The following is a 56,181-nucleotide window of genomic DNA, read 5'->3' as shown; positions in this document are numbered from 1 at the left end:
CTTTTAAAAATGTATCCGTCTTTTACTGGAGAACGACTTTTCTACTTATCTGGCTCAAGTTCCCGGCTCATCTGCATGTATTGATTAAAAACGACCGTCATCTCTTTCAACCGGTTGCGGACGTCTTCGTCAATGAGCTCGCCCTGTGTGGAGAAGTGGTTCGTGTGTGTGTACACGTAGTTTGGTGTTACCATGCACCGGAAGTAATTCAGGATTGGCTTTAATTGATTCTCCACGACAAGGTGATGTTGCAAGGTCCCCCCATTGGCAACTATTGATACGGGCTTATAACGCATGGCAAGGGGCGATACTGCATCAAATACGTTTTTTAAAGTGCCTGGGATCGATCCTTGGAAAACGGGTGTAGCGATGACATACGCATCGGCTTCTTCGATTTCATTGATCAATTTCTTCATATCATCATTGTACTCTTCAGCTGGGCGGCCATCTACGAATTGAAGCTCGTAGTTCTCAAGGTCCACGATTTTTGTCGTATGGTCCGTTGGCAGCTGTTGTATATATTTTTCGATTTCATCAAGGAGCGTCCGGGTCTTTTTCCCGACAATCGTTCCGTTCAATAGTAGGATCTTCATGACAACTTTCTCCCCTTCAATTTTCTTTGAGCTATGTTATCGTATGCAGAAATGAATAAAGTGGGCTATGTAGCTAATGGTAGTATGTGTTGAGATGGCCCGATTATCTTATGAAATTCTGCATGGCGGGTGCAGCTCGAAGTTCAACCGTCTTCCTTCATGGCGGGTAAGCGTGAATCACCGTAACGGTTGGAGTATATGTGGAATAGTCTCTTTTCTTTTTATGGTAAAGTATACGTCTTATTTAAGCAATTGTGAGGATTCTGCTTGCTTCATGTCGATGTAAGAAGGGTATAATAGGAATAGGAGGGAAGGCGATGATCCGTTTATGGCGAAGAGTTAAGTTTCTTTTCAATGTCAGAAAATCGGTACCGTTTCTTGTGCGGTTTTTCAAATCAAAAGATGTGAGTGCCGGGAAGAAAGGATTTTCCGTTGTACTCTTAGTGGCTTATCTTCTGTTCCCATGGGACGTCATCCCGGATTTCCTCGTATTTTTCGGTCTTGTCGATGACCTTGCTGTCTTCACTTACATCATGCAATGGATGGTGAAGATGGCTCCTGCGGACTTGCAGAAGGAGTACCGCGTCTATGATGAATAGAAATGTTTAATCAACGACAAGATGAGGTATGTAATTGTTGTGGATTCAATAATTAGTCAAGGAGTGATGGATAATGAGTAATGTAATGTTTACCGCACATGCAACAGCACAAGGTGGAAGAAATGGCCATGTTAAGTCAGATGACGGTTTAATTGATTTGAACCTTTCCATGCCTGGTGAAGGTGATGAAAAAGGATCGAACCCAGAGCAATTGTTTGCTGCTGGTTATTCCGCTTGCTACGATGGAGCATTGAACTTGGTTGCAAGTAAACAGAAGAAAGATATCGAATCTGAAATCACTGCTGACGTCAGCCTTTTGAAAGATGAATCAGACAATGGTTTTAAAGTAGGCGTTGTCCTTAATGTGAAAGTGAAAGGCGTTTCTCAGGAAGAAGCGGAATCACTTGCTGAAGAAGCACACAAAGTATGTCCATACTCTAAAGCCACAAGTGGAAACATCGATGTTGAAATCAATGCGAGTGCCGTATAAAAGTAACCTCTTCATCCCTGGTGGAAACTCCACCAGGGATTTTTATTTGTCGGAAGGGAAGAATAGGTAAAGCGTATGTGATGCGATTCGTATCACTACCAGGCGTGCTGACAATTATGGTATTTTATAGTCGAAGGGGTGAAGGCGATGAAAATCACCGACCAAGCGAGAGATTTGTTGAATCAAATCTTGGAGGATGAAGACGCAGGATGCCTGCGCTTGTTTTTTGCTGGGTATGGGTGTGGGGAACCAGATATCGGTATGACGATTGGTGAACCGGAAGGTGATGATGAACTTCATCACATCAATTCTATTCCCGTGGCCATAGATCGTAGAATTGCGCACATGACGGAAACTTTGACAATTGAAGGAAAGCAGACAATGGAAGGACCGAAGTTTCAAATGCTTGGGCTTCCTGAGAAAGACTGTTAAATAGATGCCCACAGTTTTGTGGGTTTATTTTTATAGGAGAACGACTCGGATACTGGGCTCTCCTTAATGAAATATAGATTAGAAAAGAGAGGGTCGCTACACATCATGATGGCATCAGGACACCAGGTTGTAGGCTTCACTTTCGGGGTGGGGGCCATTACCTTACTCCCTACGTTCGAGTGGATGCCAGAACAACCTCTTCAAACGGTTTTATTTTTTGTGTTCGTCCTTTTCGGCTCGCTTTTGCCGGACATCGACACACCGACATCTACTCTCGGCCACAAGTTTTGGCGAGGGCTTATGACGGTCTTTACCATCGCATTTCTCTGTTACTTATTTGTTCCAGAGTATTTAGATACATATCGAGAACAACTTAAAATATTCGTCATGCTGCTTTTACCCATCCTCATTATGATTCGCGGACATAGAAAAATGACTCACTCCGTGTTATTTGTTGGTTTACTTATTGGATACGGCATTATCCTTGAACAAGCCTTCGCCATTCCACGTATGTATATCGGAGGGTTGATCATAGGAGTGGTTTCCCATTTGTTCGGGGATTACATAACGAAAAAAGGCATCCCGTTGGCTTATCCTTTTTCCAAGAAATATTTACAGTTCGTTTTTACCTTTCGAACAGGATCCAACAGCGAGCGTCTCATTGTCTACAGCTTGCTTTTATGGAACGTATGGTACCTCACCTCAAACATTTTCTGACACTACATTTTTGTAGTGTCTTTTTTCTATACCCAGTTATTAAACAATATGGCAGGATTGTTGAAGACTCAGTTTTGAGATATTTCGGGGTTCGTTGCCGTGTGGAGCGTCAGGGGTGGCTGGGAAGCAACTCGCTTTCCTGTGGGGGAGCGCCGAGCTTCCTCGGACTGCGTCCTGCGGGATCTCGCCTGTCTCCTTCTCCCACGGGAGTCTCGCAGCTTCCCAGCCACCCCATTTGTCGTATGCGGGGAACGAACCCCCACACCGGGAGAGACTGTCTTCCACAATAGGGAGCGTTTATGGAATATGAAGAGGTGCATAAAAGGAAATATAATCCAAAAATATTTCAATATCTTTAAATTTTGTATAGACATCTTTTAGAAAATTCAATAAAATATAAGAAAGATAGATAAGGAGGGCGAATTTTGTGGCAGATTACCAACTAATTGAACCGAGCCCATTGCGAAAGCTCCAAATGAGTCGCACTTCCTCTTTATATGATGTGTATCTGGATTATTTAAGGAAGTATCCTAGAAGGGATGCTGTCTTAAAGACGAAAGATCATATCCTCTCCCATTTTCCCAAACCGATCGATGAACAAATTGTCTGCATGGAATTCTTTTATATGAATGATTTTTTTGAAGAGTTGTCTGTCATTACAGCTTCCCCTTACATAAATAAAGAGGCAGGTCGTTTGTATCGGGTAATCCTGTCCCAGATGGGTAGAGATAAAAAGAAAAATTATTTGGATGAATTAAAAGAGCTCCATTTTACACATCCATCGTTACGATGTCTTCACTTGTTTACCCTCGTTTACTCTTATCAGGATTTGAAAGTATTTACAGCATTGGACAAGTATTTGGATGAATGCGATCAGTCGCTTCAGCAAGTAGACGAACCTTTGATGTATTATTATTTGAATCAACGTTATCAAGAGCTGCTTTTTTATCATTATTGGAAGACCAATAATTCCATTCTCGCGAGCCGTTATGCCTATAAAATGATCAACACAGAAGTTTCACCAAGAAGAAAGAGCCGCATGCATCATGATTTGGCACTATGCCAGCTCTTTAATGGCTATGAATCTTCTATGGAATCGTTACTAAAGTCTATGGAAATTGCTGAAAAGCATGGTCATTTACGCTTTTTACAAACGGTGAAAAATCGTTCGCTTCCTTTCATATCTGCTTTTCATCAGGAAACAGAAGGAATATCTACCACTGATCCCGTAGAGCAGGCCCACCTTGCTTTAGCGCGAGGAGATTATAAAAAGACACAGGAAATTCTGCATTCCTTGCCATCACTCACGCCCTTTCAAGAAAGTTATTTGGGACTGGCTAAAGGAAACAGGGAGATGCTCAGGCATTCCTATCACCGTTTCATCCATGAACAAGGGGATTACTTCTTTGCCCAACTTCCACTAGCGTATTTAGAAAGAATATAAAAATAAATGGAGGTTTTCTTATATGAAAAGGTTTTCCGGAATATTTGTTGTTCTTTTACTGACCCTAGCAGGTTTATGGGGATTGGGAGAGGTTAAGACCGCCCATGATCCAGGTGATGGAGGTTATTGGAGTATAGAGAATCCAGAAATCTAATCGTTGTAATGAAAAAGGTGTCCTGGTCTTGACCAGGACACCTTTTTCGTTCTCTATTATTCTTTATTTTTTTTGCGTCGTTCAGGCAGTGGTTCTTTTCGTATCATCTTTGTGAAGGCATAAACGAAAAGAATGATGATCACGGTAAACGGAAGAGCAGAGACAAGGGAGGCCGTCTGCAAAGCATCCAATCCACCGGCGACTAGCAGGACACCGGCAATGGCTGCCATCAGGACACCCCAAATCACTTTAATGGCAAGGGCAGGGGTGAGACTGCCATTCGTTGTCATGCTGGCCAAAATGTATGTGGCTGAGTCAGCAGATGTAATCAAGAACGTCGCAATCAATAAAATCGATAAGAAGGATAAAATACCTGTAAGAGGCAGGTATTCATAGGCTTCAAAGAGTGCGACCGTTATATCATTGTTGACTGCTTCAGCAATTTGCGTTCCATTGTTCAAGTCACTGTTCAAGGCTGTTCCGCCGAAAACGGCGATCCATAAACAAGCAATTAACGGGGGAACGACTAGGACGCCAAAGATGAACTCCCTGATGGTTCGACCGCGGGAAACGCGGGCAACGAAAGCCCCCACGAAGGGAGACCATGCAATGACCCAGGCCCAATAGAAAATCGTCCAATCGCGGAGCCAGCTTCCACCTTCATAAGGGGTCAACCTTAGACTATACCCCACGAAATTTGAAATATAATCCCCGATCCCTAGGGTGAAACTATTTAAAATAAAGACAGTCGGGCCGGCAAAAAAGACGAATAATAGTAAAACTAAGCAAAGGGCCAGGTTCAAGTTACTGAGCCATTTGATCCCTTTTTCTAATCCAGTACTGGATGAAGTTAAGTATAAAACGAGGAGTACGCCAGTGATGATAAGTTGGATCGATGTACTATTCGGAATGCCGAATACTGCGTTCAATCCACCGTTCATTTGAAGGATTCCCAGTCCAAGGGAAGTGGCGATTCCCATTACTGTAGCGATAACGGCTAATGAGTCGATGGTGTACTTCACAGGCTTTGATTTCCCGAGCACGGGTTCAAGAGCGGTCGATACGAGACCGTTCTTCTCTTTTCTGAATTGCAAAAAGCCAATAAGCAGCCCGACAATTGCAAACACGGACCACTGGTTGATTCCCCAGTGGAAGAAGGAGTAACCCATAGCGACACGTGCCGCATCCTCCGTTTGGGCCTCCAAGTCTGAGAAGGGCGTTTCAAAAAAGTGGCTCATTGGTTCTGCAACTCCCCAGAATACGAGACCTACACCAAATCCGGCGGAAAAGAGCATGCCAATCCATGTGAAAAAAGGAAATTCAGGCTTTGAGTCTTGAGGCCCGATTTTGATTTTTCCGTACTTACTTAGTCCGAGAGCGGCCAGGAAAATGACAAAGCCGAAAACGGATATAAGATAAAACCAGCCGAAATTAACGGTAGTAAATTCAAATAAGGCACCAGCGACTGTACCGAAGCCTTCGGGGTTGATTGCTCCTACGATGACGAGGACAGTGATGGCGGTGGCAGAAATGAGGAAAACAGGGTTTTTGAGTTGATCTTTCATCGTGGACTCCTTTCATGAAACATAGATAATAGATGAACATGAATTTGACGATCGATTTGTTTATTCCCTACATTTTCCTATGAAAAACATTTACACTTGGAATTCGGAACGGAGCATTCCCATAAGGATGGTGTCATAATAAGTTCCTTCGACATATTCATTTTTTCGGAGTCGTCCTTCTGTCTGGAATCCTGATTTTTCATAGAGTCTTAGCGCTTGTGAGTTGCCGCTCCAGGTGTCCAGTTGCACACGTTCGAGGTTCAACGTGTAAAAGAGGTGTTTCAACAATGTTTGGATGATGTCCCTGCCATATCCATGGCCCCAATATTCCTTTTCCCCGATGCTTAAACCGATTTCAGCTGCCCTTGTCACCGGATTGAGGTTGCTGTAGCTGCATTTTCCGATAGGCACTCCCGTACTGACTGTATAGACAATGAACACACGTCCGCTTTCCCATAGAGGTTGAGCGGTAAGGTTTTTTTCATAAAAAGCTTCTAGATCTTCTTTAGGATTGTTGTTTTGATAGGCGGAATCGCTCCCATGTCCAAGATTCGCTAACTCTTCATCATTCGCCCACTTAAACAAATGCTTCAAGTCATCCCTTGAAACAGGTCGAAGTTCAACTAGATTTCCTTTGAGCATATACCTTCCCCCTTGCTAACATCTACTTTCCATCGTATAAGAAAACTTTTCCAAAAGAAAGAGTTGTCGAAAAATTAGGGATAAGAGATTTTAAACTCGGACAAGATGATATAGAGGAGGATTTACATGTTTGAAAAATGTACAGAAGTCTGCCAGTGGTTAAGTGAGTTTGATGGAGAATGGTGGTTTGCAGGGGGCTGGGCCATCGACCTTCATATCGGTGAAGAAACGAGGCATCACGAGGACGTGGAAGTCGCTATTTTTCGTGAAAATCAACTTGATTTATACGAAACATTAAAATCCTGGGATTTGTACGTCGTCAAACAAAAGGAACTCAAGCGTTGGGAAGGGGAAACCCTTCTACTTCCTGATCATGAAATCCATGCCTTTTCTCAAGAGGGTCATAGATTAGAAATTCTCCTCAATGAAAAAAGCAGGCATTACTGGCAGTTCAGAAGAGATCCTTCCATTACATTTGAAATCAGCCGTATGCACCTGCAATCAGAACATGGATACGCGTATTTGAACCCTGAGATTGTACTACTTTATAAATCAACCTATACAAAAGAGAAAGATGAGGGTGATTTCCGTCATGTCTTTCCTTACTTGAATGAACATCAGAAAGAGTGGTTGAAACAGGCATTGATGCATCACCATCCTGAACATCGGTGGCTGGAAGCTTTACTCTATTGAACGTATATTCCGAGAAGAATATAAAATGAAAATGTTAAAAGCCCAGGAGACATTCGTCTTTTGGGCTATATTTATGTAGGGAAAATTCGACGAATTGTTTATTTTTTCTTGGTTTGGGTATTCGATAAACATGCACCAGACACTACCCCCTCGAATGAACACCCCCCTGTATCGCAAATACGCACAAGTTCTGGAAAGGAGTTAACAATGAAAAAAGTCACTTCCGTTTTTTGGGTAACACTCGCCATTGCAATATTCTCAGTCGTTTGGGGTGCGCTTGCCCCCAAGAATCTTGAAAGTATTACAGGCAGCATCCAGTCTTACATCTCTGTTCATTTTGGATGGTATTACTTACTGATCGTTACTGGTTTTGTGATCTTCTGTCTTTATATGATTTTCAGTCCTTATGGAAAAATGAAACTTGGAAAACCGACGGACAAGCCTGAGTATAACTATGCAACATGGTTTGCGATGCTTTTCAGTGCCGGAATGGGAATCGGGCTCGTCTTCTGGGGAGCAGCAGAACCAATCTACTTTTATGCGAACAATGCCCCGACTGCAGAGACGGGTACAGCAGCCGCTTTGAATGAATCCATGAGATTCGTGTACTTCCACTGGGGAGTGCATGCATGGGGAATTTACGCAATCGTTGCACTAGTCCTCGCATATTTCAAGTTCCGTCGAGGTGCCCCAGCTTTAATCAGCTCAACACTCGAGCCCTTATTCGGGGACAAAATGAAAGGACCATGGGGGAAAGTCGTGGACATCATCGCCGTGTTTGCAACCATTGTCGGTGTAGCGACAACGCTTGGATTTGGTGCTGCACAGATCAATGGTGGACTGACGTTCTTAACACCGCTTGAAGATTCGTTCGGTATTCAGTTGATCATTATAGCTGTTGTTACCGTGTTATTCATGATTTCCGCTTATACCGGGTTGAGTAAAGGAATCCGTTATTTGAGTAATACAAATATGGTATTAGCTATAGCTTTGCTTGCTATCACGTTAATTGTGGGTCCGACGCTCTTCATTATGAATATGTTTACAGACACGATCGGTGCATACTTACAAAACTTGCCTACCATGAGTTTCCGTCTTGCACCGAACAATGAAGAAAACCGTACATGGATCAACAACTGGACGGTTTTCTACTGGGCATGGTGGATCGCATGGTCCCCATTTGTCGGAATCTTTATAGCACGTGTATCCAAGGGGCGTACGATCCGGGAATTTTTATCAGGTGTTCTTCTCGTCCCATCGGCTGTAGGTTTTCTATGGTTCTCCACTTTCGGATCATCGGCGATTAAAGTCCAACAAGATCAAGGAGGACTTTCCGATTTAGCTACAGAGCAAGTGATGTTCGGAACATTTGATAATTATCCACTAGGTTTGATTCTGTCAATTATCGCGATGGTATTGATTGGAACATTCTTTATTACATCCGCAGACTCTGCAACCTTTGTATTAGGAATGCAGACGACAAACGGGTCTCTAACACCACCTACAATGGTTAAGTTTGTTTGGGGAATTATCCAATCATCCATGGCCGCTGTACTACTATATTCAGGTGGACTGCAGGCGCTGCAGAACGCGCTCATATCTGCTGCTTTTCCATTCTCGTTCATCATGATTTTGATGGTCGTATCCTTATATAAAGCGATTCGTGCAGATAAGATCGCGCTTGATCGAGGGAAGGATAGAGAAGAAAAAACATCAGCCTAATCTCAGAAGGAACTTCCGCGTTAGGGCGCGGAAGTTCCTTCTTCCATCAATCTCCTTATTTTGACAGGATTCAAGTATGAACTCTTTGTGTTTTTTTTCATGAAAATGTATCATAAAAGCTTAGAGAAATCTGATAGAATAAAAAGGAAAAGGGTTAGATATAAAAGGAGCCAAAGATATGTGGGAATGGAGAAATATTTACCGTGGGATGCTGATGGGGGCAAGTGACGTCGTTCCAGGTGTAAGTGGAGGGACGATTGCAGTCGTTCTCGGTATATACGACCGTCTGATTGATGCTATTAACGGTTTTTTTAGTAAAGAATGGAAAACTCATTTAAAGTTTTTATTGCCTCTTGGAATTGGAGTGGTGATCGCCATTGGTTTGATGGCCAATTTGATCGAGTGGTTATTTGAACACTACCCGGGGCCGACCCAGTTTTTCTTCCTTGGCCTGATCATTGGAGTGCTGCCGTACTTAACACATAAAGCAGATGTAAAGCATAATTTCAAAGCGAAACATTTTATGTTACTGCTGATTGGAGCTGTTCTAGTTGCCTCTATGGCATTTTTCCAGACAGCAGAATCTGAACCGATGCAGAACTTATCGTTTGCTGGATACGTTCTGTTGTTTTTCTCGGGATGGATTGCAAGCAGTGCTATGATTCTACCAGGAATCAGTGGTTCATTCATCCTGTTGATTATCGGAGTATATACGACCGTAACTTCAGGAATCTCTGACTTTCGAATCGATATCATCGCAGTCGTGGGAGCAGGAATCGTATGTGGAATCGTTGTGATGAGTAAGATTGTGAAGTTTTTCCTTGAAAATTATACGTCTGGCACCTTTGCGGTCATCATCGGTCTAGTCATCGGTTCTGTATTCGTTATTTTTCCTGGAGTGCCTGGAACGGGTGTGATGATGATTGTCAGTATCGTTGCATTCCTTGGAGGTTTACTTGCTGCATGGCTGTTGGGCAGGGTGGAGTACAAGTAAGCCTGACAAAAGACAAATTCATACATTTTGGGTATGATAAGAAGTAGTTATTTATAAAGGAGATTGAGTTTGATGGAAGCCATTCATACAACGGATAAGTTCAACGAAACCATTGCAAGCGACCGCCCGGTCATCGTGAAATTCGAAGCGGACTGGTGTCCGGATTGTAAACGCATGGATATGTTTATTGGAGACATCCTAGAGGAATATAATGGATACGATTGGTATAACGTTAATCGCGATGAACTTCCAGAAATCGCAGAAAAGTATGAAGTGATGGGGATTCCAAGTATCCTTATTTTTAAAGATGGCAACAAAAAAGCCCACCTTCATAGTGCGAATGCTAAAACTCCAGAAGAAGTAGAGGAGTTTTTACAAGCAAGTCTTTAAAAAACGCGTCCACATGGTTCTGCCATGTGGGCGTTTTCTGTAAGGAGGTGCTCTCTTGTCAAAAAGGTTATTGCTCGTCGGTGCTGGTCATGCACACCTGGAAATTCTGAAACAATTGCGGGATGAAACTTGGAGGCAGGTCGATGTTTGTATGATTACACCTTCGCCTTATCAGTATTATTCAGGGATGTTTTCCGGATATACAGAAGGCCTTTATTCTGAGGATGATATTCGTGTGGATATTCGTCAGTTAGCGAATTCAGCCAACGTCCATTGGATTCCAAAAAAAGCAGTCTTTATAAAACCGCAGCAAAAAAAGGTCGTATGTGAAGATGGGTCCGTTTATCCCTTTGATGTCGTCAGTTTCGATATTGGATCTAAAAGTTTACCCTTATCATTTGAAGACTCAGCTGCCCGGACAATTAAGCCGAATTACGAATTTACAGATCAGATTCGTACGTTGAGAGAAACAACAAAACCCCTGATCGTAGGAGGTGGAGCGGCTGGAACGGAGCTTGCGATGTCGATCCAAGCTTATAAGGATAAACACAAAATCCCCGGTCAAGTCCGTTTGATTACGTCTGATCGAATACTTGCGGATGGATCTAAGTGGGTTTCAGCGAGGTTGAAAAAGTTACTGGAGAAAAAAGGGGTACGTGTCTGGCAGGACGAACGCGTAGAAGAAGTTTTTGAAGAATTCGTCAAAACGGACAATGGAAATCGAGTTCGCCATACAGGTGTGCTATGGCTGGGTGGGGCTATTGGAGATCCGATTTTTGAAAAGTCTTCACTCGCTATAGATGAACGTTCCTTCGCACTCGTACGATCGAATTTGCAATTCCGTGACTATGATTACATTTTTGGTGCCGGTGATTGTGTCACAATGATCGATTATCCAAACCTCCCCAAAAGTGGAGTGTATGCCGTAAGACAGGGGCCGGTCCTCTGGCAGAACTTAAAAAACTATCTTTCAGGATTATCACTGGAATCGTTCGTTCCACAGAAAAATGCCCTTTATATTTTATCTACAGGTGGAAAGAAAGGATTTCTTGTGTATGGACCGGTCAGTTCACACAATAAGAAGGCGTGGCAGTTGAAGAACAAAATTGATCGTGAATTCATGGCTAAATACAAATGAAAAGAGTCTTTGAAGCGTCCCCTCCGGACACTATCAAAGACTCTTTCTTTTTTACTAAAGCTCCCGATTGTGGAAGAGTCCGTTTCGATATGTTGCCGGGGATCGTTTGCCATAATGGGGTTCAGGGGTGGTTGGGAAGCTACTCGCTTTCGTGTGGTAGAGTGCCGAGCTTCCCCGCAGCCCCAACCCTCATAACAAAAGTCTCGAAATCGAGTCTTCAAGAATCCTGCCAAATAGTTGATAAAGCTTATAGTTTCAGCCAGGTTCGGACTTTGTTGCGGAAGAGGTAGGTGGTGACGAGGAGGAGGGTGAAGACACTGAAGGCGATGAGAATCAGTGTACGGTCTCCGCTTGCGAGGCTTGTTCCGACCAAGCTGTATGCAAACGTTCCGGGAAGCATGCCGATGACCGTCGCCAGGACGAAGGAGAGAAACTTCACTCTCGTCATCCCCGCAAGATAGCTTAATATGTCAAATCCGACGAGTGGAATTAGTCGCAGGATGAAAACGTAAAGGAAGTCTTGTCCCTGCATTCGCTCGTAAATGTTCCCCGCCCATTTCGACTGGTGAAATTTGAGTACAGAATCTCCGAAAAATCTTCCCATGATGTACCCAGTGATACCTGCTCCTGTAGCTCCAATGACGATATATAGCATGCCGGGCCAGATTCCATAGGCGAAAGCCGCTGCGAGTGAAAGAACGGAAGTAGGAAACACGACAATGGGGCCTATCGCATACAGCCCCATAAAAATGAGTGGTCCTATGGCACCGAACGATAGAATATAGGAACGGATATTATCCGCACTCACGTCAAAGCGGGAGCGTACAAACCAGGCAAGAGCAATGAATAGTCCAAGAAATAAAACGGTACGTAATATGTTTTTTTTATTCATAGAATCTCCCCGCTGAAGGTCTTGATGGAATCACACGGAATCGTTACCTGGACTTCCTGTTTGGGGAGCGATTCGTTGATAGGGAGGGATATTTTCTTCTCAAGCTCTCTGATATATAAATGAACAATCGGGCGTCCATGTTGATAAGTGATATGCTCAACAGATGCATGGAAGCTGACTCCATTTTCCGATGTTTTTTGACTCCCTAATTGAACGGCATGCAAAGGTACGAATTCGTGATCATTCAGAATCAGGTGACCCCCTAAAAAAGAAGCGACCCTCATGTTGGCGGGTGACTGGTGTAACGTTTCAACAGTTCCAATTTGTTGAAATTTCCCATTCTCAAATACAGCGATTTGGTCTCCCATGATCATCGCTTCTTCCATGTCGTGGGTGACAAATACAGCGGTCGTTTCTCTGGAGGCAAGAAAATCACGCACCCAGTATCTCAGATCTTGGCGCAAAGATGGATCCAAGCTACTGAAGGGTTCGTCAAACAGAATCACTTCAGGTTCTGTAGCCATTGCACGGGCAAGGGCTGTACGTTGTTGCTGGCCGCCGGAAATCTCGGAGGGGTAATGGTCACGGAAACGCGCCATACCGGTTGCTTCCAGTAAAGATTCAATTTTTTCTGCTTTATATTTCTTTGAAACTTTCGCACCGTAATCGATATTCTCTTTTACAGTCATATGTGGGAAAAGTAATGGCTGTTGAAAAACGAGACTGATGCTGCGCCGGTTCGCTTTCTGTTTCGTAATTTCTTTTCCATTCATGATAATTTCGCCCTCGGTCGGCTTTTCAAGCCCCGCAAGTATGCGAAGCAGTGTCGTTTTTCCACTGCCTGAAGGACCGACAATACTCATGATTTCACCTTTCTCCAGATGGAAGGTCAGATCATTCAAAATCGTATCTTGATTAAAGGTTTTTGTAATATTTTTCATTTCTAGTTTCGTCTGTGTCATCGATGATTCCTCCATGGCAATCGAGAGTAGGGGAGAAACATCATCAAGGATTCAATGATGATGTACATGAAAACTGGGATGAGTGCGAACCAAATTGAGAATGCCGCCATGATTGAAGTATTGGCATTTTCAAGAAACGGAAAAAAGACCAAAGGCAATGTCAGTACCCGGCCTCCACCGATTAAGGCGGTGATGGCGTATTGACTCAAGCTGATCACAATGGTTAAAAAGGTGAGGCTCCGGATCGCAGGTTTAAGTAATGGCAGTTCTACCGTGAAAACCTGGGTCCAAAACCCTGCTCCCAGAATGTGAGGCTGCTCCATCATCGTTTTTCCGATTTGCTGATAGCTGTTATGAAAAATCTTGATGCTGTAAGGCACGGTCGGTACTAAATGGATAAGCAACACGCCCCAGAAGGTGTCGGCAAGACCGATCCGGATCATGAATAGGTGCAGCCCCATCGCAATGGCCAAGGATGGAATCAAAATCGGTGATAGAAGTAGGGCTTCCAACCAGGCTTTGCCGCGGTATGGGTAGGAGGCTAGCGCCTTTCCTGTAAATAAACCGAGCGTGACGTTGATGAACAATACAGCAAACCCGATCCAGATGGAAATGAACGTCGCTTCCCACAATTGCGGATTCTCAAAGAGGGTGGAGTATCCTTGCCACCCCCAGTCTATGCCTTGTCCGGTATGGAAGCGCCAAGGGGCGCTTAAGCTCTGTAATAGCAGTGCGGTCAGCGGGATGACGAAAAAAAGCAAGATTAAAATAAGAAAAAACGCTTTTCTAAGAATCATTGTCGATCCCCCCTCATCGCTCTCCATCGGGGCCGGCTTAACCCATAGTAACTCATTAAGGTCAGTCCCAAGAGGAACAAACTAGTCATGACCATAGCGGCAAAGGCTAAAGGACGGTCGTCCCAAGAGCTGCCATAAAACCACTCATACCCGAGCACGGAAATCATCTCTGGAAAAGTGGTTCCTATCAAAGCTGGAACCTCATAGGCTGCCAAAGTGAAGGAGAAGATGATCAAAAATGTTTCCACGAGAACGGGGAGGAGGTGTGGCAGGTCGACCGTAGTGAACCGGTGCCACGCGTTTCCTCCTAAGCTGTCTACGAGAGCGTAATACTCAGGTCGGATGGATGCATACACAGGAAAAAGAAGCAGAATGACAAGAGGAACTTCTTTCCATACATAGGTGATGATGATTCCTATTCCCTCCGGATCCCGGGTCCATACGGGAAAGTTTGAAGGAGTTTCAAGCCAGCCGGCAGCCGCTAAAATTTGTGGCAGCCAACCTGTTTCCGAGAGCATGAGGATGACCATGTATCCCCAGACGAAATGCGGAAAAAGCATCGGGATCCAAACCATCAGCCTGGGCGATATGTTGGTCAACAACGGGTGAAAAAACTTCGTGAATCCAAGACCAAGGATGATGGAAACGAGGGTAGCTATCCCTGCTGTTCGCACACTAAACCAGACGGAAGAAAGAAACCGTTCGGAGCTTAAAATCTCTTCGTAATGGGCTAAGCCTTCTCCACCTAAGCTTTGGATGACAGCGTGGATGAACCCGTAGAAAGGGATCATCAAAAAAATGGCCACAGGGAGAAAGAGAAGGAACGTTCTATTTTTGAACAACTTCATTGAACCACTGTTCCTTCATCCAATCGACATAGGCGGCTTCTGATTCTGGCAGAAAGCTTTCTTCAAGTTCTTCGGTTGATAATACGCTCTCCCCGCGTTCCACGGATTCGAATTCTTCTTTTATGTCTTCAGGTAATTGGTCAAAGCTTATGGGGGTATTCTCTCCCCAGTCATCCGGTTTATATTTTTCCAGTTGGGCTTCTGGAGAAAGCATGAAATTGATGGCCGCCAACGCCCCGGGTTGGTTCGGGCTGTTGAAGGGGATGGAGAGAAAATGCGTATTTCCGATGGATCCAGGTTCCATGACGAACGAACGTGTAGATTCAGGGAATACACCTTCTTCAATCAATGACTCAGCCCGCGATTCGTTATACCCCATCGTCATCCATACTTCACCTTGGCTGTACAGACGATCCAACTCTGTCAGGCTGTTGGGATAATGCTCACCTGATCGCCATAGGTCGTTTTCCATTTCATTAAGATAGGACCACGTCCGTTCAGCAGTCGGAGTGATGTCGTTCTCCTCTAATGGTTGCTCATAAATATCCGAAGGTTTTTCTGCTTGTGAGTATAAGACATGTCTTAGAAACGCATTGCCTGTGAATTCTTCCGCTCTCGGATAGGTAAACTTGCCAGGGTTTTGAGACACCCATGTTTGTAATTCTTCGAAGGTAGCGGGAGGGTTGACGATCTTTTCTGAGTCATAATGAAACACGAACTGGACTTTCCCCCACGGTGCTTCCATGCCTTCCACTTTTGTCCCGAAATCCGTTTGAAAAGCTGGGTCTTCGGTATTGTAGTAATCATTGAAATTTGGCAGAACTTCTGTAAAAGAACCTATCAGCAATTCATTTTCTTTCGCGTTCTTGAAATTCTCACCATTGATCCATATCACATCAACCGATCCGTCTTGTTTATTCGCTTGTTTTTCCGTTTGTAGCTTTTGTAAAATTTCTGGTGTGTCGAGGGGGACGCGTTTCAACGAAACCCCATATTGGTCTTCTAACTGTGGTGTGACATAGTCATCAATGTAGGCATTGATTCCTTCATCTCCACCCCACATGTACAGGCGGACTTCTGTCCCTTCTGCTGCTGCTTCGATCTCTTCCCACGAAGCTTCTGTCCAATCTTTATTATTTGTGGAAGTTTCACTGCAGGCAGTTAAAAACAGGGTCGCCAGCAGGAAAAATGGTATAAACTTTTTCAAGCGAATCTCCCCCTAGGATTCTCATTATATGGGTATTACATAAATCCCTCTGTCATTTATCATACAAACAAACCGGTCAGAAAAAAACTAATACTACTTCCGTAATGCGTGACCGTAAAAAGATACGGGTAAAGGGAGAGAAAAGGAGGACGGAGAAATGATTTACAATCAATTCGCAAAACCAGAAGGAATAACAGGAAAGGTTGCCGGGATGTTTATGGAAAGAGAAAACAGGGAGTTGAATGACTGGACTTTGTCTTTTCTGGATATAGGAAAGGGGGACACCGTTTTAGAAGTCGGGTTTGGTTCTGGAGCGGCTTTGAAAAAATCAGCCACTTTTGAGCCGGAAGCTTTGTACGGAATTGATCCTTCAGAGGCAATGGTTGAAATGGTTTTAAAGAAGTTAAATGATCAAGCGTATTCAAAACAGATTGGTATTATTCATGGCGAAGCCTCCCACCTGCTTCATTTTCACAAGTCTTTGGACAAAATCTATGCCGTCAACACTATCACTTTTTGGGACCGACCCTTTGAAATTCTCAGCCACTTACGGACCTTGCTTAGTGAAAAAGGGAAAATCGCCCTGACGATTGTTCCGCATGAAGAAGGAGCGACCGATGACACCACAGAAGTGCTGGGTGGTCAAATGAAAAACCTTCTTGTAAAAGCAGGCTATAAAAATGTATGTATCCATTATAAATCAGAAAAACCCAATGATGCGGTCTGTGTGACAGGAATGAAAAACGATATGATAGGATAAGGAAAAAGGGGGAAAGCATATGAAATTAAAAAAAGAAGAAAGAGAATATATGGTGGATCAGGTCAAAGAATATTTTGAATTAGAAAGGGGAGAGGTGATCGGTGACCTTGCTGCTGAGCAATGGGTACATAAGTTAGCAGAAGAGATGGGTCCCTTCTTTTATAACAAAGGAGTAGCAGACGCGAGACAGATGGTAGAACAGAAGGTCATGAACATTGATGAAGACCTCCGTTCCCTCGAACGCACGGCTGGAAAACCGACACGCAGGTAAGGAAACACCGCTTCATTAAGCTGAAGCGGTGTACGGTTCTTCCTCATCATTTTCGAAGTTTACTTCAAGGTCTTTTTCCATTTGCTGTTCTTCCACTTGCTGATTCCATTCAAAATGTTCCAGCTGCTCGTTCAAGTCAGCCACCAAATGTTCAAGGCGATCCGTTTCTTTGATCATCTGTTGGAAGGCCGCTTGCTGCTCGACGGTAGACGCAGAGATTTCTTCTGTACCTGCCGCCGTCTCTTCAACGATGCTGCTCACATTCTCTACAGAAACATAAACATTCGCACTCTTATCTTTAGATTCATCCAAGCCACTGACTAGAGATTCCAGCTGCTCGTCTATGGACTTCACTTGCGCGCTTATTTTTTCGAAAGCGGTCTTAGACGTATCTACGGAATGGTTTTGCTGCTCGGAAATTTGGATGGTCTCCTGCATTTCTTGTTCAATGACTTGAACCCCATCTCTGATTTGAGTCACCATTTCAGAAATATGGCCCGTTGCTGAAGTGGATTGATCAGCCAGTTTGCGCACTTCTTCCGCGACAACGGCGAATCCTTTTCCGTGTTCACCAGCACGTGCCGCTTCAATAGCAGCATTCAAAGCAAGAAGATTCGTCTGTTCAGCGATATCATTCACGAGTTTGACAGTGGATTCAATTTGATCCGTATATTGGATAAAGTGATTGACGGACTTTTCTACGTTTGCAATCGACGCAGCACTTCGATTCATTAATGCTCGTTGGTTCGTAATGCTCGTCTGCCCCTCATCGACATAATTGAGGGCTTGTTGACTGGCAGCCCTTGAGGATTGACCTTGTTCACGGTTCATTTCAAATCCTTGGTGGAGGTCATCCATTAGGTTTGCTACATCCTGTACATCTTCAGAAATGGATTGGCTCCCTTTGGCAAGCTCATCGGTTGAATGGGCTACTTGGCTCGATATTTCCGATAGACCACCCATCTCATTGTGAAGACGGGAACTGAAATCTTGTACATTTTGTCCAATGTGGTGAACGGATTGGACCGTTCCTTCTAAGTTATCGATCATCGTACGGAACGATCGCTTCAATTGACCAATTTCATCTTTCTCTTTATCGCTCACTTCAATCGAAGTTTTCAAGTTTCCATTGGCCACTTCAGATGCTTGATCGGCGAGGTCGCGAATCGGACGCGCGATGTGTTTCGTCAGTCTAGACGTTGATAGAATCGTAGAAACAACCAGAGCGGCTGCTGCAATAATGGTGAACAAAATCAAGTTTTGAATCGTCTGTTTTTGCTCCATCATTTGAGTGTCATACCAGGATTGGGCTTCTTTTTGAAGCATATAGATATCGTTAATGATTCCCCCGGTTCGGGCTGCTTGACGCTGGACTTCATTGTTATCGTTGTTTGCCAGCGCCCCTGAAGCAAGCTCGGTCCAATTCTCAAATTTCGACTGGGCCTGGGTATACCATTGCTCCTGAGCTTCGGTTGCAATCAACGGTTCCATCTCCGTGAAAATGCTGCCGGTCTGTTCAATCAGAACTTCTGCTTCGCTCCGGGAGGCTTCGGATGGGTTGTATCCGTAGGTGGTCAATGCCTGCTCTACACTCACGAGCTGGCCATGCAGTTCTTTACCTTCGAGTAAAATTTGAACATCTTGATTGGACGAGCGTTGTAAGTCCATCATTTGATAAACGATGAAACTGATGAGGCCCAAGCATAAAAGTAGTGGAATGAGCGTCATTGTATATAATCTCTTTCCGATGGTCATCACGTTTCCTCCTTACTTTCCTGTCGCTTCATTTAATAGCTTTTGTTCCTCTGGATTCAGTTCAATCAAGCGGACCGGAGCAAGACCTACGCCGTTTTCTTGAATACCGAGCGTTTGAGTCCCTCCATCGAGCTTTTGTCCATCACTCAAGAGTTTCATCACATCATAAAGAGCGACGTTGACATTTTTAAGCATGGAAGAGACGACGGCTTCTTCAGCTACAAAAAACTGGTCACTGTCCACACCAAACGCGTAAATTTCTTGTTTCTGAGCTTCTTTTAATACTCCGATACCTGTAAAACCTGCCGCAGGGAAGACAAAGTCCACACCTTCTGCCACCATATCGTTCGCAATGGAAGCTCCTCGTTCATCGTCATCAAACGTCCCTGCATATTCAGACAGGATTTCGGCGTCTGGATTCGCTTCTTTCACCCCTGCTTTGAACCCTTGCTCAAAACGTTCCACAACTGGGATTTTTTCGCCACCAATAAATCCGACGGTCCCTGTTTTCGTTTTCATTCCAGCGATAAGACCGATCAAGTAACTGCCTTCGTCTTCCTTAAAAGTAATGGACGTTACATTTTCAAGTTCAGAAACAGCATCAATCATTACGAATGACTGGTCTGGGTTTTCTTCTGCTAATTTTTCAATCGCTGCCTGTGAATTATATCCAAGTCCAATGATGACATCATGGTCTTGTTCTAACAGCTCTTGAGCATTCTTTTCATAGTCCTGATCGAACGGTTCGCGATAATCGAAAGTGATGCCTAACTCATCACGGGCTTGTTCAAGTCCTTGGAAAGCCGAATCACTGAAAGAATCATCACCGAGTCCGCTGTCTGTGACAATAAGACCAGCGCTGATCGCATCTTCTGTATTCGCTTTCGTTTCATTGTTTGCACATCCAACCAATCCTAAAAGTAAGGAAAGGAGGACGAAAGGTATGTATAGACGTTGCAATATCACCACTCCTTTTATGATGTCTGACATCTATAAATATCGGCAACAACCAGGACGATTTAAATAGGAAGGAAGACTTAATATTCTCTTTCCACATACCTGCCATTTAGTTGAATAACGGAATAGAAAAACCACGATGACGTTAGGTCATCGTGGTAGTGGAATGGCTTAATTGGAAAGCATCGGCGAGTAGCTCGTAGGAGCGTAATCGATCTTCGAATGGAGTGACGATCGTGTTAACGATCACTTCATCTACGTTGTAGCTCTCCGCCAACTGCTCAATCTCTTCTTTTACTTTTTCGACAGAACCGACAATCATCCGGTTTCGGTTGTCCTGGATTCGTTCTTCTTCAAAAATGGTGTACGAATGGCTGAGCGCTTCGTCTGGAGTAGGGAAGTGTGTCCGCTTCCCGCCTTGTTCAATTTGTAAAAGAGCAAGATCCAGACTGGAAGCCAGGTATTCCGCGTGTTCATCAGTTTCTGCACAGACGACAAAAACGGAGACATTCCCTATTGGCTTACTTTGCTGCATAGAGGTTGTAAAATAATCTTGATATCGATCCATCGCTCGAATACCTCCGCGGCCGTTAATGAAATGGGCGAAGGAGTAGGAGACACCTAAGTCTGCAGCCAAGCGAGCACTTGTGCCGCTTGATCCAAGCATCCACACGGGCGGGGCCGTTTCTCCTTTCGGTGTCGCATAGATATCCATCCCGTGCGGGTCGTGTCCGTGTAAATAAGCGATCAACTCTTCTACTTGGGATGGGTAGTCTTCAATGCTTGGCACCTTCCCACGGTTTAACGCTAAGTTGACATTCGGCATGCCACCTGGAGCTCGGCCCACTCCAAGGTCGATACGGTCAGGGTGGAGGGTTTCGAGAATTCGAAAGGCTTCCGCGACTTTATATGAGCTGTAGTGGGGAAGTAATACCCCTCCTGTGCCAATTCGGATGCTTTCTGTATGGGCAGCCAGATGGGCCGCAAGTATCTCAGGAGCAGATCCAGCGAGACTGTTTGTACTATGATGTTCAGAGACCCAGAAACGGTGGTATCCTAGCTTATCTGTCCACTTTGCGAGTTCTGTTGTCTGTTGTAAGGCTTCTTTTGGGTCTGTCCCGGTTAAGATAGGGGATTGATCCAATACACTTAATTTCATTTCCATACCCCATTTACTTCTTTCGTTGTCATTCTATCTAACTACTATCGTCCCATGTGCCACGTGCAGATGCAAATGTAAAAGTATTCTTCTCCTTCTTTTCTCTAAACGGACCTTAACTATAGCTCCCGATTGTGTAAGACCCTGTTTCAAGATAACCGGGGTTCGTTTGCCATATAGGCAGTCAGGGATGGTTGGAAAGCGAACGGTTTCCCGGAGCCCCTAAACGCACACATACATCTCGAAACTGAGTCTTACACAATTCTGCCATATTCTCTATTAGATCAAAAAAGGTATTGGTTGGGTGAACAGAGAAAAGCCGGCTGTCTGAGGGACAGCCGGCTTTTCTCTAGAGTTATCTGGATAGAATACCTAGTAAACCGTAAGTCAGGATGGATTGACGTTCCATCTTGAACATTTGGCGTACTCTAAGATCATCGGTATGTAGTGGGGTGAAGAAAATCGCTTCATTTCTAAATTCATCTTTGGGCTCTACCGCGAGCCATTCACCATCTTCAAGACCTGATAGGATTTCAACGAGTCCTTGTTCTTCAATACCTGTTTCGATGTCGCGGCGCTCTAGAATTCCTTCCGCATTCATCACCCATGCATAAAGGTTTTCATCGGTCTCTAACGCCTTCTCAACAGCAGTGACTACACCTAAAGATTCATCTGTAGTAATTTTCAAATCCGCGTGATAGCCAGCCAGCAATTCCTCTGAAGGGTTTTCCATGGAAACTTTGAAAGGATATCGGCTTGAGCGGTGGAGCTCGACTTCTTCTGGATAATCGTCCACTGACGTTAATGTACCTGTCGTTTCATATTCGAGTTCCGGGACATGGATTTCGACGACCATCTCTTCTTCAATTTCCTTACGTTCTTGTTCGGGAATGGTCCCTTCTAATACTAGGTTTGTAGATTCTAATGTAAGAAGAGGGGATTCAAGGTCTTCGGAGACTTCGCTGACCGTTCCTGAAAAAGCGCTTGTCACGGTGATTCGATCACCTTCGTCCTGAAGCTGGTCCAGCTGGTCTTCCACCATTTCGAGCATGGCTTCTTGTTTGGCAAGTTCTGTTTCTTGTTCGGCCATCTTCTCTTCTTTCATGTACTCGGTTTCTATGTAAGAAGGAGGAGGAGCGTCACTTGTCCCGGAATTATTGTTGAAGGGACTTGAGTTATTATCGTTTGTGTCTGGAGGATCAGGTACGCGATAGCTCTCAATTTCATCAATGAAATCTTCAATCGCGTCAATTTCTTCCTCTAACCGGCTGACTTCACCCTCAAGACGAGCTTCCTCCTGATAATAGTTCAGGACGTCGTACGTATAGAGGTCATCGCCTTCACTGACGGTGTCTCCTTCTTCAACTAGAAACTCATTGAAAGATCCCACATCTTCATTGAAATAGACAGGTTCTGTTTCTTCTGACGTGAACACAGCTTTTGTATCCATTTTTTTAAATAAATCATACGTGATTGTCTTGGACCATTCATTGATATAAGACTTGCGATCCACTTGTTCTCCTTCATCAAGAAAGATGAGGAAAGCATTGGTCGTAACGAAGGCGACAATTAGAATGCCTATGATTCTGCCTTTTACATTAATTTTTTTCATAGATCTTTACACCTGCTGCTTTCTTATCTGAGTAAATAAAGGAGATACAAATCGAATTTAGATAGGGCGGCGGTACCTGCCCACAACAACATGTGCCAGAACACAACACCGACCCAGATCCAGCCGATTTTCGTCCTGGAAAGCCAGGAAATACATTTCACCTGGTACCAGATGATGAAAAGCTGGAAGATGGAGATGGCTCCGCATAAGTAAATGACCCAATCAATGCTGGTGAAATAAGAGGCGATTACTCCGAAAGAAAAGGGTGAGACGTACCAATCAATCCCTGCATAAACCATCAGAGGGATCCAGGTAATCCGTTCGATCAGCATGATAAGCAATACGTTCATCTGTAAAATAAAGAGTTTTTTATAAGACACATTGTTGAACAACCAGAAAAAGAAAGATGAAATGAAAATCGTGAACAAGAATAAAAGGATGGCGAAACCGGCGCGTCCAATTAAGAACCATGCTTTCCTCATTTCATATTCGACTCTGTTCAGGTCAGACATGTTGGCAGAAATCGCATCCGTACCGAGACCAAGCCAAGCTGTCCAGACATATGTAAGAATCGTCAAACCTAGTAAAAAGAATAATAGATTCCAAACGTTTTTGAGCCGTTCCGCTTCGTTCAGTTTGAACAAATGGTCTTCCCGGCTTGTAAATAGCTTTATTAAATGAATCGAGTATGTCATGCGTTCCATCCTTTAATATAGAAATAAAACTCTCTGTCTTATTCTAACGGAAATTGTCAGTTGTTGCTATAATTACCTCATAAACTATATGGAAAAAGTTAGGTGGGTAGATTCCGGAGTTGTTTTTTCATATAAGCTTCTGATTGTGGAAAACTCTCGAAATCGATTCTTCAACAATCCTGCCATTCTTTAATAACTGATGATTAACGTCACCGTTTACAGAGCAAAAAATTAAGCACGGTGCTGGATGCACCGTGCTTTTCATTTAGCCTTGAGAAGGCGCTGCCTCGTAGGGCGGGTCTTGATTTTTCGCTTTAAAAAACAGTGCTCGATCCTTATAAAGGAAGATCATGGATAGAACGAAAGCGAACAGATCAGAAAGAGGGAAGGCGAGCCATACGCCTGTCACTCCGAAGAAGTTCGGCAAGATCAATACGAGCGGAATCAAGAACAGAACTTGACGCGCCATAGACAAAATAAGTGCAGGCTTTGCCATTCCTAATGCCTGATAAAGGCCGCCGCTGACTACCTGGGCTCCGATAAGAATGGCAAGAGCAAACATGATCCGGATAGCATAAGCCCCTGTTTCAATGGTCGCTTCATCTCCAGTGAAGATGTTCATCAAACCTTCTGGGAAGGCCATCATCAGGATGAAAATGCCCGCGGATATGATCGTAACGACTTTCATACCGAGCATAACCGTTTCTTTCAAACGGTCGTAATTTTTGGCTCCGTAATTATAGCCAATAATCGGCTGCATGCCTTGAAGGACACCGATCATCGGCATGATGGTGAACATCGCAAGCTTTTGTACGATTCCGAAGACACCGACTTCGAATTCACCGCCGAATTTAATGAGCATCAGGTTGATGGCGATCATCATGCCGCTTCCGGATACTTGCCGGATAAAAGCTGGCATACCGATGGTTAACACTTCACGGATGACGGACCATTGCGGTTTCAAATAGGAAGCTTTGACTACCAGTGAAGATTTCCCTTTTAAGAAATAATTCAAGACGACGATCGTTACGGTCGCCTGGGAAATGACGGTGGCAACAGAAGCTCCCTGTACCCCCATATCCAAACCGAAGATGAAAATCGGATCGAGGATCATGTTCAAAACAGCCGGGATGATCATTGTCATCATGGCAAACTTCGAGTTTCCTTCTGAACGGATGATGCTGTTCGTCGTAAAGGCGAAAGAAAAGAAGAACGACCCAAGCATAATCGGGAACAAATAATCCGTTGCATAAGGCATGATGTTATCCGTTGCTCCAAACAGCTTCAGCAAGGGTTCAAGAAAGGTAAAGGCACCGATGAACCCGAAGCTTGAGACGACAACGATGGTAAAAAGGATATTTCCGAAAACTTGGTTGGCTTCTTCTTGTTTGTTTTCCCCTAAACGTCTGGAGATGACGGAGGCACCACCGATACCGACGGCTGCGGCAATGGCCATGATGATCATCATCACCGGGAAGCCGATGCTGACACCAGATACGCCTAAAATCCCGACACCACGTGCGATGAAGAGCGTGTCAACAACATTGTAGAGAGCCATGACAAACATGCCAATCATGGCGGGTACGGATAAGTTCGTTAATAATTTCGGGATGGGTTGGGTCCCTAACCGCTGACTTTGTTGTTTCATTTGTCTTCGCTCCTTGATGTTTTAGGTTTCAAGTTGGCTTGCATCTTTTTCAACCAGGAAATCATGACTTGCTGTTCTTCTTTCGAGAGCCCTTGGTTCGCTTCTTCTTCAATATCAGCAATGATTTTTAGAATGGTAGCATGCAACTCTAATCCTTTATCCGTAAGCTTCACAAGTTTTGTCCGTTTGTCTTTTTGGCAGGACCTTTTCATGATGCGTTCGTGCTTCAGAAGTGTTTCAATCAAGCCGTTCATCGATGATGCTTTAATATGCAGCTGTTTTTGCAGATCCGTTTGGGATTGCTCGCCCGCTTTGGCCAGGAAGTAGATGACTTTCGCCTGCGAGTGGGTCAACCCGTACTCTCCTAATCGCTGGTTATATATATTTTGTAAAAAATGTGCGACCATATTGATGTTGTATCCTAAGTTTTGATCTATGTTTTGTTTCATATTTACTTAGCCCCCTAAACAAATTATAGTATAATATGACTTCGCTTAGAAGTAAACGAAAGTGTTTCACGAAAGGGGAGGTATGGCAGACTTATGAACATTCATCGGTTGCATGAATGTTTCATTATAAAAACACAATCACCTCAGCTTCTTTATAGTAAAATAAAGGAAAAGAAGGGGCGGTCGTTATGGTACAGATAATAAAAGCGCATCCGAAGTCGTTTTACGGAGGTTTGCTTTTCATTGCAGCCTTACTGCTTTCAAACTTTTTGATTCAAAAGATGGAAGTGACGGGCCAAGTTCCACCGCTTCTTGTGTTAGCGACGGTCATTGATATCATGATTGTTCTTCCAGTCGTTCTTTTTTTACTTGTTCTCCGGAGAAAGCCAACATTGTCATTGCTTGCTCCTCTTTGGCTTTTAGGAGCGGGTTTCGTTCACTGGATTGTTCCCGCGTATGCTAAAGAACACCTGCAATACATGAACGCTTCCATTATCCTCGTTGAGGCAGGTTTCATCCTCTTAGAGCTTTTCCTCTTCGTTATTTTCATCAGGAATCTGAAGACGTGGAGACATAACTTCAAAGCTTCGTTCCATACATGTCCGCATTTACTTGCAAGAATTTCTGCAGCGAACCAGCAAACGTTTGGAGACTATCCCAAGTTAAAACGGCTAATTGAGTTCATACCCACAGATGCTTCTGCCATCCGCTATGCTTTCTTCCCACATCTTGACGCTAAGCCGGACGGTGATCACACCTTCAGTTACCACAAAAATAGTGAGTACTTCGGTGTTTTTCTCATGTTGGTTCATGCGATGCTCATTGAGATCATTGCTGTCCACGTCATGCTCATGCAATACAGCCACACGATCGCATGGATTGCGACCCTCCTTGATATGTATGCACTCGTCTTCCTAATTGCAGATTATCAAGCGATTCGTAAAAGTCCTGTCGTCATCCAGAATAACCATCTTCATTTTCAAAAAGGGCTTCGTTTCCACATGGAGGTCCCATTAGAAAAAGTGGTGGAGGTTCGTCGGTATGAAGGGGAAGCCTTGCCTGAGGAACGTCATTCCTTCACTTTGATGCTTGCTGGGCTTGAAAAGGTGCCCCCACAGTTAGAAATTCGATTGAGTGAAGCGGTGGAGGGGTATCGTGTATTTGGTTTCAAACGAAAAGTGATGAAAATATTCTTGACTGTCGACGAGCCGGAAAGATTTTTACAAGCATTAAATGAAGCGCGACTGGTTTCAAAGAAAGACATTTAGTCAATTATGATAAGAGGAAGGAAGGGATTCTATGCCTCGTTATCAAAGTGGAATCTTTATATATAATGGAAAAAAGGACGAAGCAGAGTTAGAGACGGCTCTTTCGCAGATATTGCCGGTGTTGAGTAAAGGGGTGAAGGAGTTAAAGATCATCCAAACGTTGTCGTTGGACGATTTGTATGCAAACTGCCGGCATTACGGCCCCGAAGTTGAAGTGTTTTTCGTCTTCGGAGGAGATGGAACTTTGCATGAGGTCGTCAATTGCCTTGCACCGATGGAAAAACGTCCGGTGATCGGTGTGCTGCCAGGAGGAACGTGCAATGATTTCAGCCGTGTTTTGGATACACCTCAGCGACTCAATCAAGCGGCTGCATCCATCATTGAAGGGGAAGAGGTTACTGTGGATGCAGGGAAGACCGAGGACGATTACTTCATTAACTTTTGGGGCATCGGTCTTGTGACACAAACCTCCTTTAACATTGACGAAAATCAAAAGAACCGGTTCGGTGTGCTGAGCTACTTCATGAGTGCATTAAAAACGATGAATCAGGCAACACCATTTCGTTTTAAACTGACCGTAGATGATGAAGAGATCGATGGAGAGGCGGTGATGATTCTTGTCATGAATGGCCAATTCATAGGCACGAGGCGCTTTCCTGTCCCCACGATTGACTTGCAGGATGGGAAGTTTGACGTTCTGGTTGTGAAGAACTCCAACCTTACATTATTCAGGGAACTCATGACGATGGGTCGGCCGCAAACGGATGAGAGTGACTTCCAGGAGCTTTCCCACTACCAAGGAGAGAAGGTCAATATCGATGTTGAATATAAGCAGGATGTGGACATGGACGGAGAAATCAAAGGGAAGACACCTGAAAAATTAGAGGTGCTTCCGGGACATTTCACCTTCTTAACTGGAGGGCCGAACGCATTGCATAATATGGACAACCCTTAAGGAAACCGTGAATTTGCGGAAAAGGGATGGTTTGACAGTTAGAATTTGTTAAACTTATACTATCTTTATCTTTTGTAAAGGATGGGCGAACGTGATGAACGAACAAGAACTGTACCGCAAGAAAAAACAAGATCCTTCGTTGAAGCTTTTTGTCGTATTGACAAAAGCCCAGCGGACCATCGCAGATTTAGTGAAGGATGATATCCAACGATATGAATTGAACCCGACTGAATTCGGAGTGCTTGAGCTTCTCTATCATCAGGGAGAGCAGCCTCTGCAGAAAATCGGAGAGAAAATTCTGCTTGCAAGCGGAAGTATCACTTATGTGGTGGACAAGCTTGAGAAAAAGGAATACTTGAAACGCGTGCCATGCCCAAACGACCGGCGTATCACTTATGCGTCCATTACGGAAAAGGGACGGGACCTATTGAACGGGATCTTCCCGGATCATTGGAAAGAGATAGAATCGATCATGGATGGACTGACAGATGAAGAGAAGAAGGATGCTATTGAACTATTGAAGAAACTTGGAAAGTCTGCGGACTCCAAAAAAGAGTAGCAAATTTTCTGACGATCCGATATAATGGGATTAATTCTAAAGACAAAGGAGGGTATGAAGATGTTACAGATGCACGTGCTTGACTATCAAATCAACTATGTACGCCGTGCAATTATTCACGATTTAGCTGTCAACGGGACACGTATGTCCGAAATGGCATCTGAATAGTGAAGCACTGTAGCGTCTCATACCTGATTATTCACAGATAAAAGTCAGAGGTAACGGGACCTCTGGCTTTTTTTGTGTCTTCAAAAAGTCTTTAGGAGGAATTTCAATGATCATTACATTAAAGAATTTATATAAAATTGTCGGTGGGGAAGTATTGTTTGAAGCTTTGGATATGGAAATTAAACCTGGTCAGCGGGTCGGGCTTGTCGGTCGTAATGGCAGCGGAAAATCGACCCTTTTCCGAATCATCACGAAAGAGGAATCCTTGGATGGTGGAGATCTCTTCATTCAAAAGGGAGCTTCCATCGGTTATTTGAAACAGATTCCAGTTGATTGGACGGGGACAGGGAAAGCGTACTTGCAGCTTGCTTTTACCGAGCTCGTCTCATTGGCTGAGCAGATTAAAGAATTAGAAGAGGATATGACAGATCCTGATAAAATGGAGAGAGCCATCGCTGCCTATGGGGAAATACAGGACCGCTTTACTCACCGCGGTGGATACGAAATGGATGCCTCCATTAAACAAGTGGCGAACGGCTTGAATATCCACCACCTGCTGGATCAGCCATTTTCAAGTTTGAGCGGAGGGGAGAAAACAAAGCTCGGTCTTGCCAAGCTGTTGTTGGAAGACCCCGACGTTCTTTTGCTTGATGAACCGACGAACCATTTGGACCTGCAGGCGATTGAATGGCTGGAAGCGTATTTGCAAGCTTATGACGGGACCATTTGTGTCATTTCCCATGACCGCGCATTCCTTGATCACATCGTGACAGACATAATGGATTTGGAATCCGGAGAAATTGATACGTACAAAGGCAACTACACGGCATTTGAGAAACAAAAAGAAGAAAAACTGCTTGCTGAATTTCATCAGTATGAAGAACAGCAGAAGAAAATAAAAAAGATGAAAGAGGCCATACGAAGGTTGAGACAATGGGCAAATGAAGCCACTCCGCCGAACCCTAAGCTTTTCAAAAAAGCGAAAAGTATGGAAAAAGCGTTAGAACGGATGGAGAAAATCGATAAGCCGGTGATCGACCCGAAAAAAATGAACCTTTCCCTTGAAGCGGATGGACGGACAGGGAAAGACGTATTTACTGTTGAATCGCTGGAGAAGCAGTACGGCAGCGAAACGATTTTGGACGGTGTCAACCTTCATGTCCGTTATCAGGACCGGATTGCGATTGTCGGAGCCAACGGAAGTGGGAAATCTACACTCTTGAAAATGTTATTGGAAAAAGAAACACCAAGCGCGGGGACAATTAAACGGGCGCCTTCCATCAAGGTGGGATACCTACCGCAAAACCCTCTGCAAGAAGCTGATCGCGACCAGCGGATGATTGATCACTTCAGGGATCACATTCGGGTGACCGAGGGGGAAGCGCGGCACAGGCTTGCGGGCTTCATGTTTTATGGGTATGACGTCTTCCGGAAAATCCGCCACCTGAGTGGTGGGGAACAGATGCGTTTGAAGCTTGCGATTTTCATGCACCAGGATATTCAGGTCCTGATTTTGGATGAACCGACCAACCACCTTGATGTGGAGTCGCAGGAAGTTCTGGAAGAAGCACTCAATCAATTCCAAGGAACGGTCATCGGAGTTTCCCACGACCGGCATTTCCTGGATCAGTGTTTCACCCACACCGCTTTTCTTGTGGATGGAAAACTTCACCGTTATATCGGTACGTATGAAGAAACGAAAAAACATTGGCACGCCCTTTTAGAAATGCAGGAAGAAGAGCAGTCGGTAAAACCTGAAAAAACAGCGAAGCCAAAAACCCTCCTGAAAGAAGAACCAGTCATTGATTGGGAAAAGGAAATCGCTCGTCTCGAACAAGAGATCTCAACCCTCGATCAACAGATGGAGAACGGTGATGATGTAGAAGAGTTAATGAAACTCCAACATCATAAAGAAGAGTTGGAAAAAGACTTAGAATCTCTTTATGAAAATTGGATGGAAGCACAGTGATGATCTGTCCAGTCCTGGAAAAGGGTAGGAAACGAAAAAGTTTCCTACCCTTTTTTGATGTGTGCAACCAGCATATCCCTATCTATAGAATGGAAACATGTTTAGAAGGATCGCATCTTTTTTCACGGTAATAGTCGACAAGGGCGTCGGTATAGGAGAAAAAATCAGAACAAAAGATGTCTGAGGCAGCCAGATCCATTTCTGCCTGGCGGTTGTCATAGTCTGCGCTACAGAGGAAGTAATCAAGAGCTTCCCTTTGAATGCCTAGAACTTTCCGTAACGGACGAATCTTTAATGATTGATTGGCAAGACTCAGCGGTAGGGAGAAACGCGGGTGTTTGTCCGCATAAACATAACTGAGCTGCTCATAGATTTCTTTGGCTGTGTAAGGATTGGGATCTGTAAGATGATACGTCTTACCGCTGCTTGCAGGGTGATGGGCCAGGTAGTTTGTCGCTTGGATGACATAATCCTGAGGCACCAGGTTGACGCGGGCTTTTCCTTTTCCGAAATAAGGGAGGACGGGCAGACTTTTTAAAGCCTCTATTAAGTTCAATATAAAGTAGGGGCCGTCGAATTTGGCAGTGGCACCCGATTTTGTATGCCCGACAACGATTCCCGGGCGGATGATCGTTGTCGGGATTTCTTTGCACATCCGGTGAACGAGATTTTCAGCTTCATGTTTCGTATATTCATAATGGTTTTTAAAACCATTCCCATGGGAGAGGTCCGTTTCGTAAACGACTCCTTCCCGTTTCCCTGAAACATAGGCGGTACTGAAATAAATATAACGTTCCAATTGCAGACATTGGGAAAGCCAGCGATTCACTTCTCTTGTGCCTTGTACATTGACTTTCCATGCCGGCATGAGAGGGACGGCCAAATCATAAAGAGCAGCAAGATGGAAAACGTGAGTCACCTCTTGTAGTAATTGTTTGGATGTTTTGGACGGGAGTCCCAATCCTTCTTGAGTAATGTCCCCTTGGACGAGTTCGATTTTTCCAGTATCTACATTTTGGTCTTCTTCCCACGTCTCTATCTGCTTTTTTGCTTGTTTTTCCATAGAGGGAAGGTGAAGGAGGTAGATTTTCTTTATGGAATTTCTGACCCTGAAGAAATCTTCGATTAAGGCTGTAGCTAAATATCCTGGAAAACCAGTAAACAAATACGTGTTGGACATGAATAGATCGCCTCCGTAATCCTTTTGATTACCTTTTCGTGATGAATCAGACAACTTCCTTCTTTTGCCTATTCACTTGTTTAGTGTGAAGGAGGAGGGGAAAATAAGGATGAGGAACAGATTTCATAGGAGGTTATCAAATGAAAGTTCTCGTTATTGGAGCCAATGGAAAAGTAGGTCAACATATTGTCGATAAACTGGTAGAAACCGAGCACACACCTTATGCAATGGTCCGTAAGAAAGATCAAATCCCTCAATTCGAAGAAAAAGGCGTAGAAACCATACATGCAGATTTGATGAGAGATTTTGGACATGCTTTTAAAGGAATGGATGCCGTCATCTTCGCGGCAGGATCCGGCCCTGATACAGGTGCAGACATGACGATCGTCATTGACCAGGAAGGGGCGATCAAGGCAGCGGAGCATGCGGAAGCCAATGGGGTCAAACGGTACATGATGTTAAGCTCAATCGGAGCAGACCGTGCCGAAGAAGCTCCTGATGATTTCAAATTTTATCTTTATGCTAAACGACGCGCAGATGAATACTTGAAAAGTACGGAGCTCGATTATACCATCGTCCGTCCAGGCGGTCTGACTAACGAGACAGGCACCGGTAAGGTGACGCTAAAAGAACGTACAGACCAGGGAGAGATTCCGCGTGAAGATGTGGCCGCCACACTTGTTCACCTTCTTTCTGTGGAAAATTCCATCCACCAAAGCTACGACCTCATCAGCGGCGACACACCGATTGAAGAACTATAATAAAAGAAGGAGCCTCGTGCTCCTTCTTTTTTAGTCGTTTATTAAAGTTTATGGCAGGGTTGTGGGAGGCTCAGTGTCGAGATGTTTCAGGGTTCGTTTGCCGTGTTGAGCGTTAGGGATGGCCGGGAAGCAGCTCGCTTTCCTGTGGGGGAGTGCCGAGCTTCCTCGGACTACGTCCTGCGGGATCTCGCCTATCTCCTTCTCCCACGGGAGTCTCGCAGCTTCCCAACCACACCATTCCATGAAGGTGAAACGAACCTCTTAACTGAGGAAGGGTGCCTTCCACTATCCTGGTGTCATAAGCATAAAGCACTTTACAACAAGCTTTTTTCATGCAGTATAGCGCCCTTAGGAGTTCATTCCATTGGAATTACCATGTGCATAAAAGCAGCTTATTCCAGAAGTGGTTTCGAGATACTTCTATGGCAAAGGGGCGGAGGGGAATGGCGAGACTCCTGCGGGAAAAAAGTGCATGGTGAGACCCCACAGGACGCAGTCCGAGGAGGCTCACCGCGCTCCCGCGGAAAGCGAGCTATTCCCCGCAGCCCCCATCCACTCAACAAAAGCCTCGACACTGAGCCTTCCACAATTGGGAGCATGTATGTAAAAGGAATGTGATGAAAATGACAGAACCATGACGAAAAATGAGCGGATTTTAATGCGGAATTAGGTTTAGCTGTTCTGAAAACGGGTATAAAAATTCTAGACAGAATTGCAATAGACACAAGGAGGGGGAGCTTTGGGTAACCCGGAAGTGATCGTGTACACAAGTCGGAACTGTCACTATTGTGAGAAGGTACTAGGAACATTGGAAGATTGGGAAATTGATTATGAAGAGCGGAATGTATCAGAGAACCGTGACCATTTCAGAGAACTGCAAAGAAACAACATTTACGGTACACCCGCTGTATTTATAGATGGAGAAAAAATTCTCGGTTATCAAGAACGTAAAATGAAACAGAAGCTGAGAATAAAAGAAAATCCTCAGTATATCAGGACTGACTCCATGAATTTTTCCTAAGGGTTTCGACAAGTGATGATCATCACTTGTTTTTTTTGTCCGAAATCATCAATAAGCCAGGGATATCTATCGCTTTCGTTTCACTTTTTCATGAGCTTTTTCATAGGCTGAAGTATCATACGTTAAAGGTGGAACGTTCATGTACCCATATAATCCTTACTATTACTACAATAATGGCTGGTACCGGTATCCTTCCAGTCCCCCTTACCAACAGGCGAATTATCAGCAAATGTCCAATAACCAGGGAAACGTCTGGGGTTATGCCCCGTACAATCAACCCATGTATGGTTTTCAAAATCCCTACGTGAATAGTTACGACTATACAGGTTATACTGAGACCGGGAATCAGAATTCTTCATTCAACGTCGGTAACATGTCCAAAGGTGTCATGAGTTATTTTCAAAAAGAAGACGGCCAGATCGACTTCGACAAAATGATGTCGACGACTGGTCAGGTCGTAAAGACAGTTAAGGATGTCAGTCCAATTGTTAAAGGGATCGGGACATTCGTCAAAGGAATCAAGTAAACCGCGCGCTATTCATTTAGCGCGCATTTTCTTTAGACATTGGTTCATGTAAACAAACATTTGGCTGATTTGTTTATGCGATGATCACAAAGGAGCTTTAACTTTCCATACCTTAAGTGGGGTAACAGAGCGAGTCCCTCTTTTTAAACAAGGTGATTTTTCATGTAAAAGATGGAAAATGGTTATGTTATAATGTTTCGCATAACGAAATAAATAATCGGGTGGAGGCGTAGGAACATGAGTATCGGGTGTTTATGTATTCACGGGTATACAGGAAGCCCGGATGAAGTCCAGCCCCTTGTCGACTTTCTGGAAGCACGAACGGATTGGGAGATTGTCAATCCTACGCTTCCGGGACACGGAGAGGATTTGGACCTTGAAGGGCACTATTATCAAGAATGGATTGCTACAGCAGAGCTCGCTTTGCTGGACCTCATGAAAAGACACGATACCATTTACATCATCGGCTTTTCCATGGGCGGAATGATTGCTGCTTACTTGACAGCGAAGTATCATCTGAATCGTTTGGTGCTTTTATCAGCGGCTGGGAAGTATGTGAGTCTCCCACAGATGTATAAAGATATTCTTGCAATGATCGCAGATGCATGGAACGGCGTGCTTGCGGATAATGAGCTTTTTCTCAGGTACCAGAAAAAGTTGAAGGATACTTATCTTTTTTCTACATTCGAATTTATGAAGTGTGTGCAATTCACACGGCCTTATTTACAACAGGTGCGCTGTCCTGTGCTGATCATCCAAGGCGAGCTGGATGGGATGGTGCCAAAGAAAGCGGCTTTGTATTTGGAGGAAGAAATTCCGTCAGAAGAAAAAGAGGTCATTTTCTTGAAGAAGTCGAAGCACTTGATCTGTCATGGGGATGACAGCGACGAACTGTTTGATAAAGTGATGGATTTTGTAAGTCAACCATAGGGGGAAGAGAAACATTGAAGAATAATCGTGGACAACCCATCCAGACACCTTTTTATTATGGATGGGTTGTTGTGATGATTGCCGGTTTGAGCGTGTTCTTTTCAGGACCTGGTCAAACCTATTCCATTTCCATTTTTATTGATTATTACATAGAAGATTTTGAGTATTCACGGTCGTTGGTTTCTGGTATTTATTCAGCGGCTACATTGTTAGCGGGAATCACGTTGTTTATGATGGGGCGCCTCATTGACCGTTTCGGACAGCGGACGATGATGGTTGCGATTGGTTCGTGTTTAGCTTTAGCTTTGTTTTGGAATGCTTTTCTTCTCGGGCCAATCATGATGTTTCTTGGGTTTTTTATGATCCGATTATTCGGGCAGGGATCGATGACATTGATCCCGAACACGCTCGTGCCCCAATGGTTCATAAGGAAAAGAGGAAGAGCGCTCAGTATTATGGCGATTGGTGGATTTGCCAGTTCTGCTTTGTTGCCGCCGCTGAATACATGGTTGATTGAATCGTTCGGCTGGAGGGCAACGTGGGGGTTATGGGGATCCGCGCTGTTAATTCTTTTTGTTCCTTTGACCCTCTTCTTTGTCCGTAACAAACCTGAGCACATTGGTGAAGTGCCTGACGGGACACCGAAGCCGGTCAAAGGAGAAGAAATGAAAAACCCGAACGTTGAGGTCAATGAAAAAAGCTGGACATTGAAAGAGGCTATGGCGACGAAAGCCTTTTGGTTTCTTTTGTTTTGTGTCACCGTCCCAGCTCTCGTCAACACGGCCATTACCTTCCATATGGTATCAATCATGGATTTAAGAGGGTTGGATACAGGGGTAGCTGCGATGGTACTGACGTTGATGGCCGTCGTCGGATTTCCGGTTACATTCGTCAGCGGTTATCTGGTCGATCGTTTCAAGGTGCATTATATTTTGGCCATCACGTTCTTCGGTCACATCTTTACCCTGGTCATCCTTTTGTTCACCAATTCATGGTGGATGGCGGTTGCTTTCGGTATGTTTTGGGGCTTTGTCAACGGCTTTGAGCGGATCGTATTGAATATTGTCTGGCCGAATTATTTTGGAAGAGAACATCTTGGGAGTATCAAGGGGCTTGCGCAAACGGTTATGGTCGTCGGTTCCGCGCTTGGTCCACTGCCGTTCGGTTTGTTTTTTGACTGGCTCGGTGGTTATCAGGAAGTCATTTTGTTGACGATCCTCTTCCCGGTGACTGCAGGAATTCTCGCTTTATTGTCACCCCAGCCGGAATATGAGGATTATCATGCATAAGAAAAACGTCAGAGGGAAAAACCTCTGACGTTTCTTTAGTCTTTAAAGAATGCGATGACGAGTCCGCCTTCTCCTGCATAAGTAGAAATGAGTGGTCCTGTCTCCATAAAGAGAGAATCTTTGAAGTTATACCGTTCTTTAATGGAATCCAGCACTTTCTTGCCTCGTTCTTCATCGTTACAGTGAGACATCGCAATGACGCGGTCTTCCAAATTGGATGCATACTCACCGATTTGTTCGACGAAACGGCGCAAAGATTTCTTGTTGCCTCGTACTTTTTCCGTTACTTCGACTGCACCTTCTTCATCACTTGCTTTCATGAGAAGTTTGATGTTCAATGTTTTGGCGAGTGCACCTTTCACTTTATCAAGTCGGCCACCTTTGATGACATTTTCTAACGTCTTCAAAATGAATAGCGTTGTTGTCTTCTCAATTCGTTCCTCCATATGGGAGATGAGCTCTTCAAAGTTGTACCCTTCTTCCATACGGGCCGTCGCTTCATTTACAAGCAATGCAATGCCACAGGAGGCTGTTTTTGTATTGAGGACAGCGATTTTACGGTTCGGTTCTTCCTCAAGGAGCATGTCCTTCCCCATGACAGCACTCTCATAGGTGCTGCTCAGTCCTTGAGTGAGGGCAAGAACAAGAATTTCATCGTCTGCGTCGATTTGTTTGTATTTTTCATAGAAGTCATTCGGGCTTGGAGAAGAAGAACGAGGAAGTTCCTCAGACTCCTTTAATTTTTTATAAAACGTAGGCAAATCAATCGTTTCACCCGTTTTATAGTGTTCGTCTCCGAAGTGTAAATTTAGCGGGACATAGTGTATGCTGTGTTTTTCCATCATTCCATGAGGCAGATCGCCGCCTCCATCTATGATCAGTTGTATCGTCATTCCTTCACCTGCTCTCTTAAATTCTTCGTACTATTGGGGATTTCCCCTTCTTATTCCGTATTATATCAAATTTAACGGCCTATCGACGGTCTGTTTCATGTGTGAATTTCGGTTTTACCTTTTTCATCGTGCTCAATATGAACATCATCAGCCCGAAAATCACAATGGATCCTCCTAGCCATTGTGTCCACGTGATCACTTCATCCAAAATCCAATAGGCTAAAATAGAAGCCCCGATTGGTTCGACGAGTACAGCCATGGAAATCGTCGAGGTGCTTAGCCATTTCAACGTCCAGTTGAACAGCGTATGTCCGAAGAAGGTCGGAATAATCGCAAGACCTAAGAAGATAAGCCACTGATTCCTGTCGTAACCGGTAAAAGAATAACCGAGCGTCAGGTTATAGAGAAGAAGTGTGGCCGCGGCCATCCCATAAGCAATGAACGTATAGGTCATGATGGACTGACGTTTACGTAAATTCTGCCCAAGCAGGAAATAACCGGTAACGGTAATCGCACCAAGCAGGGCCAGCAGATCACCGAACAAAGCCGTACCGCTAATTTGAAAGTCGCCCCATCCGATGATCACGCTTCCTGTCAACGTGATGACAAGACTCAGAATGGCTCCCATGGTAAATCGCTCTTTGAAGAAGAGATAGGTCCCCATAAAAGCGAAGACCGGCTGGAGGGCGACCAGGACGACGGAACTTGCAACGGTCGTGTAATCCAATGATTCAAACCACAAAATAAAATGGAACGCGAGAAATACTCCAGATAAAATGGCGAGAACCCAATCTTTCTTATTTGTTTGTTTTATTTCATCGAAATGTTTCCATAATACATAAGGAGCCATAATTCCGACGGCAATGGCCAGACGGTAAAAAGCGATCATCGCAGCTGGCGCATCTCCTGCGAGCTTGACGAAAATCGCGGAAGTGGAAATGGAAAGGACGCCAATGAACAAAATCATATATGGTTGAACTGGAGGCTTTTCCAAGCGAGCCCTCCTCTGGTATACGTCAGTTTTTCCTCATTTTATCATTATTACGTTTGAAAAGCATAGCCGAAATGTGTAGAATTAACTATGTTATATGTGTTATGATGAATGAATCTATCAGGCAGATACCAGAGAAGCCTCTCCCGTTTCCTGTGGCAGAAGGCTTTTTTTACATGTATATAGGTAGAAGATTTAAACAATAAAGGAGTATGAAATTACTGTGACAACATTTCAATCACTAGGATTATCAAAACCTATCCTAAAATCATTAGACGTTATGGGTTTTGAAGAAACAACACCAATACAAGAACAAACGATCCCTCTAGGACTAGAAGGGAAAGATGTCATTGGTCAAGCTCAGACAGGTACGGGAAAAACGGCTGCATTCGGTATTCCGATGCTCGAAAAAATCAACAAGCAAGTGAAAGCCGTTCAAGGACTTGTCATCGCCCCGACAAGGGAATTGGCTATTCAAGTAGCAGAGGAGCTGAACCGTCTAGGTAAAGGAAAAGGCATTCGTGTCCTGCCAATTTATGGTGGGTCGAACATGGAGCGCCAAATCCGTGCCCTGAAAAACAACCACATCGTCGTAGCAACACCAGGACGTTTGCTGGACCACATCCGTCGTAAAACGATCAAGTTGGAAGATGTACACACAGCTGTACTTGACGAAGCGGATGAAATGCTGAACATGGGCTTCATCGAGGACATTCGTGATATTTTGAAGGCACTTCCGGAAGAGCGTCAAACATTGCTTTTCTCTGCGACAATGCCGAAAGAAATCCGCGATATTGCCACAACATTGATGAACAACCCGGAAGAAGTGAAAGTCAAAGCGAAAGAAATGACGGTTGAAAACATCGAGCAGTTCTTCGTTGAGATTCCGGAAAAACACAAATTCGACACCCTGACACGCTTGTTGGATATTCACGATCCTGCATTGGCGATTGTCTTCGGTCGTACAAAACGTCGTGTTGATGAAGTAGCTGATGGTCTTCAAGCTCGCGGCTTCAGTGCGGAAGGCATTCATGGTGACTTGACGCAAGGAAAGCGTATGTCCACATTGAACAAGTTCAAACGCGGACGCATCGAGATCCTTGTTGCAACAGACGTTGCTGCACGTGGTTTGGACATTTCCGATGTATCTCACGTGTACAACTTTGATATTCCGCAGGATCCAGAAAGCTACGTTCACCGTATTGGACGTACGGGACGTGCCGGTCGTAAAGGGAAATCCATTTCCTTCGTAACCCCTCGTGAAAAAGATCAGCTTCACCTGATCGAAAAACTTACGAAGAAGAAAGTGGAACGTCTGAAAGTGCCATCTTCTGAAGAAGCGGCTCGCGGACAACAAAAAGTTGCTGTTGAGAAGTTGGCAGAAACGATCACAAACAACGACTTGAATAACTACAAGCAGGCAGCTAACGAACTGCTTGAACAGTATGAGTCCACAGAACTTATAGCTGCTGCGCTGAAAATGATGACAAAAGAGCGCAGTGAAGTACCTGTCCGTTTGTCTTCTGTTCAACCGATCAGTGTGAAAAACGCGCAGCGTGACAAGAGTAAAAAAGGTGGCTACCGCAAAGGTGGAGGCGGCAAGCGCAACTTCAACAACAAAAATAAATCCCGCAACCGCAACTTCAGCGGTAAAGGCGGAAGCAAGCGCGGCAATTATCAAAACAAAGGCCGCAGCTAATAAAGGTCATTAAAGTAGATCAGTCCTCTGTGTGAGGGCTGATCTTTTTTGTTTCGGTAACAGTTGGTGGGGGGGCTGTCATTGAAGGATGTGGCAGTACGGTATTTTATCAGTTGGTTTCAAGCTTTTATCGGTGGGTTTTAAGTATTTATCAGTCACTTTCAAACCTTTCTCGGTAGGTTTGACAATTTCATCGGTGACTTGGTTATTTTGAGCATCAGGCGGTCTGGTAGAAGATATAAAAAAGACTCCACCCCGGAGGGTGAAGTCGTTACATGCGGTTCACAAGTGCGAATAAAGCCAGGAAGATAATGATTCCCCAGATGATGTACTTGCCTGTGTTTCTTCCATATTTTCTTTTCTGCCATCGATTCGGATCGAAAGATATGTCATCACTGTCCGAACGCGAATGACGGGTGCGGACCTGCCATAATGAGAAACGGCGGGCATTTTTCAGGATGACAGGTGCAATGGCAAAACCGCCAATCAGTCCGAATAAGTGACCGAAAATATTGATGTTTGGCCGTGCAAACGTCATAAATAAGCCGATCGCAAAAATGGCAAGGATGATTTGTGAATTGGCGGTATCAATCAAGTGTTTCCGGTTCATGACCATAAATAAGTAAACACCGAAAATACCGAAGATGGCTCCCGAGGCCCCAAGGTGCCAATAATAAGCATCCGGATTAACGATAAACGTCCCGAGGTTGCCGACAATGCCGGCGAATAAATACATCACGACGAACTTTCCTTTTCCTAACATCTGCTCAAGGGCTGGTCCGAAAAGCACGAGGGAAAAGGAGTTGAACAGGGCGTGGGTGAAATCTCCGTGTAAAAAAATCGGAGTGACGAGGCGCCAATATTCGCCGTTCAAAATCAGGGCATTCATCCCAATGCCCCATTCTTTCAAGTCAACCGCAAAGCCCAACTGAAGAAAATCCATCAATAGCCATAAGGCGAAATGAAGACCGACAAGAAAGGAAACAATCGGATAGAACCGTATAAATTCTTTAAAACTCTCCGTTCGTACAAACATGACTAATCTCCTTTTTTACATTCAAGGTTAATATGATGGGCAGGGAACGTGCATGAAGTTCATGGGACTTCTACTCTAATGTAATCCGTGCCGCTTCTTCGTATTCTTTTTTACCGTGAAAAGATTCGGGTATACTGTTCATAGATTGTTAATGAAAAGGAAGATGAATCGTGATCAAAGGCATCGGTGTGGATATTATTGAATTGGATCGTATTAAACAAAGTATAAAGCGAAGAGAACGCTTTGTTCAACGAATACTGACTGAAAAGGAGCATATCCGTTACGAAACGTTGAATGAAAAAAGGAAAGTGGAATATTTAGCGGGACGGTTTGCGGCGAAAGAAGCTTTTGCCAAAGCGACAGGTACAGGGATCGGCAAGCTGGGCTTCCATGACGTTGAAATTTTATCAAATGAAACGACGGGGGCTCCTATGATGAAAGCGAAAGGCTACGATTGCTATCAGTTGTGGGTGTCCATCAGTCATAGTTCAGAACATGCCATTGCTCAGGTGGTTTTGGAAGAGTGCTAGGGAGGTATAGGAGGGCAGACATAATTACATAGGTTGTCTCATAACATTGTAATGCGGGTAGGAGGGAACGAATTGGATATTGTTACCGCACAAGAAATGTACGAACGGGATCGAGTGGCCATGGAAGCTGCTGGACTAGATGGGAAGATGCTCATGGAGAATGCGGGGAGAGCGGTTACGTATGACTTGCTCCGCCACATTCGAAAAGAGCATACGATTGTCGTCCTGATAGGTGCTGGCAATAATGGCGGCGATGGTTTCGTCATTGCCAGGACGTTGTTGAACCTTGGATACGATGTGGAGGCTTGGCAAGTCGTTCCGGACGCAAAGATCACTGGAGATGCAGAAGCACACAAGAGGATATTCCAAGCTTCTGGTCACCCGTACAGACTATTGAAGAGTTCGGAAGACTTGAATACTTCTCTAGGTCGTGCAGATGTATGCATCGATGCGATGCTTGGGATCGGAGTGAAGGGGAGGCTGAAAGAGCCCTACGTGGATATTGTCCGTCTCTGTAACGAGAAATCAATCGTAAGACTTGCCGTGGACTTGCCTTCTGGTGTTCCTGCAGATGAAGGCCAAGAGGATTTTGAGGCATTTCAAGCTCATTACACGTCGATCATCGAAGCGCCGAAGCAGAGTGCCTTTTTGCAACACACACAGCCATACTATGGCGAATGGTCGGTCGTGGAAATCGGAATTCCACCTAAACAACTTCCGGATCCCCGGAGGAGGCTTTGGGATGGAGCTGATGTGAAAAGGACCTTGCCTGAACGAGATGCTCATTCGCACAAAGGATCGCACGGAAAAGGATTAATCATTGGAGGATCTCCCTTGATGCCGGGCTCTGTCGCTATGACGGCAAGAGCGTCTCTGCGGAGCGGGGCTGGATTGATTGCGGTATCTACGGATCCTGAAGCGATCCCTGCGATTTCTCCTTATGTGCAAGAAGCGACTTTTGTAGAAGGGAGAGATGGCGGACAAGTACCTGACCTGGAAGGATACGATGGTATTGCTTTCGGCATGGGATTTGGCCGCGACTCTAAGAAGGAGAATGTGGTGGAGCGATTGATCGAGGAGAAAGAAACTCCTTTACTGGTGGATGCCGATGGGTTGTATCTTTTAAAAGGTTTCCTTCCAGCGTTGGAAAAGAGGGAAGCTCCGACCGTTTTAACGCCCCACCCAGGTGAGTTCGCCCATTTGTCGGGTCTTTCCATCAAAGAGATCTTGAACTCTCCTTTTTCCCACTCCAAAAATTTCGCTGAAGAGCATGGCGTGTACCTCGTTCTGAAAGGACCCTCAACAATCATTACAAGTCCTGATGGGGAACAGCGGGTGGACATTTCAGGCAATGCAGGCCTCGCTAAAGGTGGAAGTGGTGATGTTCTTTCTGGTATTCTGCTCAGCTTGATGATGCAGACAGAAGATGTGTGGGATGCCTTGAGCAATGGTTGTTTCCTTCATGGAACGACGGCTGATTTACTCGTGCAGGACGGACATTCGAAGGTTGACCTACTCGCCTCTGACGTCATTGAAGGTTTATCCCGGACGTTCCGTACATTTTCTTCTTGATCCATATCATACGTTCCCTTTGTCCTTAAGTAGAGACAAAGGAGTTGAGTCTTATGCAAAGACGTTTTCTGATCCTGTTGTTCAGCCTGTTCGTCTTAGGTGCTTTGACAGCTTGTGGCTCACAGTCGAAAGAAGATGTCGTCAAAAAGCTCGAAAAACAGTCGGAAGAAATGGCTGGATATAAGACCGAAGCGAATATGAAGATGCGTACAGGGAAAGAAGAACAGAAATACAACATTCAAGTGTGGCATAAAAAGGATGATTTTTACCGCGTGAAGCTTCAAAATGATCAGGATGAAAAAGGGAGCCAGATCATTTTGAAAAACGATAGCGGCGTGTATGTCTTGACGCCTGCCTTGAACAAGAGCTTCAAGTTCCAAAGCGAGTGGCCTCAAAACACAAGTCAGCCTTATCTTTATGCTTCGCTGCTGAATGATATCAAAGCGGATCCGGATGCAGAGTTCAATGCTTCCGAAAACTACTTTGTGTTCAAGACGAAGACAAACTATCAAAATAACAAAACCCTGCCGTTCCAGGAGATTTATTTTGATAAAAAAACGTACCACCCTGTCATGGTGAAAGTGTTTGATCAGGACATGAATGCACTCGTGGAAGTACAGTTCGCGAACTTCTCCAAGGACGATTCGATGAAGAAGGAAGACTTTGATGTCGATAAGAACATGGCCATGGCGCCGACAGAAGCCCCTGTTGCGAACATGGAAGGGGAAGAGCTTGAAGAAGTGCTGTATCCACAAGAGACTTTCGGAGCTGAACTTGCAGATGAACGTGAAGTGAAGACGGACGAAGGAAAACGATTCATTATGACCTATGCAGGTGATAAAGACTTCACATTGGTTCAGGAAAAAGCGGAAGTTCAAGCGGCAAGCGCTCAATACTCTGTCCAGGTAAATGGTGAACCTGTCCAGCTTTGGGATGGAGTTTTTGCAGCCTATGAACACAACCGTCTGGAATGGAACCATAATGGTACGACATACCAGCTGGCGAGTAATGAATTGACGCAAGATGAAATGGTCGCTGTCGCAAGCTCAATCAACACAGCTGCGATGGTGAAATAAAACTGGAAGGAGCAGGCTTAACGGTCTGCTTTATTTTTTGGTCTTCCATCACTATGATTAGGAAGATGTTCCTCAAGCTTCAACCTCCGGACTCACGAGATTTTTTGTTTTCTTAAGAGTCCATCATCAAATCTATCCAATATTCCTGCTTTTTTTATGATATTTGACACCGGCTTCTTCTCATTCAATAATAAAAAGATATAGAGAGAGAGGAGCGGTCATGGTGGCAAGGGAAACGTATTACAGAGATTCAATCGCAGAAGTTGAATTGACGGCGATTGAGTATAATATACAGCAATTGAAACAACGATTGGACAAAGAGACAGACATTTGTGCGGTGGTCAAAGCGGATGCCTACGGTCATGGGGATGTGCAAGTCGCAAGGACTGCCCTGAAAGCGGGAGCGAAGAGTCTTGCGGTCGCACTCCTTGATGAAGCATTGAAATTGAGAAAAGCAGGAATTGAGGCCCCGATTCTCGTCATGGGCTGGACGCGTCCTCAGGATGCTGCCGTCGCTGCTGAGTACAACATCGCTTTGACGGTTTTCCAAAAAGATTGGCTGAAGGAAGTGGCGGGTCTCCAGAGTTCTGATCCTTTGAAACTTCATTTGAAGATCGATACAGGAATGGGGAGGATTGGTGTACGAACGGCGGTAGAATTAGAAGAAGTCCTCGCTGTTCTTGCTGAAACCCCCGAGTTTCATTTGGAAGCTTTGTTCACGCATTTTGCTACAGCGGATGAGGAAGAATCAGCGTATTTTAATGAACAACAAGAGCGTTGGGACGAAATGTTTTCTTGTTTTAAGAGGAATTGGGCAGAAGATGTCGAAATTCATACTAGTAACAGTGCGACAAGTATGAGGGTTCCGGAGCGGATGGATCATTTTGTCCGTTTTGGCATCAGCATGTATGGGCTTTATCCTTCTCCACATGTCAAAAAAGAACGACCGATCGACTTGAAACCTGCTTTTTCACTGTCGAGCCGACTGGTCCATGTCAAAAAAATAGCGGCCGGAGAATCGATCAGTTATGGGGCGACTTACACAACAGAAAAAGAAGAGTGGATCGGCACCATTCCGCTTGGTTATGCGGATGGTTGGATCCGTAAGCTTCAAGGAGCGGAGGTTCTCGTCGACGGGAAACGTCAGCCGATTGTCGGAAGAATTTGCATGGATCAATTCATGATTCGGCTGGATCAGGAATATCCTATAGGGACAAAGGTTACCTTAATTGGTAAACAAGGGGATCAAGAAATTTCAGCCGATGAAATAGCAGAGCATCTCGAAACGATCAATTATGAGATTCCCTGCATGATCAGCCAAAGGGTGCCGAGGGTTTTTCAAGAAGATGGGAGAACGGTAGAAGTGAGAAACTCCTTATTGTGAGTAAGCTTCCCGATTTCGGACAATTCTCCCGATGTAAGGATAAAAGCTTTCATTATTCACGAAAAAATTCCAACACTCCTTTGCAATGGACACTCCCGTTTGATAAGATTAGAGTGGACTAATTGACTGGTTTCTTTTGAGAGAAGATGGTGGAGGTGTATGGTTTTGTCCGATAGCATGCAGGAGATTGTCATCCGGATTCCGGATAACCTACTCAATGAAGTGGATGGCTTCATTCAACTCGATAACAGTGATCGGAGCGATTTCATGTGTCAAGCAACGAAAATGTATTTGCGTGAGAAGAAACAGCGACATATTAGAGAATCCATGCGTAGAGGCTACATGGAAATGGCGAAAATCAATTTAAATATCGCTTCAGAAGCGTTTCAAGCTGAAGAGGAGGCCGAACACACCCTGGAGCAACTAGTGAGCGGGGTGTGAAGCCAGTGATAGTCAAACGAGGTGACGTTTATTTCGCTGATTTGTCCCCAGTTGTGGGATCAGAACAAGGCGGGGTTCGTCCTGTACTCGTCCTTCAAAATGATATTGGTAATCGTTTTAGCCCTACCGTGATCGTAGCCGCGATTACAGCGCAAATACAAAAAGCCAAACTTCCAACACATGTCGAAATTAATGCAGAAAAATACGGGTTCGAGCGAAACTCTGTGATCCTACTGGAACAAATCAGAACGATTGACAAACAGCGTTTGACCGATAAGATTACTCAACTCGACGAACCGATGATGCAGCAGGTCAACAAAGCCTTGCAGATCAGCCTCGGTTTGATCGACTTTTAATCGGAAAGTACGTCGTGGATGAAAAATAAAGTTACCTCTTTATGGTAACTTTATTTTTTTTTGCTTTTGTGGTTTATAATGGGCATATACAGGGTATTGATGATGGCGTGTTTTTTATTTATGGATTTTTATTAGGTAGATTTATCATATTACAGAGGGTTTGGGAAAGATACTCATGTGTAAGTGGAACGGATCCTGCCCTTGCTAGGAGAACGAGGGCAAATAGTGTTAAAGAAAGTCTTTTTCTGATAAAATTATATCCAAATAGTATAAGGACGAACAATAGAGGGTATGAGGCGGAGGTTTAGATAATGGACGAAAGACTGAAAAATGTAGTGATAGAACATAGTGATGACATTGTCAAAATGTGGTTGGAGGAAGTCAACACACATAAGAAGAATGATTATACATCGACGATTTCTGATGAAATGTTCGAAAGCACTAACCGTGAATTTGTCAACGTGATTTTTTCCAGTATTGAGAAGCAGGGATTATCTTCTGACTTGGATGATTTCTCTGAACGCTTAATCAATCTTGGGTGGCCGTTGAGTTATTTAACGGATGGGATGCAAGTGTTCCGTCGTGTAGTGACGGATTTCATCCTCAAACAATCGGATAAAATCGATTCGGATTACTTTTCTGAGGTCCTTCGTAAAGTAGATGGCTGGGTCGACCCGATCATCAACCGTCTTGTCAACGAGTATTCAGGAAGCTGGGAGCACATTGTTTCCTTGCAAAGGGTAGCTTTACAAGAGCTTTCCGCACCCTTGATCCCCGTAATGGAGAATATTACGATCATGCCTCTGATCGGAACCATTGACACGGAACGGGCCAAGTTAATCATGGAGAACCTGCTGGATGGAGTGATCAAACATAACGCCGAAGTTGTTTTGATCGATATTACAGGTGTTCCTGTTGTGGATACGATGGTTGCCCATCATATCATCCAGGCGGCTGAAGCTGTGCGGCTGATCGGTTCACGTTGTATATTGGTGGGCATCCGACCTGAAATCGCACAGACGATTGTGAATCTCGGCATCGATTTAGGGAAGTTCCCTACGAAGAGTTCACTGCGTAAAGGGTTCCAAACAGCATTAGAATTGACAAATCGTCGTATTGAAGAAACCCAGAACAACGATGAAGACATCGAAAAACTAATAGATTCACTAGACAGGGAGTGAAAACATGAGGATACCTATTTTAAAGCTTCATAACTATTTACTCATTTCCATACAAATCGATTTGGATGATCAGACGGCCATCCAGTTCCAAGAAGATCTTTTGAGCAAGATTCATGAAAGTGGAGCGACAGGTGTCGTCATTGATTTGACATCCGTTGATATCATCGATTCTTTCATTGCTAAAGTTTTGGGAGACGTTGTGACGATGTCGGATTTGATGGGGGCCAAAGTTGTTTTGACGGGGATTCAGCCGGCAGTTGCGATGACTCTGATTGACCTAGGTATACACATGCAAGATGTCCCGACAGCTTTAGATCTAGAACAAGGATTGATCAAACTTCGCCAGGAATTGGAGGAGTGAATATGGACTTCCAATCCTGTGTCAATATAAAGAAGGAGTGGGACATCGTCGGAGCCAGACAACTTGGACGAGATATATCCAGAAAGATCGGCTTCGGGACTGTCGATCAAGCAAGGATTGCCACGGCCATCTCTGAACTGGCACGGAACATTTATTTATATGCTGGAACAGGCAAAGTCTGTTTCGAAGCGCTAGAAGACATGAATAAAAAGGGAATTCGGATCGTCGCTACGGATGAAGGACCCGGAATCAAAGATATCAGCCAAGTGATGGAAGACGGTTTCACCACGTCAGGAGGGCTCGGAGCAGGACTGCCAGGGGTGAAACGGTTGATGGATGACTTTGATATTGTATCTGCAGAAGGTGAAGGTACGGAAATCACTGTCGTCAAATGGCTCCGTTAAAGGAGGTAATAAGCAATGAACACATTAAAGCTCGATTTAGAAAATTATAAAGAACTATTACAAGAGTATATTAAGACCGAGGATGAGCAAGCTCTATATCAAGCGGAACAGTTCAGTAAGCACTCCATGCAGCAGAACATATCGCCGGAAGAGATCATCAATGTTCATATCCAATCGCTACAGGAAATATACCCGGATATGCCTAAGTATATTCAGTCATCTATGAACTTTCTTCTAGAAACCATGATCTCTTATGGATTGGCTTACCAGGAGTACCAGACGTTACGGGAGAAGCAGCTTGAGCTCAAATCGGAAATTTCCGTCGCAGCCAATATGCAGAAAACGTTATTGTCTACAGTGAAACCTGATCTGTCCGACATTGATGTAGGGGCTTTGAGTGTTCCTGCGAAGCAAATGAACGGGGACTATCACCACTTCGTCCACGATGGAAAAGGGAGTCTGGGAATCGCTGTCGCCGATGTCATAGGTAAAGGTGTACCCGCTGCTCTCTGTATGTCGATGATCAAATATTCGATGGACAGTTTTTCAGGAATGCGGACAGACCCTAGTGTTATTCTGGGAAGTTTGAACCGTGTGGTGGAGCGGAACGTGGATGCAAGCATGTTCATTACGATGTTCTATGGTTTGTATAATTCGAACGAGCATACGTTTACTTTCTCATCAGCTGGTCACGAACCAGGTTATTACTATCATAAAGACCGTGATGAGTTTGAGGAAATCGATGTACCGGGACTTGTACTCGGCGTATCTCCTGAGGTCACTTATAAGCAGTATGAAAAGAGGGTGGAAAAAGGAGACATGATCATCCTTCTGACCGATGGTGTAACCGAATGTCGACAAGGAGACCGATTCATCGACCAGGAAGAGATCTTGCATGTCATTAAACAATATTCCCATCTTCCGGCACAGGGAATTGTGGATCAAGTGTATAAACATTTTGAACGTCTGCAGGACTTTCAGTTGAGGGATGACTTCACATTAATTATTTTAAGAAGAAACGTTTAACAAGTGTTTATACAGGGTAACAAATTATGTAGTACGTTTTTAAGGAAACATTGGGAGGGATTACGATGAATTTATCAATAGATGTTACGAACAATGAAGGTGTTTCAAATGTCGTCCTAACCGGAGAGGTGGATGCATTCACAGCACCCAAATTAAAAGATACATTGCTGCCGTTAACAAAGGAAAAAGGCCAAGTCGTAGAAGTGGATTTTCAGGATGTGAATTACATGGATTCCACAGGTCTTGGTGTCTTTATCAGTGCCTTGAAATCGACGAAGGAGCATGAATCAGAGATGCGCCTTGTCCATATGCAGGACCGTGTTTACCGCCTCTTTAAGATTACGGGATTAACAGAAATTATAAACATCGAGTCTACAGTGCAAGGTGGAATGTAAACATGGAACCATTTGATTTTGTTGAAGTGAAGGTACCTGCCAAAGCGGAATACATCGGGGTTGTTCGCCTGAGCATCTCAGGGATTGCCAACCGGATGGGATTCACTTATGAAGATATCGAAGATTTGAAAGTAGCTATTTCAGAGGCGATTACCAATGCAGTGAAACATGCATATAAAGAAACGGGTGAAGGGGAAATCACCATCGGTTTCGGTGTTTATCAGGACAGGCTGGAAGTCATGGTCGCTGATCATGGAGGAAGCTTTAACCTTGGCGAAATTAAGGAAGATATCGGACCTTACAAACAAGATGATGATATCGAAGAACTGCGCGAAGGAGGCTTTGGCCTGTTTCTTATCGACGCTCTGATGGACAAAGTTGAAATTAATAGCAAATATGGAGTCATTGTCCTTATGACAAAATATCTCCATGAAACCGGGGTGGGTCAAGATGGCGACCAAATCACAACACCACAATGAGGAAGTTTACGAATGGATCGCCTATCTACAAGAGAACCCGAGAGATGAAGAGATCCAGGAAAAGGTTGTTCTCGTTTATAAGGACCTTGTAGAATCCATTGCTCGTAAATACTCTAAAAACAGCACGATTCATGAAGACTTGGTTCAAGTCGGCATGCTTGGGCTGTTAGCGGCAATCAGAAGGTATGATCCCGAATTCGGGAAGTCCTTCGAATCGTTTGCCATACCGACGATCATCGGGGAAATCAAACGCTTCATTCGTGACAAAACTTGGAGCGTCCATGTCCCTCGTAGAATCAAGGAGCTTGGACCGAAAATCAAAAAGGTGTCGGAAGAACTAACGAACACATTGCAGCGGTCTCCATCCGTTAAAGAAATCGCAGATGAGTTAGAAGTATCTGAAGAAGATATCCTTGAGACGATGGAAATGGGTAAAAGTTACAAAGCTCTGTCAGTTGACCGTAAGATTGAAGCAGATTCTGACGGAAGTACCGTAACTATCCTTGATTTAATTGGAAATCAGGAAGATGGCTATTCCAACATTGACCAGAGGATGCTTTTAGAAAAGATTCTGCCGATCCTTAGTGAACGTGAACAGGAAATATTGCAATGCACGTACTTTGAAAATATGAGTCAGAAAGATACAGGCGAACGGCTGGGAATTTCCCAGATGCATGTATCCCGTTTACAAAGACGGGCCTTGAGAAAGCTGAGAGAAGCCTTGCAGTCTGAATCTGTCGAGGTATTCTAGTGGAAAAGGAGAATAAACGGGTGGATTTATCTATTTTCCAAAAAGCCAAGAAGGGGAACTATTATTGCGGTGACAGCTATTTCTACAAGGAAACAGAGGAAGCTTTCCTTTGTGCCTTAGCTGATGGTCTCGGTAGTGGTGAAATGGCCCGTGAATCATCCAAAGCTGTAATGGAAGTGATAGAGGAACATCCTGATTTGTCTTTAGAAGCTCTCATCAAGAAATGTAATGAGGTATTGGTAGGGAAACGAGGAGTCGTTCTGGGGATTTTGAGGATCGACTTTGAAGCTCGTACTTACTCTTATTCTTCGATAGGTAACATCGGGGTGATTACGGTGGACCCGGATGGGAAGCGAAATCGCAACATTCCGTTGGCTGGTTACTTATCAGGTTATCCACGCAGGCTAAGAATTTCTCACGGAACTGTGCAGAAAGGGATGGTATTCCTGATGTTCTCAGACGGAGTCAATGACCGTCGCCTGTCTTCGAAGTTTACTCATTCCAAAGACGTTGAGCAAATCACTCAACATTATAAAGAATTATACGGTCAATCACGTGATGATGACATCACTCTGATTGCCATGGCTTATAATTAAAACCCTTCATTCGAACCGTAAGGTAGAATGGAGGGTTTTATTGTTTTTGTAAGTGGCAGTAATCGAGCCGGATCTATCTAGGTAGGTATTGGGTGGACGCTCCTTTTTTTCTGTACCGGGTACCAGTTTTCTGAATTTGGTACCAGGTACAGAAAAGTGTCTCTCTGGTACCAGGTATGAAAAAAGGATGTTCTGTACCTGGTACCTATTCTTTAATCAGTGGTACCAGGTACGCATCAGCCCTATAAGTATTCTTTTTTATAATTTGATACAATGGATGAGACGTTACTGAAGGAGGTCTTTTATTTGAGTGAAATTAATAAAAGTACCGAGCTTATGAAGCTCGTAGCAAAACAGACGAAATTGAAGAATACGACAATTAAACAAGTCATTGAATTGCTTGAAGAAGGAAATACGGTCCCGTTTATCGCTCGTTATCGAAAAGAACTGACAGGCGGGTTGGATGAAGTACAGATTAAGGAAATTGAAGATCAGTGGAACTATGTGACCAACCTTGTCCAGCGTAAGGAAGAAGTCATACGCCTCATTGATGAACAGGGCAAACTGTCCGAAGATTTGCGTCACCAAATTGAATCCGCTGAAAAACTTCAAAAGGTGGAGGACTTATACCGACCTTATAAACAGAAACGTAGGACAAGAGCGACAGTCGCAAAAGAGAAAGGGCTGGAACCTCTCGCAACTCAAGTTTGGGAACAGCAGAACATCGATTTTGAGAAGGAAGCAGAAGCCTTCATTTCTGATGAGCATGAAGTGAATACGGTTGAGGATGTCCGGGCAGGAGTGAACGATATCATTGCCGAATGGATTTCGGATGACCCTACATATCGAGAAAAGATTAGAAAGCAGACGCACGATAAAGGTGTCATCGCTTCATCTGAGAAGAAAGCAGATCAAGATGAAAAAGGCATTTTTGAGATGTATTATGACTACCAAGAACCCGTTCGCTCTATTGTGTCCCACCGTGTCCTTGCTCTTAACCGTGGAGAAAAAGAAGAAATCATTAAAGTTTCCGTTCAGCCTCCTGAAGAAGCGATTGTTCAATACTTGGAGAGGACCGTCATTAAGCGTCATACGGTAGGTAAGATCCGGGTCATCCTGGAGGAAGCAATACAGGATAGTTATAAGCGTTTAGTTCAGCCATCTGTTGAGAGGGAGATTCGAGGCGCATTATCTGAACAGGCCGAGGAACAAGCGATTGAAGTTTTCTCGAGTAACTTGCGGAACCTTTTGCTGCAACCCCCGTTGAAAGGGAAGGTGGTTCTGGGAGTAGACCCAGCCTACCGTACCGGATGTAAGCTTGCCGTCGTAGATGAAACAGGGAAAGTGCTGGACATTGGCGTCATCTACCCAACAGCACCTAGGAATGATACGGCAGGAGCAGAGAAAAAGATTCTTGCCTTCATGGATACGTATGACATTGAGCTGATGGCCATTGGGAATGGGACAGCTTCCAGAGAAACGGAACAATTCATCGCAGATATGATTCAAAAACATCAGCTGAACGCCTCTTACATGATTGTGAATGAAGCGGGGGCAAGTGTGTACTCAGCTTCCAAGCTTGCACGTGAAGAATTTCCCGATTTTCAAGTGGAAGAGCGAAGTGCAGTATCCATCGCTCGTCGTGTCCAGGATCCATTAGCAGAACTCGTGAAAATTGACCCTAAATCGATCGGGGTCGGGCAATACCAGCACGATGTAACCCAGAAAAAACTGAATGAATCGTTATCGTTCGTTGTCGAAACGGCGGTAAACCAAGTTGGGGTTAATGTGAATACTGCTTCTTCATCTCTGTTGCAGTATGTATCAGGGCTAAGTAAAACGGTTGCGAACAATGTGGTGAAAAAAAGGGAGGAGTTAGGGAAGTTTACAAAACGTACCGAACTCAAAGATATTCCACGCTTAGGTGCAAAAACATTTGAGCAAAGTATCGGGTTTTTACGAATATTAGATGGAAAAGATCCTCTTGACCGCACACCGATCCATCCGGAAAGCTACAAAGCGACACGGGAACTGCTGAAGAAGTTTGGATTTACAACCGGAGATATCGGAACGGACAAGTTAGCAGAAGAATTGAAAGGTGTGGAGCCATCCTCTGTAGCTGAACAACTGGACATTGGTGAGTTGACACTGCAGGATATTGTTAAGTCTCTCGTTCAGCCCGGCCGAGACCCAAGGGATGACTTACCGAAGCCATTGCTGAAAACCAATGTTCTTTCAATGGAAGATTTGGAACAGGGGATGGAATTAGAAGGAACCGTAAGAAACGTCGTAGACTTCGGTGCTTTCGTAGATATTGGTGTGAAACAAGATGGGCTTGTCCATATCTCGAAGCTTGCCGACAAATTCGTCAAACACCCCATGGATGTAGTGGCGGTAGGGGACGTCGTTACCGTTTGGGTCGATCAAGTGGATGTACAAAAGCAGAGGATCGCTTTGACCATGATTAATCAAGGGTAATGCTAATGAACTGCCTGGGGAGAGAAAACTTTCCGGGTAGTTTTTATTTGTATAGGTGCTGATAGTAATACCAGCATTGGTTCAGCATTTTAATCTGATATTTATCTTTGTTCAAGAATGCTTTTGTCATTTGGTTCTTCAACCAGGAAGGCATAAGAAGTCATCTCCTTCATATTCAACTTTTTTCATTCTTATGATACAGTATGCAAAGGACAAGGGAGGTGTTCCTATGACAGATCAGGAATTGCAGCAATGGACCGATGACTTATCGAAAAAATACTTTGACAAGCCTTTTGTCCATGATGTATACTTCAACTCTCGTCTTCGGACAACAGGAGGGAGATACATTCCTTCAAAAAAAGTGATTGAAATTAATCCGAAATATATAGTAGAATTAGATGGTGTCGAATTAGAAGGTATTATTAAACATGAGCTTTGTCATTATCACCTTCATATTGAAGGAAAAGGTTTTGGGCATCGCGATCCTGAGTTCAAGGCTTTATTAAAAGAAACGGGCTCTCCACGCCACTGTTCACCATTGCCCTCTGAAAAAAGCGGGAACTTCCATCACTATGTTTGTACAAAATGCGGACAAACATACAAGCGGAAAAGACGGGTGGACACGAAACGCTTTGGATGTGGGAAATGTAAAGGGAATATAAAAAAGAAGTAAATTTTCCATTGACGAAAGAATGGCCACATGTTAAATTAATTAAGTCCTAACAAAACAAGCCAAAAACACATGGAAAACGACTTAAAATTTCATGCGAAAAAGGTTTGACAGCAAGGGCGAAATGTTATAAGATATAAAACGTCGCTGATAAACAGCAACGAACAATATTAATTATTCCAACGTAGCTCAGTGGTAGAGCAATCGGCTGTTAACCGATCGGTCGTAGGTTCGAATCCTACCGTTGGAGCCATCACGGAGAAGTACTCAAGTGGCTGAAGAGGCGCCCCTGCTAAGGGTGTAGGTCGCGTAAGCGGCGCGAGGGTTCAAATCCCTCCTTCTCCGCCATTTATTTTTGGCCCGTTGGTCAAGTGGTTAAGACACCGCCCTTTCACGGCGGTAACACGGGTTCGAATCCCGTACGGGTCACTTGAATTTATAAAGGTCCGGTAGTTCAGTTGGTTAGAATGCCTGCCTGTCACGCAGGAGGTCGCGGGTTCGAGTCCCGTCCGGACCGCCACTCTTTTTTGGGCCATAGCCAAGCGGTAAGGCAACGGTTTTTGGTACCGTCATGCGCTGGTTCGAATCCAGCTGGCCCAGCCATTTTCTTTTCAAAAAAGAGTTGACAAAAAGCTGAATAAGTTATATGATGTTTCTTGTGCTTCAAAAAACAACATCATCATTGAGTGTTACAGATTCCTTTAATAGGAGCCATTAGCTCAGCTGGTAGAGCATCTGACTTTTAATCAGAGGGTCGAAGGTTCGAATCCTTCATGGCTCACCATTTATTATGCGGGTGTGGTGGAATTGGCAGACACGCTAGATTTAGGATCTAGTGCTTCACGGCGTGGGGGTTCAAGTCCCTCCACCCGCATTATCCAATTATCATGATCAGCATCCCATTGTTTACTACAGCAATTTGCGGTCGTGGCGGAATCGGCAGACGCGCTAGGTTGAGGGCCTAGTGGGAGGTAATCCCGTGGAGGTTCAAGTCCTCTCGGCCGCACCAACTTTTTTAAAAAAGTACTTGCGTCAAAACACAAAAGATGATAACATATTGAATGTCGCTTTTTTAATGCGCCCGTAGCTCAATTGGATAGAGCGTCTGACTACGGATCAGAAGGTTAGGGGTTCGACTCCTCTCGGGCGCGCCATTAACGGGAAGTAGCTCAGCTTGGTAGAGCACTTGGTTTGGGACCAAGGGGTCGCAGGTTCGAATCCTGTCTTCCCGACCATCGAAATCCTTAATAACAACATGATACACTTGCGGGTGTAGTTTAGTGGTAAAACCTCAGCCTTCCAAGCTGATGATGAGGGTTCGATTCCCTTCACCCGCTCCATTTTATTGAATGTCATCGGGGCCTGTAGCTCAGTTGGTTAGAGCGCACGCCTGATAAGCGTGAGGTCGGTGGTTCAAGTCCACTCAGGCCCACCATGATTCATTTGATCTTTGAAAACTGAACGAACCAACCAGTACGTCAAAACATTTCTTCTTTATAGAAGAGATTTGAAACAAAGCACATTCGGTGTGCAAATGAGCAAGTCAAACTTAACTTTTATGGAGAGTTTGATCCTGGCTCAGGACGAACGCTGGCGGCGTGCCTAATACATGCAAGTCGAGCGCGGGAAGCGAGTGGATCCCTTCGGGGTG

General features: G+C 44.4%; 60 protein-coding genes, 12 tRNA genes and 1 rRNA gene. 53 read left to right on the top strand and 20 right to left on the bottom strand.

Annotated features, from left to right (window positions below):
* Positions 1-41 precede the first annotated feature (41 nt).
* Positions 42-593 carry an NADPH-dependent FMN reductase gene (locus GLV98_RS17500; RefSeq protein ID WP_160917337.1) on the bottom strand — a complete coding sequence of 184 codons (552 nt, stop codon included), beginning with the start codon at positions 591-593 and terminating at the stop codon, positions 42-44.
* A gap of 317 nt (positions 594-910) precedes the next feature.
* On the opposite strand from GLV98_RS17500, the gene GLV98_RS17495 reads away from it, so the two are divergent.
* The 6 genes from GLV98_RS17495 to GLV98_RS20310 all read left to right on the top strand — a co-directional run bounded on the left by GLV98_RS17495 (position 911) and on the right by GLV98_RS20310 (position 4,429).
* Positions 911-1,192, top strand: a complete 282-nt coding sequence (locus GLV98_RS17495) for a YkvA family protein (protein WP_160917336.1) — start codon at positions 911-913, stop codon at positions 1,190-1,192.
* 73 nt (positions 1,193-1,265) lie between these two features.
* Positions 1,266-1,682 carry an organic hydroperoxide resistance protein gene (locus tag GLV98_RS17490; protein ID WP_115825158.1) on the top strand — a complete coding sequence of 139 codons (417 nt, stop codon included), beginning with the start codon at positions 1,266-1,268 and terminating at the stop codon, positions 1,680-1,682.
* A gap of 147 nt (positions 1,683-1,829) precedes the next feature.
* Positions 1,830-2,114, top strand: coding sequence for a hypothetical protein (locus GLV98_RS17485; protein WP_160917335.1), 285 nt, complete (start codon positions 1,830-1,832; stop codon positions 2,112-2,114).
* Positions 2,115-2,180: 66 nt separating this feature from the next.
* Positions 2,181-2,831, top strand: a complete 651-nt coding sequence (locus GLV98_RS17480; protein WP_237417181.1) for a metal-dependent hydrolase — start codon at positions 2,181-2,183, stop codon at positions 2,829-2,831.
* 427 nt (positions 2,832-3,258) lie between these two features.
* Positions 3,259-4,275 carry an AimR family lysis-lysogeny pheromone receptor gene (locus tag GLV98_RS17475; protein ID WP_160917334.1) on the top strand — a complete coding sequence of 339 codons (1,017 nt, stop codon included), beginning with the start codon at positions 3,259-3,261 and terminating at the stop codon, positions 4,273-4,275.
* Positions 4,276-4,297: 22 nt separating this feature from the next.
* Positions 4,298-4,429, top strand: a complete 132-nt coding sequence (locus GLV98_RS20310; protein ID WP_272917310.1) for a hypothetical protein — start codon at positions 4,298-4,300, stop codon at positions 4,427-4,429.
* Between the two features lie 56 nt (positions 4,430-4,485).
* Here GLV98_RS20310 and GLV98_RS17470 read toward each other — a convergent pair whose 3' ends face one another.
* Positions 4,486-5,994 carry a BCCT family transporter gene (locus GLV98_RS17470; RefSeq protein WP_160917333.1) on the bottom strand — a complete coding sequence of 503 codons (1,509 nt, stop codon included), beginning with the start codon at positions 5,992-5,994 and terminating at the stop codon, positions 4,486-4,488.
* A gap of 90 nt (positions 5,995-6,084) precedes the next feature.
* Positions 6,085-6,636 (bottom strand): GNAT family N-acetyltransferase, encoded by a 552-nt coding sequence (locus GLV98_RS17465; RefSeq protein WP_160917332.1) that lies wholly within the window; start codon positions 6,634-6,636, stop codon positions 6,085-6,087.
* Between the two features lie 126 nt (positions 6,637-6,762).
* On the opposite strand from GLV98_RS17465, the gene GLV98_RS17460 reads away from it, so the two are divergent.
* From GLV98_RS17460 to GLV98_RS17440, 5 genes are all read left to right on the top strand, one after another.
* On the top strand, positions 6,763-7,329 hold the full coding sequence (locus GLV98_RS17460) for a nucleotidyltransferase domain-containing protein (protein ID WP_160917331.1): 567 nt from the start codon (positions 6,763-6,765) through the stop codon (positions 7,327-7,329).
* Between the two features lie 207 nt (positions 7,330-7,536).
* On the top strand, positions 7,537-9,051 hold the full coding sequence (locus GLV98_RS17455; protein ID WP_160917330.1) for a glycine betaine uptake BCCT transporter: 1,515 nt from the start codon (positions 7,537-7,539) through the stop codon (positions 9,049-9,051).
* Positions 9,052-9,229: 178 nt separating this feature from the next.
* Positions 9,230-10,045, top strand: coding sequence for a DUF368 domain-containing protein (locus GLV98_RS17450; protein ID WP_160917329.1), 816 nt, complete (start codon positions 9,230-9,232; stop codon positions 10,043-10,045).
* A 72-nt stretch (positions 10,046-10,117) separates the two neighbouring features.
* Positions 10,118-10,435, top strand: coding sequence for a thioredoxin family protein (locus tag GLV98_RS17445; RefSeq protein ID WP_160917328.1), 318 nt, complete (start codon positions 10,118-10,120; stop codon positions 10,433-10,435).
* 55 nt (positions 10,436-10,490) lie between these two features.
* Entirely contained in the window at positions 10,491-11,573 is a 1,083-nt protein-coding gene (locus GLV98_RS17440; RefSeq protein ID WP_160917327.1) for an FAD-dependent oxidoreductase, read from the top strand.
* Positions 11,574-11,820: 247 nt separating this feature from the next.
* Here GLV98_RS17440 and GLV98_RS17435 read toward each other — a convergent pair whose 3' ends face one another.
* The 5 genes from GLV98_RS17435 to GLV98_RS17415 are packed head-to-tail and all read right to left on the bottom strand — an operon-like array spanning position 11,821 to position 16,279.
* Positions 11,821-12,465: a TVP38/TMEM64 family protein gene (locus GLV98_RS17435; protein WP_160917326.1), complete on the bottom strand. Its 645-nt coding sequence runs from the start codon at positions 12,463-12,465 to the stop codon at positions 11,821-11,823.
* Positions 12,462-13,427, bottom strand: coding sequence for an ABC transporter ATP-binding protein (locus GLV98_RS17430; protein WP_160917325.1), 966 nt, complete (start codon positions 13,425-13,427; stop codon positions 12,462-12,464). Before GLV98_RS17430 ends, GLV98_RS17435 begins: the two co-directional genes overlap by 4 nt.
* Positions 13,424-14,224, bottom strand: a complete 801-nt coding sequence (locus GLV98_RS17425) for an ABC transporter permease (RefSeq protein ID WP_160917324.1) — start codon at positions 14,222-14,224, stop codon at positions 13,424-13,426. Before GLV98_RS17425 ends, GLV98_RS17430 begins: the two co-directional genes overlap by 4 nt.
* A complete protein-coding gene (locus tag GLV98_RS17420; RefSeq protein ID WP_160917323.1) occupies positions 14,221-15,072 on the bottom strand; it encodes an ABC transporter permease subunit in 852 nt (283 codons plus the stop codon). Before GLV98_RS17420 ends, GLV98_RS17425 begins: the two co-directional genes overlap by 4 nt.
* Positions 15,053-16,279 (bottom strand): ABC transporter substrate-binding protein, encoded by a 1,227-nt coding sequence (locus tag GLV98_RS17415; RefSeq protein ID WP_202410120.1) that lies wholly within the window; start codon positions 16,277-16,279, stop codon positions 15,053-15,055. The genes GLV98_RS17420 and GLV98_RS17415 overlap by 20 nt, the downstream gene beginning before the upstream one ends.
* Before the next feature lie 157 nt (positions 16,280-16,436).
* On the opposite strand from GLV98_RS17415, the gene GLV98_RS17410 reads away from it, so the two are divergent.
* Both GLV98_RS17410 and GLV98_RS17405 read left to right on the top strand, forming a co-directional pair.
* Positions 16,437-17,039: a class I SAM-dependent methyltransferase gene (locus tag GLV98_RS17410; RefSeq protein WP_160917322.1), complete on the top strand. Its 603-nt coding sequence runs from the start codon at positions 16,437-16,439 to the stop codon at positions 17,037-17,039.
* Between the two features lie 19 nt (positions 17,040-17,058).
* Entirely contained in the window at positions 17,059-17,310 is a 252-nt protein-coding gene (locus GLV98_RS17405; protein ID WP_160917321.1) for a DUF2164 domain-containing protein, read from the top strand.
* Between the two features lie 15 nt (positions 17,311-17,325).
* On the opposite strand, the gene GLV98_RS17400 is transcribed toward GLV98_RS17405, so the two are convergent.
* The 7 genes from GLV98_RS17400 to GLV98_RS17370 form a co-directional block, all read right to left on the bottom strand.
* Entirely contained in the window at positions 17,326-19,065 is a 1,740-nt protein-coding gene (locus GLV98_RS17400; protein ID WP_160917320.1) for a methyl-accepting chemotaxis protein, read from the bottom strand.
* Between the two features lie 12 nt (positions 19,066-19,077).
* Positions 19,078-20,025 (bottom strand): BMP family lipoprotein, encoded by a 948-nt coding sequence (locus GLV98_RS17395; RefSeq protein ID WP_160917319.1) that lies wholly within the window; start codon positions 20,023-20,025, stop codon positions 19,078-19,080.
* Positions 20,026-20,167: 142 nt separating this feature from the next.
* Entirely contained in the window at positions 20,168-21,181 is a 1,014-nt protein-coding gene (locus GLV98_RS17390) for an LLM class flavin-dependent oxidoreductase (RefSeq protein ID WP_160917318.1), read from the bottom strand.
* Positions 21,182-21,536: 355 nt separating this feature from the next.
* Positions 21,537-22,793 (bottom strand): efflux RND transporter periplasmic adaptor subunit, encoded by a 1,257-nt coding sequence (locus GLV98_RS17385; RefSeq protein WP_160917317.1) that lies wholly within the window; start codon positions 22,791-22,793, stop codon positions 21,537-21,539.
* 23 nt (positions 22,794-22,816) lie between these two features.
* Complete coding sequence (locus GLV98_RS17380) at positions 22,817-23,488, bottom strand: hypothetical protein (protein WP_160917316.1); 672 nt, start codon at positions 23,486-23,488, stop codon at positions 22,817-22,819.
* Between the two features lie 265 nt (positions 23,489-23,753).
* The gene (locus GLV98_RS17375) at positions 23,754-25,136 is read right to left on the bottom strand and encodes an MATE family efflux transporter (protein ID WP_160917315.1); all 1,383 of its coding nucleotides are present in this window, start codon (positions 25,134-25,136) and stop codon (positions 23,754-23,756) included.
* Entirely contained in the window at positions 25,133-25,585 is a 453-nt protein-coding gene (locus GLV98_RS17370; RefSeq protein ID WP_089654542.1) for a MarR family winged helix-turn-helix transcriptional regulator, read from the bottom strand. The genes GLV98_RS17375 and GLV98_RS17370 overlap by 4 nt, the downstream gene beginning before the upstream one ends.
* A 188-nt stretch (positions 25,586-25,773) precedes the next feature.
* Between GLV98_RS17370 and GLV98_RS17365 the strand changes: the two genes are divergently transcribed.
* The 5 genes from GLV98_RS17365 (at position 25,774) to abc-f (ending at position 30,504) form a co-directional block, all read left to right on the top strand.
* Positions 25,774-26,853, top strand: coding sequence for a hypothetical protein (locus tag GLV98_RS17365; RefSeq protein WP_160917314.1), 1,080 nt, complete (start codon positions 25,774-25,776; stop codon positions 26,851-26,853).
* Positions 26,854-26,884: 31 nt separating this feature from the next.
* Positions 26,885-27,808 carry a YegS/Rv2252/BmrU family lipid kinase gene (locus GLV98_RS17360; protein ID WP_160917313.1) on the top strand — a complete coding sequence of 308 codons (924 nt, stop codon included), beginning with the start codon at positions 26,885-26,887 and terminating at the stop codon, positions 27,806-27,808.
* 94 nt (positions 27,809-27,902) lie between these two features.
* The gene (locus tag GLV98_RS17355) at positions 27,903-28,367 is read left to right on the top strand and encodes a MarR family winged helix-turn-helix transcriptional regulator (RefSeq protein ID WP_160917398.1); all 465 of its coding nucleotides are present in this window, start codon (positions 27,903-27,905) and stop codon (positions 28,365-28,367) included.
* A gap of 60 nt (positions 28,368-28,427) precedes the next feature.
* A complete protein-coding gene (locus GLV98_RS20360; RefSeq protein WP_337193770.1) occupies positions 28,428-28,535 on the top strand; it encodes an RAxF-45 family protein in 108 nt (35 codons plus the stop codon).
* A gap of 106 nt (positions 28,536-28,641) precedes the next feature.
* A complete protein-coding gene (abc-f, locus tag GLV98_RS17350) occupies positions 28,642-30,504 on the top strand; it encodes a ribosomal protection-like ABC-F family protein (RefSeq protein ID WP_160917312.1) in 1,863 nt (620 codons plus the stop codon).
* 82 nt (positions 30,505-30,586) lie between these two features.
* On the opposite strand, the gene GLV98_RS17345 is transcribed toward abc-f, so the two are convergent.
* Positions 30,587-31,738: an SDR family oxidoreductase gene (locus GLV98_RS17345; protein ID WP_160917311.1), complete on the bottom strand. Its 1,152-nt coding sequence runs from the start codon at positions 31,736-31,738 to the stop codon at positions 30,587-30,589.
* 86 nt (positions 31,739-31,824) lie between these two features.
* On the opposite strand from GLV98_RS17345, the gene GLV98_RS17340 reads away from it, so the two are divergent.
* The 5 genes from GLV98_RS17340 (at position 31,825) to GLV98_RS17320 (ending at position 36,211) form a co-directional block, all read left to right on the top strand.
* Complete coding sequence (locus GLV98_RS17340) at positions 31,825-32,445, top strand: SDR family oxidoreductase (protein WP_160917310.1); 621 nt, start codon at positions 31,825-31,827, stop codon at positions 32,443-32,445.
* A 739-nt stretch (positions 32,446-33,184) separates the two neighbouring features.
* Positions 33,185-33,466 carry a glutaredoxin family protein gene (locus GLV98_RS17335; protein WP_160917309.1) on the top strand — a complete coding sequence of 94 codons (282 nt, stop codon included), beginning with the start codon at positions 33,185-33,187 and terminating at the stop codon, positions 33,464-33,466.
* Between the two features lie 139 nt (positions 33,467-33,605).
* On the top strand, positions 33,606-33,992 hold the full coding sequence (locus GLV98_RS17330) for a YppG family protein (RefSeq protein WP_160917308.1): 387 nt from the start codon (positions 33,606-33,608) through the stop codon (positions 33,990-33,992).
* Between the two features lie 237 nt (positions 33,993-34,229).
* Positions 34,230-34,922, top strand: coding sequence for an alpha/beta hydrolase (locus GLV98_RS17325; RefSeq protein ID WP_160917307.1), 693 nt, complete (start codon positions 34,230-34,232; stop codon positions 34,920-34,922).
* 74 nt (positions 34,923-34,996) lie between these two features.
* A complete protein-coding gene (locus tag GLV98_RS17320; RefSeq protein ID WP_160917397.1) occupies positions 34,997-36,211 on the top strand; it encodes an MFS transporter in 1,215 nt (404 codons plus the stop codon).
* A gap of 35 nt (positions 36,212-36,246) precedes the next feature.
* Here GLV98_RS17320 and GLV98_RS17315 read toward each other — a convergent pair whose 3' ends face one another.
* The gene (locus GLV98_RS17315) at positions 36,247-37,104 is read right to left on the bottom strand and encodes a DegV family protein (RefSeq protein ID WP_160917306.1); all 858 of its coding nucleotides are present in this window, start codon (positions 37,102-37,104) and stop codon (positions 36,247-36,249) included.
* A 79-nt stretch (positions 37,105-37,183) separates the two neighbouring features.
* Complete coding sequence (locus GLV98_RS17310; protein ID WP_160917305.1) at positions 37,184-38,098, bottom strand: DMT family transporter; 915 nt, start codon at positions 38,096-38,098, stop codon at positions 37,184-37,186.
* 220 nt (positions 38,099-38,318) lie between these two features.
* On the opposite strand from GLV98_RS17310, the gene GLV98_RS17305 reads away from it, so the two are divergent.
* Entirely contained in the window at positions 38,319-39,794 is a 1,476-nt protein-coding gene (locus tag GLV98_RS17305; RefSeq protein ID WP_160917304.1) for a DEAD/DEAH box helicase, read from the top strand.
* Positions 39,795-40,065: 271 nt separating this feature from the next.
* Here the strand turns inward: GLV98_RS17305 and GLV98_RS17300 are convergent, their stop codons facing one another.
* Positions 40,066-40,830 carry a rhomboid family intramembrane serine protease gene (locus GLV98_RS17300; RefSeq protein WP_160917303.1) on the bottom strand — a complete coding sequence of 255 codons (765 nt, stop codon included), beginning with the start codon at positions 40,828-40,830 and terminating at the stop codon, positions 40,066-40,068.
* A 170-nt stretch (positions 40,831-41,000) separates the two neighbouring features.
* Between GLV98_RS17300 and acpS the strand changes: the two genes are divergently transcribed.
* The 15 genes from acpS to GLV98_RS17225 all read left to right on the top strand — a co-directional run bounded on the left by acpS (position 41,001) and on the right by GLV98_RS17225 (position 53,860).
* Positions 41,001-41,360, top strand: a complete 360-nt coding sequence (gene acpS / locus GLV98_RS17295; RefSeq protein WP_160917302.1) for a holo-ACP synthase — start codon at positions 41,001-41,003, stop codon at positions 41,358-41,360.
* Between the two features lie 72 nt (positions 41,361-41,432).
* Entirely contained in the window at positions 41,433-42,932 is a 1,500-nt protein-coding gene (locus GLV98_RS17290) for an NAD(P)H-hydrate dehydratase (RefSeq protein WP_160917301.1), read from the top strand.
* A gap of 53 nt (positions 42,933-42,985) precedes the next feature.
* The gene (locus GLV98_RS17285) at positions 42,986-44,008 is read left to right on the top strand and encodes a LolA family protein (protein WP_160917300.1); all 1,023 of its coding nucleotides are present in this window, start codon (positions 42,986-42,988) and stop codon (positions 44,006-44,008) included.
* Positions 44,009-44,228: 220 nt separating this feature from the next.
* Entirely contained in the window at positions 44,229-45,392 is a 1,164-nt protein-coding gene (alr, locus tag GLV98_RS17280; protein ID WP_160917299.1) for an alanine racemase, read from the top strand.
* Between the two features lie 159 nt (positions 45,393-45,551).
* Positions 45,552-45,833 (top strand): CopG family ribbon-helix-helix protein, encoded by a 282-nt coding sequence (locus GLV98_RS17275; protein WP_027956786.1) that lies wholly within the window; start codon positions 45,552-45,554, stop codon positions 45,831-45,833.
* 5 nt (positions 45,834-45,838) lie between these two features.
* A complete protein-coding gene (locus GLV98_RS17270) occupies positions 45,839-46,189 on the top strand; it encodes a type II toxin-antitoxin system PemK/MazF family toxin (RefSeq protein ID WP_035511328.1) in 351 nt (116 codons plus the stop codon).
* 311 nt (positions 46,190-46,500) lie between these two features.
* Complete coding sequence (locus GLV98_RS17265; RefSeq protein WP_160917298.1) at positions 46,501-47,370, top strand: RsbT co-antagonist protein RsbRA; 870 nt, start codon at positions 46,501-46,503, stop codon at positions 47,368-47,370.
* Positions 47,371-47,374: 4 nt separating this feature from the next.
* Positions 47,375-47,731, top strand: a complete 357-nt coding sequence (locus GLV98_RS17260) for an STAS domain-containing protein (RefSeq protein WP_089654561.1) — start codon at positions 47,375-47,377, stop codon at positions 47,729-47,731.
* 2 nt (positions 47,732-47,733) lie between these two features.
* Entirely contained in the window at positions 47,734-48,135 is a 402-nt protein-coding gene (locus GLV98_RS17255; RefSeq protein ID WP_160916883.1) for an anti-sigma regulatory factor, read from the top strand.
* A 15-nt stretch (positions 48,136-48,150) separates the two neighbouring features.
* Complete coding sequence (locus tag GLV98_RS17250) at positions 48,151-49,161, top strand: PP2C family protein-serine/threonine phosphatase (protein ID WP_160917297.1); 1,011 nt, start codon at positions 48,151-48,153, stop codon at positions 49,159-49,161.
* A 65-nt stretch (positions 49,162-49,226) separates the two neighbouring features.
* Positions 49,227-49,556: an STAS domain-containing protein gene (locus tag GLV98_RS17245; protein WP_089654564.1), complete on the top strand. Its 330-nt coding sequence runs from the start codon at positions 49,227-49,229 to the stop codon at positions 49,554-49,556.
* A gap of 2 nt (positions 49,557-49,558) precedes the next feature.
* Positions 49,559-50,035, top strand: a complete 477-nt coding sequence (rsbW, locus tag GLV98_RS17240) for an anti-sigma B factor RsbW (RefSeq protein ID WP_115825019.1) — start codon at positions 49,559-49,561, stop codon at positions 50,033-50,035.
* A complete protein-coding gene (sigB, locus tag GLV98_RS17235; RefSeq protein ID WP_160917296.1) occupies positions 50,007-50,786 on the top strand; it encodes an RNA polymerase sigma factor SigB in 780 nt (259 codons plus the stop codon). The genes rsbW and sigB overlap by 29 nt, the downstream gene beginning before the upstream one ends.
* 20 nt (positions 50,787-50,806) lie before the next feature.
* A complete protein-coding gene (locus GLV98_RS17230) occupies positions 50,807-51,382 on the top strand; it encodes a SpoIIE family protein phosphatase (RefSeq protein ID WP_337193769.1) in 576 nt (191 codons plus the stop codon).
* Positions 51,383-51,718: 336 nt separating this feature from the next.
* A complete protein-coding gene (locus GLV98_RS17225; RefSeq protein WP_237417182.1) occupies positions 51,719-53,860 on the top strand; it encodes a Tex family protein in 2,142 nt (713 codons plus the stop codon).
* A gap of 43 nt (positions 53,861-53,903) precedes the next feature.
* Here GLV98_RS17225 and cmpA read toward each other — a convergent pair whose 3' ends face one another.
* On the bottom strand, positions 53,904-54,014 hold the full coding sequence (gene cmpA, locus GLV98_RS17220) for a cortex morphogenetic protein CmpA (protein WP_089654570.1): 111 nt from the start codon (positions 54,012-54,014) through the stop codon (positions 53,904-53,906).
* Positions 54,015-54,089: 75 nt separating this feature from the next.
* On the opposite strand from cmpA, the gene GLV98_RS17215 reads away from it, so the two are divergent.
* The 14 genes from GLV98_RS17215 to GLV98_RS17150 form a co-directional block, all read left to right on the top strand.
* Positions 54,090-54,533: a SprT family protein gene (locus GLV98_RS17215; protein ID WP_160917293.1), complete on the top strand. Its 444-nt coding sequence runs from the start codon at positions 54,090-54,092 to the stop codon at positions 54,531-54,533.
* A gap of 175 nt (positions 54,534-54,708) precedes the next feature.
* Positions 54,709-54,783: transfer RNA gene (locus GLV98_RS17210), tRNA-Asn, on the top strand.
* Positions 54,784-54,787: 4 nt separating this feature from the next.
* Positions 54,788-54,878: transfer RNA gene (locus tag GLV98_RS17205), tRNA-Ser, on the top strand.
* 9 nt (positions 54,879-54,887) lie between these two features.
* Positions 54,888-54,959: transfer RNA gene (locus tag GLV98_RS17200), tRNA-Glu, on the top strand.
* A gap of 14 nt (positions 54,960-54,973) precedes the next feature.
* A tRNA-Asp gene (locus GLV98_RS17195) sits at positions 54,974-55,050 on the top strand.
* An 8-nt stretch (positions 55,051-55,058) separates the two neighbouring features.
* Positions 55,059-55,133, top strand: a tRNA-Gln gene (locus tag GLV98_RS17190).
* A 105-nt stretch (positions 55,134-55,238) separates the two neighbouring features.
* Positions 55,239-55,314: transfer RNA gene (locus GLV98_RS17185), tRNA-Lys, on the top strand.
* 8 nt (positions 55,315-55,322) lie between these two features.
* A tRNA-Leu gene (locus tag GLV98_RS17180) sits at positions 55,323-55,404 on the top strand.
* A 47-nt stretch (positions 55,405-55,451) separates the two neighbouring features.
* Positions 55,452-55,539 (top strand) — tRNA-Leu (locus tag GLV98_RS17175).
* A 68-nt stretch (positions 55,540-55,607) separates the two neighbouring features.
* Positions 55,608-55,684, top strand: a tRNA-Arg gene (locus tag GLV98_RS17170).
* 4 nt (positions 55,685-55,688) lie between these two features.
* Positions 55,689-55,765, top strand: a tRNA-Pro gene (locus tag GLV98_RS17165).
* A 31-nt stretch (positions 55,766-55,796) separates the two neighbouring features.
* A tRNA-Gly gene (locus GLV98_RS17160) sits at positions 55,797-55,870 on the top strand.
* 18 nt (positions 55,871-55,888) lie between these two features.
* Positions 55,889-55,965 (top strand) — tRNA-Ile (locus tag GLV98_RS17155).
* Positions 55,966-56,085: 120 nt separating this feature from the next.
* Positions 56,086-56,181 (top strand): 16S ribosomal RNA (locus GLV98_RS17150); the annotation flags it as partial.

Origin of the sequence: Halobacillus litoralis (assembly GCF_009856415.1) — a bacterium.
GTDB classification, from domain to species: Bacteria; Bacillota; Bacilli; order Bacillales; family Halobacillaceae; genus Halobacillus; species Halobacillus litoralis_C.
Note: the sequence above shows the minus strand (reverse complement) of the source record. Positions and strands in the feature narration are given on the sequence as shown.

Coding starts and splice junctions, on each gene's coding strand:
- GLV98_RS17260 (WP_089654561.1), top strand. CDS start 47,375: ATGAGGATACCTATTTTAAAGCTTCATAACTATTTACTCATTTCCATA.
- abc-f (WP_160917312.1), top strand. CDS start 28,642: ATGATCATTACATTAAAGAATTTATATAAAATTGTCGGTGGGGAAGTA.
- GLV98_RS17215 (WP_160917293.1), top strand. CDS start 54,090: ATGACAGATCAGGAATTGCAGCAATGGACCGATGACTTATCGAAAAAA.
- GLV98_RS20360 (WP_337193770.1), top strand. CDS start 28,428: ATGTTACAGATGCACGTGCTTGACTATCAAATCAACTATGTACGCCGT.
- GLV98_RS17405 (WP_160917321.1), top strand. CDS start 17,059: ATGAAATTAAAAAAAGAAGAAAGAGAATATATGGTGGATCAGGTCAAA.
- GLV98_RS17485 (WP_160917335.1), top strand. CDS start 1,830: ATGAAAATCACCGACCAAGCGAGAGATTTGTTGAATCAAATCTTGGAG.
- GLV98_RS17340 (WP_160917310.1), top strand. CDS start 31,825: ATGAAAGTTCTCGTTATTGGAGCCAATGGAAAAGTAGGTCAACATATT.
- GLV98_RS17435 (WP_160917326.1), bottom strand. CDS start 12,465: ATGAATAAAAAAAACATATTACGTACCGTTTTATTTCTTGGACTATTC.
- GLV98_RS17300 (WP_160917303.1), bottom strand. CDS start 40,830: ATGTTTGTACGAACGGAGAGTTTTAAAGAATTTATACGGTTCTATCCG.
- GLV98_RS17320 (WP_160917397.1), top strand. CDS start 34,997: ATGATTGCCGGTTTGAGCGTGTTCTTTTCAGGACCTGGTCAAACCTAT.
- GLV98_RS17370 (WP_089654542.1), bottom strand. CDS start 25,585: ATGAAACAAAACATAGATCAAAACTTAGGATACAACATCAATATGGTC.
- GLV98_RS17330 (WP_160917308.1), top strand. CDS start 33,606: ATGTACCCATATAATCCTTACTATTACTACAATAATGGCTGGTACCGG.
- GLV98_RS17275 (WP_027956786.1), top strand. CDS start 45,552: ATGGTTTTGTCCGATAGCATGCAGGAGATTGTCATCCGGATTCCGGAT.
- GLV98_RS17365 (WP_160917314.1), top strand. CDS start 25,774: ATGGTACAGATAATAAAAGCGCATCCGAAGTCGTTTTACGGAGGTTTG.
- GLV98_RS17460 (WP_160917331.1), top strand. CDS start 6,763: ATGTTTGAAAAATGTACAGAAGTCTGCCAGTGGTTAAGTGAGTTTGAT.
- GLV98_RS17390 (WP_160917318.1), bottom strand. CDS start 21,181: ATGAAATTAAGTGTATTGGATCAATCCCCTATCTTAACCGGGACAGAC.
- GLV98_RS17380 (WP_160917316.1), bottom strand. CDS start 23,488: ATGACATACTCGATTCATTTAATAAAGCTATTTACAAGCCGGGAAGAC.
- GLV98_RS17490 (WP_115825158.1), top strand. CDS start 1,266: ATGAGTAATGTAATGTTTACCGCACATGCAACAGCACAAGGTGGAAGA.
- GLV98_RS17495 (WP_160917336.1), top strand. CDS start 911: ATGATCCGTTTATGGCGAAGAGTTAAGTTTCTTTTCAATGTCAGAAAA.
- GLV98_RS17400 (WP_160917320.1), bottom strand. CDS start 19,065: ATGACCATCGGAAAGAGATTATATACAATGACGCTCATTCCACTACTT.
- GLV98_RS17465 (WP_160917332.1), bottom strand. CDS start 6,636: ATGCTCAAAGGAAATCTAGTTGAACTTCGACCTGTTTCAAGGGATGAC.
- GLV98_RS17450 (WP_160917329.1), top strand. CDS start 9,230: ATGTGGGAATGGAGAAATATTTACCGTGGGATGCTGATGGGGGCAAGT.
- GLV98_RS17265 (WP_160917298.1), top strand. CDS start 46,501: ATGGACGAAAGACTGAAAAATGTAGTGATAGAACATAGTGATGACATT.
- GLV98_RS17385 (WP_160917317.1), bottom strand. CDS start 22,793: ATGAAAAAAATTAATGTAAAAGGCAGAATCATAGGCATTCTAATTGTC.
- GLV98_RS17480 (WP_237417181.1), top strand. CDS start 2,181: ATGAAATATAGATTAGAAAAGAGAGGGTCGCTACACATCATGATGGCA.
- cmpA (WP_089654570.1), bottom strand. CDS start 54,014: ATGCCTTCCTGGTTGAAGAACCAAATGACAAAAGCATTCTTGAACAAA.
- GLV98_RS17420 (WP_160917323.1), bottom strand. CDS start 15,072: ATGAAGTTGTTCAAAAATAGAACGTTCCTTCTCTTTCTCCCTGTGGCC.
- GLV98_RS17245 (WP_089654564.1), top strand. CDS start 49,227: ATGAATTTATCAATAGATGTTACGAACAATGAAGGTGTTTCAAATGTC.
- GLV98_RS17430 (WP_160917325.1), bottom strand. CDS start 13,427: ATGACACAGACGAAACTAGAAATGAAAAATATTACAAAAACCTTTAAT.
- rsbW (WP_115825019.1), top strand. CDS start 49,559: ATGGAACCATTTGATTTTGTTGAAGTGAAGGTACCTGCCAAAGCGGAA.
- GLV98_RS17375 (WP_160917315.1), bottom strand. CDS start 25,136: ATGAAACAACAAAGTCAGCGGTTAGGGACCCAACCCATCCCGAAATTA.
- GLV98_RS17225 (WP_237417182.1), top strand. CDS start 51,719: ATGAAGCTCGTAGCAAAACAGACGAAATTGAAGAATACGACAATTAAA.
- GLV98_RS17455 (WP_160917330.1), top strand. CDS start 7,537: ATGAAAAAAGTCACTTCCGTTTTTTGGGTAACACTCGCCATTGCAATA.
- GLV98_RS17360 (WP_160917313.1), top strand. CDS start 26,885: ATGCCTCGTTATCAAAGTGGAATCTTTATATATAATGGAAAAAAGGAC.
- GLV98_RS17500 (WP_160917337.1), bottom strand. CDS start 593: ATGAAGATCCTACTATTGAACGGAACGATTGTCGGGAAAAAGACCCGG.
- GLV98_RS20310 (WP_272917310.1), top strand. CDS start 4,298: ATGAAAAGGTTTTCCGGAATATTTGTTGTTCTTTTACTGACCCTAGCA.
- GLV98_RS17250 (WP_160917297.1), top strand. CDS start 48,151: ATGAACACATTAAAGCTCGATTTAGAAAATTATAAAGAACTATTACAA.
- GLV98_RS17325 (WP_160917307.1), top strand. CDS start 34,230: ATGAGTATCGGGTGTTTATGTATTCACGGGTATACAGGAAGCCCGGAT.
- GLV98_RS17410 (WP_160917322.1), top strand. CDS start 16,437: ATGATTTACAATCAATTCGCAAAACCAGAAGGAATAACAGGAAAGGTT.
- GLV98_RS17445 (WP_160917328.1), top strand. CDS start 10,118: ATGGAAGCCATTCATACAACGGATAAGTTCAACGAAACCATTGCAAGC.
- GLV98_RS17470 (WP_160917333.1), bottom strand. CDS start 5,994: ATGAAAGATCAACTCAAAAACCCTGTTTTCCTCATTTCTGCCACCGCC.
- GLV98_RS17255 (WP_160916883.1), top strand. CDS start 47,734: ATGGACTTCCAATCCTGTGTCAATATAAAGAAGGAGTGGGACATCGTC.
- alr (WP_160917299.1), top strand. CDS start 44,229: ATGGTGGCAAGGGAAACGTATTACAGAGATTCAATCGCAGAAGTTGAA.
- sigB (WP_160917296.1), top strand. CDS start 50,007: ATGGCGACCAAATCACAACACCACAATGAGGAAGTTTACGAATGGATC.
- GLV98_RS17285 (WP_160917300.1), top strand. CDS start 42,986: ATGCAAAGACGTTTTCTGATCCTGTTGTTCAGCCTGTTCGTCTTAGGT.
- GLV98_RS17315 (WP_160917306.1), bottom strand. CDS start 37,104: ATGACGATACAACTGATCATAGATGGAGGCGGCGATCTGCCTCATGGA.
- GLV98_RS17355 (WP_160917398.1), top strand. CDS start 27,903: ATGAACGAACAAGAACTGTACCGCAAGAAAAAACAAGATCCTTCGTTG.
- GLV98_RS17425 (WP_160917324.1), bottom strand. CDS start 14,224: ATGATTCTTAGAAAAGCGTTTTTTCTTATTTTAATCTTGCTTTTTTTC.